The organism is Aquidulcibacter sp. (assembly GCF_049239865.1).
GTDB lineage: Bacteria > Pseudomonadota > Alphaproteobacteria > Caulobacterales > Aquidulcibacteraceae > Aquidulcibacter.
On record NZ_JBMLTR010000133.1, the window covers coordinates 57,360 to 115,030 of the forward strand.

At 54.4% G+C, this 57,671-nt stretch carries 50 protein-coding genes (2 of these 50 cut by a window edge); 22 read left to right on the plus strand and 28 right to left on the minus strand.

The window, feature by feature from the left end; genetic code table 11:
- Window positions 1-345, minus strand: the 5' end (the start) of a protein-coding gene (gene wecB / locus ACOVRA_RS09405; protein ID WP_421720065.1) for a non-hydrolyzing UDP-N-acetylglucosamine 2-epimerase. It extends 720 nt beyond the left edge of the window; the window shows 345 of its 1,065 coding nt (coding positions 1-345); the start codon lies at window positions 343-345; its stop codon lies beyond the left edge, outside the window.
- Between the two features lie 252 nt (window positions 346-597).
- On the opposite strand from wecB, the gene ACOVRA_RS09410 reads away from it, so the two are divergent.
- Window positions 598-2,028 (plus strand): hypothetical protein, encoded by a 1,431-nt coding sequence (locus tag ACOVRA_RS09410; RefSeq protein WP_421720066.1) that lies wholly within the window; start codon window positions 598-600, stop codon window positions 2,026-2,028.
- A 92-nt stretch (window positions 2,029-2,120) separates the two neighbouring features.
- Here the strand turns inward: ACOVRA_RS09410 and ACOVRA_RS09415 are convergent, their stop codons facing one another.
- The 6 genes from ACOVRA_RS09415 to ACOVRA_RS09440 all read right to left on the minus strand — a co-directional run bounded on the left by ACOVRA_RS09415 (window position 2,121) and on the right by ACOVRA_RS09440 (window position 9,860).
- Entirely contained in the window at window positions 2,121-3,686 is a 1,566-nt protein-coding gene (locus tag ACOVRA_RS09415) for a glycosyltransferase (protein ID WP_421720067.1), read from the minus strand.
- Window positions 3,687-3,783: 97 nt separating this feature from the next.
- Window positions 3,784-4,884 carry a glycosyltransferase gene (locus ACOVRA_RS09420; protein WP_421720068.1) on the minus strand — a complete coding sequence of 367 codons (1,101 nt, stop codon included), beginning with the start codon at window positions 4,882-4,884 and terminating at the stop codon, window positions 3,784-3,786.
- A 66-nt stretch (window positions 4,885-4,950) separates the two neighbouring features.
- On the minus strand, window positions 4,951-6,831 hold the full coding sequence (asnB, locus tag ACOVRA_RS09425) for an asparagine synthase (glutamine-hydrolyzing) (RefSeq protein ID WP_421720069.1): 1,881 nt from the start codon (window positions 6,829-6,831) through the stop codon (window positions 4,951-4,953).
- Between the two features lie 61 nt (window positions 6,832-6,892).
- Window positions 6,893-7,765 (minus strand): ABC transporter ATP-binding protein, encoded by an 873-nt coding sequence (locus ACOVRA_RS09430; protein WP_421720070.1) that lies wholly within the window; start codon window positions 7,763-7,765, stop codon window positions 6,893-6,895.
- A 3-nt stretch (window positions 7,766-7,768) separates the two neighbouring features.
- On the minus strand, window positions 7,769-8,629 hold the full coding sequence (locus ACOVRA_RS09435; protein ID WP_421720071.1) for an ABC transporter permease: 861 nt from the start codon (window positions 8,627-8,629) through the stop codon (window positions 7,769-7,771).
- A 214-nt stretch (window positions 8,630-8,843) separates the two neighbouring features.
- Entirely contained in the window at window positions 8,844-9,860 is a 1,017-nt protein-coding gene (locus tag ACOVRA_RS09440; protein WP_421720072.1) for a Gfo/Idh/MocA family oxidoreductase, read from the minus strand.
- 424 nt (window positions 9,861-10,284) lie between these two features.
- Here ACOVRA_RS09440 and rfbC point away from each other — a divergent pair, with 424 nt between their 5' ends.
- From rfbC to rfbA, 4 genes are read left to right on the plus strand one after another with little or no spacing between them, the layout of a single operon-like run.
- A complete protein-coding gene (rfbC, locus tag ACOVRA_RS09445) occupies window positions 10,285-10,842 on the plus strand; it encodes a dTDP-4-dehydrorhamnose 3,5-epimerase (RefSeq protein ID WP_421720073.1) in 558 nt (185 codons plus the stop codon).
- A 2-nt stretch (window positions 10,843-10,844) separates the two neighbouring features.
- Window positions 10,845-11,900 carry a dTDP-glucose 4,6-dehydratase gene (gene rfbB / locus ACOVRA_RS09450; protein ID WP_421720129.1) on the plus strand — a complete coding sequence of 352 codons (1,056 nt, stop codon included), beginning with the start codon at window positions 10,845-10,847 and terminating at the stop codon, window positions 11,898-11,900.
- Complete coding sequence (rfbD, locus tag ACOVRA_RS09455; RefSeq protein ID WP_421720074.1) at window positions 11,897-12,805, plus strand: dTDP-4-dehydrorhamnose reductase; 909 nt, start codon at window positions 11,897-11,899, stop codon at window positions 12,803-12,805. The genes rfbB and rfbD overlap by 4 nt, the downstream gene beginning before the upstream one ends.
- Window position 12,806: 1 nt before the next feature.
- Entirely contained in the window at window positions 12,807-13,703 is an 897-nt protein-coding gene (rfbA, locus tag ACOVRA_RS09460) for a glucose-1-phosphate thymidylyltransferase RfbA (RefSeq protein WP_421720075.1), read from the plus strand.
- Between the two features lie 72 nt (window positions 13,704-13,775).
- Here the strand turns inward: rfbA and ACOVRA_RS09465 are convergent, their stop codons facing one another.
- From ACOVRA_RS09465 to fsa, 6 genes are all read right to left on the minus strand, one after another.
- Window positions 13,776-14,696, minus strand: a complete 921-nt coding sequence (locus ACOVRA_RS09465; protein WP_421720076.1) for a Gfo/Idh/MocA family protein — start codon at window positions 14,694-14,696, stop codon at window positions 13,776-13,778.
- Window positions 14,697-14,757: 61 nt separating this feature from the next.
- Entirely contained in the window at window positions 14,758-15,897 is a 1,140-nt protein-coding gene (locus ACOVRA_RS09470; protein ID WP_421720077.1) for an AGE family epimerase/isomerase, read from the minus strand.
- A gap of 21 nt (window positions 15,898-15,918) precedes the next feature.
- Window positions 15,919-17,436, minus strand: a complete 1,518-nt coding sequence (locus ACOVRA_RS09475; RefSeq protein ID WP_421720130.1) for a phosphomannomutase/phosphoglucomutase — start codon at window positions 17,434-17,436, stop codon at window positions 15,919-15,921.
- Window positions 17,437-17,552: 116 nt separating this feature from the next.
- Window positions 17,553-18,419, minus strand: coding sequence for a formyltetrahydrofolate deformylase (gene purU / locus ACOVRA_RS09480; RefSeq protein ID WP_421720078.1), 867 nt, complete (start codon window positions 18,417-18,419; stop codon window positions 17,553-17,555).
- A gap of 1 nt (window position 18,420) precedes the next feature.
- On the minus strand, window positions 18,421-19,491 hold the full coding sequence (locus ACOVRA_RS09485; RefSeq protein ID WP_421720079.1) for a mannose-1-phosphate guanylyltransferase/mannose-6-phosphate isomerase: 1,071 nt from the start codon (window positions 19,489-19,491) through the stop codon (window positions 18,421-18,423).
- An 87-nt stretch (window positions 19,492-19,578) separates the two neighbouring features.
- The gene (gene fsa, locus ACOVRA_RS09490) at window positions 19,579-20,232 is read right to left on the minus strand and encodes a fructose-6-phosphate aldolase (protein WP_421720080.1); all 654 of its coding nucleotides are present in this window, start codon (window positions 20,230-20,232) and stop codon (window positions 19,579-19,581) included.
- Between the two features lie 275 nt (window positions 20,233-20,507).
- On the opposite strand from fsa, the gene galU reads away from it, so the two are divergent.
- The gene (gene galU, locus ACOVRA_RS09495; protein ID WP_421720081.1) at window positions 20,508-21,383 is read left to right on the plus strand and encodes a UTP--glucose-1-phosphate uridylyltransferase GalU; all 876 of its coding nucleotides are present in this window, start codon (window positions 20,508-20,510) and stop codon (window positions 21,381-21,383) included.
- Between the two features lie 158 nt (window positions 21,384-21,541).
- Complete coding sequence (locus tag ACOVRA_RS09500; RefSeq protein WP_421720082.1) at window positions 21,542-22,846, plus strand: UDP-glucose dehydrogenase family protein; 1,305 nt, start codon at window positions 21,542-21,544, stop codon at window positions 22,844-22,846.
- Window positions 22,847-23,027: 181 nt separating this feature from the next.
- Here the strand turns inward: ACOVRA_RS09500 and ACOVRA_RS09505 are convergent, their stop codons facing one another.
- The 5 genes from ACOVRA_RS09505 to htpX form a co-directional block, all read right to left on the minus strand.
- A complete protein-coding gene (locus ACOVRA_RS09505; protein ID WP_421720083.1) occupies window positions 23,028-24,923 on the minus strand; it encodes an SDR family NAD(P)-dependent oxidoreductase in 1,896 nt (631 codons plus the stop codon).
- Window positions 24,920-26,503: a heparinase II/III domain-containing protein gene (locus ACOVRA_RS09510; protein WP_421720084.1), complete on the minus strand. Its 1,584-nt coding sequence runs from the start codon at window positions 26,501-26,503 to the stop codon at window positions 24,920-24,922. Before ACOVRA_RS09510 ends, ACOVRA_RS09505 begins: the two co-directional genes overlap by 4 nt.
- A 9-nt stretch (window positions 26,504-26,512) precedes the next feature.
- The gene (gene rpe / locus ACOVRA_RS09515; RefSeq protein WP_421720085.1) at window positions 26,513-27,178 is read right to left on the minus strand and encodes a ribulose-phosphate 3-epimerase; all 666 of its coding nucleotides are present in this window, start codon (window positions 27,176-27,178) and stop codon (window positions 26,513-26,515) included.
- A gap of 65 nt (window positions 27,179-27,243) precedes the next feature.
- A complete protein-coding gene (locus ACOVRA_RS09520) occupies window positions 27,244-28,638 on the minus strand; it encodes an RsmB/NOP family class I SAM-dependent RNA methyltransferase (protein WP_421720086.1) in 1,395 nt (464 codons plus the stop codon).
- 68 nt (window positions 28,639-28,706) lie between these two features.
- Window positions 28,707-29,636 carry a zinc metalloprotease HtpX gene (gene htpX / locus ACOVRA_RS09525; RefSeq protein WP_421720087.1) on the minus strand — a complete coding sequence of 310 codons (930 nt, stop codon included), beginning with the start codon at window positions 29,634-29,636 and terminating at the stop codon, window positions 28,707-28,709.
- Between the two features lie 46 nt (window positions 29,637-29,682).
- Between htpX and ACOVRA_RS09530 the strand changes: the two genes are divergently transcribed.
- Both ACOVRA_RS09530 and ACOVRA_RS09535 read left to right on the plus strand, forming a co-directional pair.
- On the plus strand, window positions 29,683-29,907 hold the full coding sequence (locus tag ACOVRA_RS09530; protein ID WP_421720088.1) for a DUF1674 domain-containing protein: 225 nt from the start codon (window positions 29,683-29,685) through the stop codon (window positions 29,905-29,907).
- A 188-nt stretch (window positions 29,908-30,095) separates the two neighbouring features.
- Window positions 30,096-31,010, plus strand: coding sequence for a hypothetical protein (locus ACOVRA_RS09535; RefSeq protein WP_421720089.1), 915 nt, complete (start codon window positions 30,096-30,098; stop codon window positions 31,008-31,010).
- 10 nt (window positions 31,011-31,020) lie between these two features.
- Here the strand turns inward: ACOVRA_RS09535 and ACOVRA_RS09540 are convergent, their stop codons facing one another.
- A complete protein-coding gene (locus ACOVRA_RS09540) occupies window positions 31,021-31,821 on the minus strand; it encodes an SDR family NAD(P)-dependent oxidoreductase (RefSeq protein WP_421720090.1) in 801 nt (266 codons plus the stop codon).
- 271 nt (window positions 31,822-32,092) lie between these two features.
- On the opposite strand from ACOVRA_RS09540, the gene ACOVRA_RS09545 reads away from it, so the two are divergent.
- The 3 genes from ACOVRA_RS09545 to ACOVRA_RS09555 all read left to right on the plus strand — a co-directional run bounded on the left by ACOVRA_RS09545 (window position 32,093) and on the right by ACOVRA_RS09555 (window position 35,837).
- The gene (locus tag ACOVRA_RS09545) at window positions 32,093-34,057 is read left to right on the plus strand and encodes a potassium transporter Kup (RefSeq protein ID WP_421720091.1); all 1,965 of its coding nucleotides are present in this window, start codon (window positions 32,093-32,095) and stop codon (window positions 34,055-34,057) included.
- A 131-nt stretch (window positions 34,058-34,188) separates the two neighbouring features.
- Window positions 34,189-34,500 carry a hypothetical protein gene (locus tag ACOVRA_RS09550; RefSeq protein WP_290802839.1) on the plus strand — a complete coding sequence of 104 codons (312 nt, stop codon included), beginning with the start codon at window positions 34,189-34,191 and terminating at the stop codon, window positions 34,498-34,500.
- An 86-nt stretch (window positions 34,501-34,586) separates the two neighbouring features.
- A complete protein-coding gene (locus ACOVRA_RS09555; RefSeq protein WP_290802836.1) occupies window positions 34,587-35,837 on the plus strand; it encodes an argininosuccinate synthase in 1,251 nt (416 codons plus the stop codon).
- Window positions 35,838-35,839: 2 nt separating this feature from the next.
- Here the strand turns inward: ACOVRA_RS09555 and holA are convergent, their stop codons facing one another.
- The 4 genes from holA to ACOVRA_RS09575 form a co-directional block, all read right to left on the minus strand.
- Complete coding sequence (gene holA / locus ACOVRA_RS09560; RefSeq protein WP_421720092.1) at window positions 35,840-36,880, minus strand: DNA polymerase III subunit delta; 1,041 nt, start codon at window positions 36,878-36,880, stop codon at window positions 35,840-35,842.
- Window positions 36,877-37,359, minus strand: a complete 483-nt coding sequence (locus ACOVRA_RS09565; protein WP_290802829.1) for a hypothetical protein — start codon at window positions 37,357-37,359, stop codon at window positions 36,877-36,879. Before ACOVRA_RS09565 ends, holA begins: the two co-directional genes overlap by 4 nt.
- 13 nt (window positions 37,360-37,372) lie before the next feature.
- Window positions 37,373-39,964, minus strand: a complete 2,592-nt coding sequence (leuS, locus tag ACOVRA_RS09570) for a leucine--tRNA ligase (protein WP_421720093.1) — start codon at window positions 39,962-39,964, stop codon at window positions 37,373-37,375.
- Window positions 39,965-40,146: 182 nt separating this feature from the next.
- The gene (locus tag ACOVRA_RS09575; RefSeq protein ID WP_290802825.1) at window positions 40,147-40,659 is read right to left on the minus strand and encodes a DUF3576 domain-containing protein; all 513 of its coding nucleotides are present in this window, start codon (window positions 40,657-40,659) and stop codon (window positions 40,147-40,149) included.
- Window positions 40,660-40,955: 296 nt separating this feature from the next.
- Here ACOVRA_RS09575 and ACOVRA_RS09580 point away from each other — a divergent pair, with 296 nt between their 5' ends.
- Window positions 40,956-41,420 carry an NtrZ family periplasmic regulatory protein gene (locus tag ACOVRA_RS09580; protein WP_421720094.1) on the plus strand — a complete coding sequence of 155 codons (465 nt, stop codon included), beginning with the start codon at window positions 40,956-40,958 and terminating at the stop codon, window positions 41,418-41,420.
- Window positions 41,421-41,460: 40 nt separating this feature from the next.
- Here the strand turns inward: ACOVRA_RS09580 and ACOVRA_RS09585 are convergent, their stop codons facing one another.
- Complete coding sequence (locus tag ACOVRA_RS09585) at window positions 41,461-42,051, minus strand: thiamine phosphate synthase (protein WP_421720095.1); 591 nt, start codon at window positions 42,049-42,051, stop codon at window positions 41,461-41,463.
- Between the two features lie 4 nt (window positions 42,052-42,055).
- Between ACOVRA_RS09585 and ACOVRA_RS09590 the strand changes: the two genes are divergently transcribed.
- The 3 genes from ACOVRA_RS09590 (at window position 42,056) to ACOVRA_RS09600 (ending at window position 45,346) form a co-directional block, all read left to right on the plus strand.
- Window positions 42,056-42,718: a YggS family pyridoxal phosphate-dependent enzyme gene (locus ACOVRA_RS09590; RefSeq protein ID WP_421720131.1), complete on the plus strand. Its 663-nt coding sequence runs from the start codon at window positions 42,056-42,058 to the stop codon at window positions 42,716-42,718.
- A gap of 70 nt (window positions 42,719-42,788) precedes the next feature.
- Window positions 42,789-44,192 (plus strand): DUF1800 domain-containing protein, encoded by a 1,404-nt coding sequence (locus ACOVRA_RS09595; protein WP_421720096.1) that lies wholly within the window; start codon window positions 42,789-42,791, stop codon window positions 44,190-44,192.
- A complete protein-coding gene (locus tag ACOVRA_RS09600) occupies window positions 44,189-45,346 on the plus strand; it encodes a DUF1501 domain-containing protein (protein ID WP_421720097.1) in 1,158 nt (385 codons plus the stop codon). Before ACOVRA_RS09595 ends, ACOVRA_RS09600 begins: the two co-directional genes overlap by 4 nt.
- A gap of 19 nt (window positions 45,347-45,365) precedes the next feature.
- On the opposite strand, the gene ACOVRA_RS09605 is transcribed toward ACOVRA_RS09600, so the two are convergent.
- Window positions 45,366-47,354: a S9 family peptidase gene (locus ACOVRA_RS09605; RefSeq protein ID WP_421720098.1), complete on the minus strand. Its 1,989-nt coding sequence runs from the start codon at window positions 47,352-47,354 to the stop codon at window positions 45,366-45,368.
- 125 nt (window positions 47,355-47,479) lie between these two features.
- Between ACOVRA_RS09605 and rdgB the strand changes: the two genes are divergently transcribed.
- Window positions 47,480-48,085 (plus strand): RdgB/HAM1 family non-canonical purine NTP pyrophosphatase, encoded by a 606-nt coding sequence (rdgB, locus tag ACOVRA_RS09610; RefSeq protein WP_421720099.1) that lies wholly within the window; start codon window positions 47,480-47,482, stop codon window positions 48,083-48,085.
- Window positions 48,082-49,227 (plus strand): radical SAM family heme chaperone HemW, encoded by a 1,146-nt coding sequence (gene hemW, locus ACOVRA_RS09615; protein ID WP_421720100.1) that lies wholly within the window; start codon window positions 48,082-48,084, stop codon window positions 49,225-49,227. Before rdgB ends, hemW begins: the two co-directional genes overlap by 4 nt.
- Here hemW and ACOVRA_RS09620 read toward each other — a convergent pair.
- Together ACOVRA_RS09620 and mdh are read right to left on the minus strand one after the other, a co-directional pair.
- Window positions 49,224-49,769, minus strand: a complete 546-nt coding sequence (locus ACOVRA_RS09620) for a GNAT family N-acetyltransferase (protein WP_421720132.1) — start codon at window positions 49,767-49,769, stop codon at window positions 49,224-49,226. The genes hemW and ACOVRA_RS09620 overlap by 4 nt on opposite strands.
- Complete coding sequence (gene mdh / locus ACOVRA_RS09625; RefSeq protein ID WP_290802804.1) at window positions 49,769-50,731, minus strand: malate dehydrogenase; 963 nt, start codon at window positions 50,729-50,731, stop codon at window positions 49,769-49,771. The genes ACOVRA_RS09620 and mdh overlap by 1 nt, the downstream gene beginning before the upstream one ends.
- 322 nt (window positions 50,732-51,053) lie before the next feature.
- Here mdh and ACOVRA_RS09630 point away from each other — a divergent pair, with 322 nt between their 5' ends.
- Together ACOVRA_RS09630 and ACOVRA_RS09635 are read left to right on the plus strand one after the other, a co-directional pair.
- Window positions 51,054-51,911 carry a flagellin gene (locus ACOVRA_RS09630; protein WP_290802802.1) on the plus strand — a complete coding sequence of 286 codons (858 nt, stop codon included), beginning with the start codon at window positions 51,054-51,056 and terminating at the stop codon, window positions 51,909-51,911.
- Between the two features lie 168 nt (window positions 51,912-52,079).
- A complete protein-coding gene (locus ACOVRA_RS09635) occupies window positions 52,080-52,940 on the plus strand; it encodes a flagellin (RefSeq protein ID WP_290802799.1) in 861 nt (286 codons plus the stop codon).
- 69 nt (window positions 52,941-53,009) lie between these two features.
- Here the strand turns inward: ACOVRA_RS09635 and ACOVRA_RS09640 are convergent, their stop codons facing one another.
- Window positions 53,010-55,400 carry an ATP-dependent helicase gene (locus ACOVRA_RS09640; protein WP_421720101.1) on the minus strand — a complete coding sequence of 797 codons (2,391 nt, stop codon included), beginning with the start codon at window positions 55,398-55,400 and terminating at the stop codon, window positions 53,010-53,012.
- Window positions 55,401-55,532: 132 nt separating this feature from the next.
- On the opposite strand from ACOVRA_RS09640, the gene ACOVRA_RS09645 reads away from it, so the two are divergent.
- Both ACOVRA_RS09645 and ACOVRA_RS09650 read left to right on the plus strand, forming a co-directional pair.
- On the plus strand, window positions 55,533-57,425 hold the full coding sequence (locus ACOVRA_RS09645) for a hypothetical protein (protein ID WP_421720102.1): 1,893 nt from the start codon (window positions 55,533-55,535) through the stop codon (window positions 57,423-57,425).
- A protein-coding gene (locus tag ACOVRA_RS09650; protein ID WP_421720103.1) for a tyrosine recombinase crosses the window boundary here: on the plus strand, window positions 57,422-57,671 show its 5' portion. It continues 680 nt past the right edge of the window; the window shows 250 of its 930 coding nt (coding positions 1-250); the start codon lies at window positions 57,422-57,424; its stop codon lies off the right edge, out of view. The genes ACOVRA_RS09645 and ACOVRA_RS09650 overlap by 4 nt, the downstream gene beginning before the upstream one ends.

Below are 57,671 nucleotides of genomic sequence, written 5' to 3' on the forward strand. Positions count from 1 at the left end.
TATCTGCATTTTGGCAGCAGTAATTGCGCCGGCAAGCGTTGAGTTCGTGTCGCCGTAGACCAAAATTGCATCAGGGCGGTCTGATTTGACAAGCTCTTCTAAGCCAATCAGCATTCGCCCCGTCATTGCCCCGTGGCCACCACCGCCTATACCTAGATGTCTCCAAGGGACCGGTATGGAAAGCTCTCGGAAGAAAATTTCGGACATATTGTCATCAAAGTGCTGACCTGTATGGACTATGTATTCTCTTAGTTGGCCAGTGCTTTGAATGACGCGACTCAGCGCGGCAGCTTTGATGAACTGTGGGCGCGCGCCAACGATCGTCATAATACTCGGTGCACTCACAATAACGTCCCCCAAAGCCAGAGTTAGGCCAAACCACCGACGATTTTCTCGCGACTTTGGCTCGAGTTTCGTGTCTAGCTTTGGTGATCTTCAACGGCAACAGGAAAGACTTTGCATCGATATCTTGACCCTAGTGCTGCGTTGTCGCAAGTGACTATCGAGCCGGTGCAACGAGCTTATTCGGATCGATTCCGTGAGTCTGTTTTAACCGCGTTTGGGATGGCAAATGCCAAATTGGGATAAAGCAAGAAAATGGCTGGCAAGAAATTGATTATCTCTCAAGAAGCAGGCCCAAAGAATGAAGACGGCATGGTCTCGCTGTCCAGTGTTTCCTCGATTTCGCTGCAAGATCTCAGTGCACCCGAAAAGCTGCAAGATTTAGCAGACTATGTTTCTGCACTCAGCGTTGAAAACGCAGTCCTTAAGGGGGAACGGGCCGGGGCCTTGTCTGCTTTAAGTGAAGCCAATCAGCAAGCTATGCTCTTAGAGATGCGGCTTGATCGCCTTCAGTCTGCATCGGATCGAGTAAGCCGAAATTTTGCGCAAGCTCGTGCAGAGCTAAAGGCTGCATGGGCTGAAGTGGACGCCAAGTCAGCATCTGCCATACAAGAGGCCGCTGCCTATGAAGAGAAAATCGCGGAGTTATCAAGAAATGTGGACGTAAGGCTTCAGGAACTCGAGCAAGAAAAAACTTCTTTGCTAGAAAGCGTCCAAAATCACGCCAGCAGCATAGAGGTAACTTTTAATGCTAATGCAGAGCAAATTAGCGAGCTGACCGCATCCAACGAGCAACTAACATCGCAGAGAGATGCTGCCTTCTCGAAGATTGAAGAATTCCGACAAGAAATAGATGCCATCACTGCCGCCCTCAATGCCAAAGCAGCAGAATTGAATGCACTGCAGGCTTTCAATGAGCAACTTCAGGCCGAGAAGAGTGCGGCCTTAGCAAATTCAGAAGCACTCACGCAATCAGTTGCCGGCCTCAGTGCTGATCTCAATGCCAAAGCAGAGGAATTGAATGCACTGCAGGCTTTCAATGAGCAACTTCAGGCCGAGAAGAGTGCGGCCTTAGCAAATGCAGAAGCACTCACGCAATCAGTTGCCGGCCTCAGTGCTGATCTCAATTTAAAGAACGAGGAGACTGAGGCCCTTACCGAAAGAGTTCAGCAATTAGAACACTCTGGAAATTTGGAATTAGCACGCGAAAGTGCGCGGGTTCAACAACTAGAAGGCGAATTGGTAATCGCGTCGAGGCGCTTAGAAACCTTAGAGGGTAACGCAGAATCCAAAGAGGGTGAGCTAAACGCTTTGGCCGTTACAACTGCTAAGCAGAGCAAAGCACTCTCTTTAAGCGAAGCAAAGGCTAAGCAGCTACTTCAGAAAGTCCGCAGTTTAGAGACGGAACTAGCGGCTAAATCCAAAGAAGGCGAAAAATTGCTTTTGTCGGTCCAGGAGTTGAAGGACAAGAATGCAGCGGCAGCAAAGAAAGCGGCACAATGGCAAAATCTTGAAACGTTAAACACGGCGTTGAAGGCAGATCTAGAAAAAGAGATTAGCCGCGCAAAACTTATTAGTGAAAGCAATGCAGTTCTGGAAGATACTGTTCAAGCGCTTGAAATGGCACTTACCGAAGAGGCTACGCGAACTAACGAACTAGCTGCTGCGATTGCTGCACTGTCGTAGACTTCATCAATTTCAGACCCAAAATTAGATGCGAGCTTAGCGGAAGGAAAACCTGTCTATTGCCCATGGAACTTGCCGCCATCCAATCTGCCCTAATTTGGCGCGAGGATTTTCTCAGAGCCCCGATCTGAGAGCCCCGAGTAGGTTACAAGCCTCTTAGTCTCGTTCCTAAAGTGTCTGTCAGGAACTTGGGGCTTCAAACTCTGTATGGCTTCCATAAATAGCTTTGATTCCGCCGACCATTCCCACCGCTCGCCCTTTTCCATCATGTTTGATTTCGCCTTTTGCAAATGGTCTGCGGTCGGATCGAAAATCTCATCAATGGCTTTCGCTATGGACTCTGGAGTCCCGAGATCGCGCGTAAGACCAAAGCCCTCGCCGTGAACTACTTGTCGCAGGAAGGGTAAATCGTTTGCAAGGATCGGAAGACGCGCCGCGATAAATTCGTAAAGCTTGTTGGGGGAACACAATTCGTGAAGTTTATCGATCGCCTTGTACGGTATTACACCGACATCAGCAGAAGCGGACCACCAAATTAGATCATCTTGAGCGACTGCTTTGACAAAATGTACCCGGTCACTGGCACCTGCCGCTCGAGCAACCTCCCCAAACGCATCAAAATCTCCGTATCCCATCATAACTAATTGAACGTCGGTTTTCACGAAAGCGAACGCTTCAATCAGCTCTTCTAACCCACGTACATGCCGCGGCATCCAACCCTGGTATAGGAGAATTTTCGTCTTCTTTGGAAGTTTTAGGTGCTCATGAAATAGAGTACCTTTGACACCAGGCTTGAAACCCTTGGGCGTGGTTGTGGCATTTTGAATTGTTACAAACGTCTTACCGTAAACCGCCTTGAAGAGATCCGCTATCAAGGGATTGACAGTTATCGCTACGTCAACCTTTGGCAATAATTTTCGTTCTCGGGTTCGAAGAAACCTTCGTTCCTCGGGCGAGAGTGAGGAGATATCGCTATAAAATTCGTGAGAATCATATGCCAGCGCAGCTCCGGTGGCACGCTTCGCCATAACCGCACCCATAAGCTGAGGGAGGTCGGTAGCAACAATCACATCCGGGTCATAATACGCCCCATAGTGCGCCATTGTTTTGTCCCAAGGCGTAGCCGCCATGATACCTTTGCCAGTACCAGCCGGGTTGTAGGACATCGCCTGCAGCGTTGACTTGGCCAAAGCGAGCAACCCCGCAAAAAGAGACACAAGCGCGACAGGGATGCTTAAAACCAAGACAAGTAGCCAAATACGCAGCCTGCGCAGAAGTGGCATCCATTTATCGCCAGAGCGACGAATAAGTCGTGGCCATTCTGTATCTCTGCGCAATAAGAACAGCGCCAAGGTTCGCAAAGGGCCGGTAAGCTTTATCTTTTTTAACCAACTTTGCCTTCCCGAATCCGCCACCTTCTGCCTTGAGCCGCGAATAAATCCGATCACAATTCCTAAAAATGTTGGCCCAACAAATCTTGGATAGTCATTTGTAACCCAATGTATTTTTGCCCCGCCTACGCGGGCTGAAGTTGGGGCAGTTCCGTCCTGCCGGGCAACTATGATGACTTCGTGGCCGTTCTCGGCCAATGTGTCGGCTTGATGAAGCGTGCGTCTATCAATAGATTTTGCGTCATCGGTTAGATAGACAAATCGCATTCTTCTTCCTTAGTGCAGCTGAGCAAGGTCATAGCCGAAGTGGGCTGTGGTGCCAAGCAGGCCAATCCGCCACGAAAAAAGCCCACTTCGTCCGCGATCAAGAAATGGCGGCCAATAATGTTTCAACTTCCACTTCCCACGAGACTGAACGTGCAAAATGGGAACATTGGGAACGCGCAGTGGTCAAATCTGTATTGGTTAGCCTGCATACCAGGGAAGCAATTTCAGTCGACTCAATCTCAGTTATCCAGCCCATTCCCCAAAGCTGCACTTCTTGGCTCAAATAGGGTAAATGGCTCGCAAGAATTGGAACATTTGCGGCTGGAAATTCCCATAATTTGTTAGGCGAGCAGTTAATTTGATTGGCACCTAATGGCTCATAGAGAATAGCGCCAATAGTCGCGCCAGCAGTCCAAAGCGGCAATTGTTCCCAGGGTTGAGGTGCGATCACCGAACAACGTTGTCCCCCTGCCAGAGCAATATCTTCTTGAAGCGGCCCAGCCCCCATAAAAACGACATGCCAGTTGGGTGGCAGCTTGCCGGCCGACAGCGCCAATGGAATTAGACCTCTCATCGACGATAGTCTTCCCTGATGAAGAATGATTTTTGTTCTAGGATCAAGGTCCAAAAGCTTATGGAGCCGCCCATCATAGTCCGGTTGGTTGCCAGCCTTTGGCGCATTTCTCAGAATTTGCGCGGCCGGAAATCTTGGGTAATCGTTTGCGTACAGCTGCGCAATCAGGGGATTAACCGTAATGAAGGTATCAATTCGATCTGCTGCACGCCTATGAATTCTGTGAACTGCTATTGCGCGAGCGGTATCATCCAAAACTTCCTCTGGATAATATTCATGAGCGTCATATATCAGCTTGAAATCAAGACGGGGCTTAATCCAAGCAGCAACCTCGAGGGTCTCTGGGTCACTAGCGACGACCGCACTAGGCTGGAGGCGCACTAAGTCGATCGCTAAGCTAATGCGACGCGCGTAAGCATTGGCTATGCCCATGGCAGATGTACTAGGCCGCTGCGTCAAGAATGCTGCACTCTGCGCCAGCGGTTGCAATACTTTGCTGAGAGCGGAAGTGTCTAGGACCCGAGCTCCCGCCATATCCCGGGTATTTAAATCTGAAGTGTTTCGCCAACCAACCATTTCCACGCGATATCCTCGCGCAATCAAGGACTCGCGTTGCTTTTCCAAGCGACTATCGTTTTGAACCAAGCTTGATCCAAGAATGCACACTAGCGGACGCGTCGTTGTTGCCATCTATAGCTCAATTTTATTTATGAGCATCCAATTTCCAAGTGATGCAAGCCGAAACACTGATGTCGCGTTGTTGGTGATGTCGCGTGCGAGAGCCTGAGCCTTCTGTGTATTCACATGATTTGGCAGGGACTTGCAGGCGTGCTCAACGCCTTGTTGCATCCATTGGCGCAGTGGCCCTGTCATCCAGCGCTGACTGGGAGTTTGAAAGCCCATCTTGTCACGCCGATCTATAATAACATCGGGGACGATGCCCCGCATAGCTTCCCGCAATGGCGCCTTTGATCGCCCATTGGCGTACATCGTGCTTGATGGGATTGCAGAGATAACGCGTGTCACCTCCAGTCCAAGGAAGGGCAGTCGGCTTTCAACGCCAAACGACATTGAGTTTCGATCTTCATAACGTAACAGGCTCGGTAACGAAAGATCAGAGAGCAAGTGCGCTATCTGCGAATCAAGCCTTGATAGACTTGGAACGGCTTTTGGCGAAGACGGCATAGCGCCATAGGTCAGCTGTTCTTTTGGCGGCCAATTTCCGCGCATTCGAGCTATACCTCGCCGAAGCGGCTCTGGAAGTAGCGCGCCAATTGCAGAGCGCTTGAGGAGATGCACATCAAGGCCTTCGTTAGAGATCTCCAACGCTTCACTTTCCTCCTGAAGCGCCTTGAAGCCTCGACTTGCGAGGGTGTCAGCAAGCCCGAATGTGACCATGCCACCATATCCAACTAGCAATTCATCGGCACCCTGTCCGTCTAGCATTACCTTTAAGCCGAGCGACCTTGCGTGGGCAAAAACCAATCGTTGAGCAATTACGGAGGTTGAAGCAAATGGCTCACCTTGATGGAGGCAGAGATCGTCAATGCACGAGGCGATTTCAGTATCGCTGGGTCTGACATGGTGCAAATTCATGTTGGGAAGACTTGCAGCGGCTTCCGCGAACATTTGCTCGCCTACCTGTCGACCGTTCCAGTCTTTTTCGTCGAAGCTAGCAAATACGCATTCGAAGCTCTGCTCCATTGGCAGAATTTGTGCCGCCAGACGAGCTATTGAGCTCGAGTCTAGTCCGCCAGACAAGCAGCTCCCTACGGGGACATCTGCAACTAAGCGGAGCGAAACAGATGATCGCAGCGCATCCCTGAGCGCCTCCGCTGCAACCGCAGGATCTTTGAAGGCGGCTTCCTTATCGGGGCTGTATCTGTCGCAAACACGCCGGCTCGACCATTCTGGTCTGCTACCCGTTAGGTCAATGGTTATGCAAGTTCCAGGAAGAACTCGATCAATTCCTTTGATGAAAGTATGAGGGCCCCTTTCAGCGATTCCAAGATCTAAAAAGACTTTTGCAACGTCCCAGTTCAAACATTTTTCTATGATACCTGCATGAGCAAATTGTTGTAACTCCGAAGAAAATGCAAAGCCTGAGCCACTTGCACTTCGCCAGAGGTGGAGCGGCTTCTCACCGAAACGATCTCGTGCTGCGATAAGCTGCTGCCTCGCTGCATCGAAGATAATCAATGCGAACATGCCGTCTAGGCGGCGAAAGAGATCGTATCCCCAGTGAGTCCATGCCGCCAAGAGAACTTCAGTGTCACTGGTTGTCGTGAAAGAAACTCCAAATGTCTGGAGTTCAGTTCGAAGGTCCTTAAAATTGTAGATTGAGCCGTTGAACACAACAGAAAGATCACCGCGTTGCATCGGCTGGGCAGCTTCTTGCGTAATGTCATAGATTGATAGGCGGCGATGGCCCAGATTTAGTTCACCACACGAAGTCTGCACCGATAAAAGTCTTTTGCCATCGGGGCCGCGGTGCGCCACCGCGTCCATTGCGCTTAAGCTGCGGCCGGCTTCTGACGAGTCGATGTTAAGGCTGACCCACAATCCACACATGATGCAAAATTACCCCGGCTCGTCCTAAGCGACTAGGTGGCGACCTACAACCTGTATGAACTCATGGTTCAAGCAATATCTTGTTTTTAAGCGCGATACCTTCTTCAACATCGCACCATGCAACTTGGCCGCCACGTTCAAGCACCAATACACTATTGCACCACTCTCGAACCAATCCGTCACTATGCGTTCCTAAAAACACGATTGTATCGTCATGGATCCAGTTTTCCACGCGTTTTGCGGCGCGATCGAAAAAGCGCGCATCACCAGCGCCAATCCACTCGTCCATCACATAGATATCAGCGCGCACGCTTGTTGCGATTGCAAAGGCCAAACGTGCAACCATGCCACTTGAATAAGTCCTAACTGGGCGCAGGATATCATCGCCAAGTTCACAGAACTCGACAATGTCGTTAACCCTTGATTCCATGTCAACTTTGCTCAGACCTATATAGCGGCCGCGCGCATAAATGTTCTCAAGGCCGGACAAAAAGCCGTCCATGCCCAACATAATGTTGAGCAAAGGGACAATGGACCCGTTGCGCTGGAATCGCCCAACTTCGGGTTCATAAATGCCCGCTATCATACGCAAAAGAGTAGTTTTACCGGCACCGTTGCGGCCAAGAATACCAATACGGTCACCGGGGCGGGCGTGAAAATTGATTCCACGCAAAACTACCTTCGGGCGCTTGTTTCTGTGCTTGGACGTCAGGCCAGCGGCGCGCAGCATTGCAACTTTTATGGAATGGGTATCATCTAGATGGGTTGGAAATGTAAGCCCAACTTTACTCATCCACACGTGAGCTTCATCAATCTCCGGCGATCCGATGTTTCGCAATAGCGCGCGTCTCGGCTGTCCGCTTTCGGAGCCCTCTACATTCGGCGCGGACGGGGCAGCCTCGGCACTAGCCTGAAGGGAGTCGATCTCTGACATTGCTTATACCCAAATTGCTATCATGCGACGGAAACGCACAAACACCACTGCCAACAGGCCCCACAAAACAGCCGCGGTAAAGATTGCGCCAAGCCAAATTGGTAGAGGAGTCATCACACCCAAGAAAGGATCGCGCAACACCCGCAACAAATAATACACAGGATTAAGGTCCACAATAAGGCGCCCTAACCCCTTAACCTGAGAATCATCCCACCAAACTGGCGACACATAAACAACAAAGCCCAAGATAGTCGAAAGAGCGGGCACGGTATCACGGTAACGTGTCCCGAGAAAACCAAGTAACGCACCGATTGGAAACAGCAGCAATAGACCCATCAGCAAACTGAAAGGTATCATGTACCAAAGCACTGGCTGTGTCGCCGTCAATGCGGCCACGACTGCGACAATTGGTAAGCCGTGCGCAAGTACCAAGAGGTTTCGAAGCAATAGGGTAACGGGTATATAGGAAGTTGGGGTACGAGTTGAATGCAAAGCTACCTGTGAGGATGGGTACATGCTGGCCGATTCGATCAGCCAGGTCTGAATGAACTGCCAGTACACGATGCCTGCGCATAGATAATTGAGATAAGTGGTCCAAGGCATTTTAAACAGGAAAGTGCCCAAGAACGAAAAAGCACCGATAAACGTAATCGTTCCTATGACAAGCCATAAGGGCCCCAAAATAGACCGCGCATATCGCGACGCTAACTCCTGCCCTGCAATCTCAATGGCCTGGGGAATATGACGAATTGTCCACTTGATGTCCGCCAAGGCTTCGGCAACCCGTTGCCCTTTCCCTGATTGGACCCGCTCTACATAAAGGCGGTCTTCGCGGTCACGATGTTCTAATGCCTGTTTAGTCATACTGTTTCCGTATTGGGATAAAAGACTGGGCGAAACATAGCCGATTATGGCAATTGTCGTTCACTCGCATAGGGGTGTAAGCCGCACTCACATCTAAACCTGCGACTTAGCCTCGCTATGTGTTCCTATTGTGATGACAAAGACCCCAATCTTAGTCTAATTGAAGCCATAGGCCTGACAAACAGGCCCCAGACCAACAATTGCGGTTGGGCGTCTAATAACCACCATTTCTCAAACAGTCCAGTGCGGCCTGCAGGTTTCTAAGGCCATCATTACCTGAAACATGGCCTGTGCCGTTTGACAGAATTGAAGTAACTGATGCTTCATGCTGTGCCAAGAGTGGCTCTTTAGAAACGACGGCCAACTGCTTCATCGTGTATGACCCATCTGATTTATATTCAGAGTACTCACTAACCTGCCTAGTTATCAAATCAGCTACGATAAATTTGGACGACGTAGCGATCTGAAGCTGCCTTAGCTTGAATGGTGTTATCCAATTGGTGTTTATACTTGCCAGAACGCCGTTTTCTGTCTTGAATTGCAAAAGTGCGGTATCTTCGCGTGCTGCCTTCACGCTTGCGAGAGCTGCTGATATGGACGCAAGTTCAGATTGTGCGATCGTGCGAATGATATCGATATCGTGCACGGCCAAATCAATCACGACACCCACATCAGACATTCTCGGCGGAAACGGCCCAACACGAGTGATATTAATACTAATCGGCGCGCTTTCACCAAGAGCTTGTTTTGCTGCTATCACAGCAGGATTGAACCTCTCGACATGGCCGACCATTAGCAATCTGTTAACAGCCTTCGCCTTGTCAATCATCGACAACGCATCTTCAATCGTTGGCGCGATGGGTTTTTCAACCAAAACATGGCAATTTCGATCAAACATGTCGAGAGTTGCTTGTTTATGCGCGGAATTTGGAACAGCCACAACAGCATAGTCAATTGGAGTATCAGGAAGTTCGTCAATCGAACCATATCCTTTGCAACCGAAGGCCTCACTTGCTTTGCCTAATGTTGCAGCATCGCCGTCTACCAACCCAACAAGCTCAATGCTTGGCATAAGTTGAAGCACTCGCGCGTGATTTCTGCCCATGTTCCCTAGGCCGATTACAACGGTTTTAATCCGGTTCATTTCTCTGATAACCTCAATCTTGGCGAGTTCATATTCTTTGAATTGTCGAATATAACACCCAACCAGTGTTTGCAAACCAAACAACATTTGGGTTGCGCCTTACCGAATGAGGCAGAATGGAATCACCGTAACAGGCTCAAACAAAGAAATTATTTTAGTCAATTTTTTTGATGCTTAAATTGGAAGTGCGGATTAAGCCTGTTCGAGAGGAAGCGCCTGTAGATGGTATTGCCGGAGTACCAGCTTTCGCCATAGCGAGCAGAATTTTCTCTGGCGACTCTTGATGTAGTTGCACGGCAAACAAGAGACTTGCGAGATTAACAACTTGAACTAAACAATCCTCAAATTCTTTGTATTCGTTCCGCTGAAGCCACCAAGCGCTTGACATTCTTCGCTTTGCGCCGCTACCTGACCTTTATTCAATGTCGCGAAAGCAGTCAGCAGAAGCTACCTTGGAGAATGTTGTTACGTCGAGATTGGCCCGGAAAGATTTGGCGAGTTACAGAACTGCATGAAAATCACACCTTTGGCACTTGAAGGCATTGTGCTGATAGAAATCCCGGCTTTTGAAGATTCGCGCGGCATGTTTATGGAAACATGGCGGGAAGATAGATTTTCTGACGCTGGCGTTACTATGAAATGGCACCAAGATAATCTTTCGATTTCGCGGCAAAAAGGCACGATTAGGGGGATGCACTGGCAAATCCAGCCCTTTGCACAAGCCAAACTCGTCCGTGTAGTGAACGGTCGAATTTTGGATGTAGTTGTGGATATTCGTCGCGGGTCGACGACATTTGGGAAGGCAATTGGGGTCGAGTTGTTGGGCAATGCCAACCAAGCGCTTCTGGTGCCGGTGGGTTTCGCGCATGGATTCTGTACTTTGGAGAACGATACAATCGTCATATACAAAACCAGTGCTAACTATAATCCGGCCAGTGAGAGATCGCTAAATTGGGCCTGCCCTGATCTGCAAATCTCGTGGCCCATAAATGCATCTGAGGCCATCGTTTCACAAAAAGATAGCGACGCGCCAGCTTGGGCGGATCTAGCAGGTGAGGATATGTTTTGATTTTGTCAGGGCACACAGCCTTAGTCACAGGTGGCGCGGGCTTTATCGGGTCAGCTCTCGTAGAAAAGCTTATGACAGAGACAAACTGGAAGCTTATTGTCTATGATGCACTGACCTACGCGGGTAATGCTGCTAGTTTAGCGGCCCACGTCGGAAATCCGCGATTTACCTTCATCCACGCAGATATTTGCGATGCCAAAGCGGTTGCAGATGCCTTTGCCAATCACAATCCAAATCGCGTTTTTCATTTGGCAGCGGAAAGTCACGTCGACCGTTCCATTGATGCCGCAGCCAGCTTTGTAAGCACAAACGTTGCAGGCACGCAAATTATGTTAGATGCGGCTCGATTCGCATGGGCAGGGCAGAACGACGTGCGCTTCATCCATATTTCGACAGACGAGGTCTTTGGCGACTTGGCACCAGATGAGGCACCATTCAGCGAAACATCGCCTTATCGGCCGAGTTCACCTTATGCGGCGTCTAAGGCAGCCTCAGATCATCTAGTCCGCGCAGCTATCCGCACGCATAGCTTCCCTGCAATGATCTCCAATTGCTCGAATAACTACGGTCCTAGGCAGTTTCCCGAAAAGCTCATCCCCCTTATTATCCTCAACGCAATGGCGAGGGAAAAGTTGCCTGTCTATGGAGATGGTCAGAATCGGCGTGATTGGCTTCATGTAGACGATCATGCGGAAGCGCTGCTTGCAATTTCCGAGAAAGGACAGATTGGACAGACCTATTGCGTTGGTGGTGGAGAGGAATGCTCAAATCTGGATGTTGTTTTGCGAATTTGCGAATACTTGGACGCCCTAGACGGCCCATCAAAAGCTCCTAGGAGAGACCTAATCAGTTATGTAAAAGATCGCCCCGGTCATGACCGACGCTATGCCATTGATGCGTCGAAAATTCACCGTGAGCTCGGTTGGAGTCCGCAATACCACTTCAATGATGGATTAAGAGAAACCATTGAATGGTATCACGCTAATAATGCGTGGTGGCAGTCCATTAGAGCTGGAACCTATCGTGGGGAGCGGCTTGGACTAGTTGCCCACAGATGACCAGTAAGATATTGATCTTGGGCTCCAACGGGCAGATGGGGCGCGCATCTATGAGGGCCCTAACCCGCGAGCCAGATGCGATTGACGTAGTGGCTTTGGGCCGCGAGCTCGACATTTGTGATCATGCGCTGGTGGCTTCAAAGCTCAAGGAGATTAAGCCCGATATCGTTCTCAATACTGCTGCATTTACTGCCGTAGATGTTTGCGAGATTGACCCTGTGCGGGCGTTTGCAACCAACGCAACAGCGGTAGAAAATCTGGCCAATGTCTGTAGTGAATTGGGATCAACGCTCATTCATTTATCTACGGATTATGTTTTTGGTGATGAGGCCAGTGCGCCAATTCGGGAATCCGCCATTGTCGCACCCTTAAATGTCTACGGCAGATCAAAGGCCGATGGCGAGCGAGCCATCAAAAACGCGACAAGCGAGCACCTAATTATTCGTACATCTTGGATTTATGGTCCAGACGCCGGTAACTTCTTTGCGACAATTATGCGATTGGCAGGAGGGAAGGACAAAGTCACAATTGTAGAAGACGAAGCCTCTTGTCCAACGCTCGCGAATGACCTAGCTGACTGCTTGGTTAGGGTATGCGAGCACATCATCGCAGGCACTGCAACCTTCGGAACTTTTCATGTGGCTGGGTCACAAGGCGTGTCACGCCTAGATTTCGCGCGCGCGATTATGAAGGTCAGAGCGGAACTAGGCCTAAAGACTGCCCAAGTTGAAGCCACGACACAGGCAGCTTATGGTGCCCCCGCGCGTCGCCCAATAGACTCCCGCTTGGATTGCACAGCTTTTCTAAAGGCATATGGTACGCTGCCAAGAGGCTTGGATGCCTGCTTGCCAAGTCTGATTGGGCAGAACTCGATTCAACAATCAATGAAATCTAGGACTGATTAGGATGGCGAAAATAGCAAGAAAAGGCATCGTTCTAGCTGGAGGTACGGGTTCAAGGCTTTTTCCGTTGACACTCGCGGTCTCTAAACAACTCTTACCTGTCTACGACAAGCCGATGATCTATCATCCTATCTCCGTGCTCATGTTAGCGGGCATTCGCGACATTCTAATCATCACGACACCGCGTGATCGACCAGCTTTTGAGGCCTTACTCGGAGATGGTGAACAATTCGGCATTTCTCTGAGCTATGCAACCCAAGACGCGCCGCGTGGGCTAGCCGAGGCTTTTCTGATCGGGGAAACCTTCCTTGATGGCCAACCCTGCGCCATGGTTCTAGGTGACAATATCATTTATGGCGGTGGACTAAGAATGCTTTTGCAAGAGGCGTGTTCCAGGGAAAGCGGCGCAACTGTTTTTGCTTATCGAGTTAACAACCCATCGCAATACGGGGTAGTCAACTTCAACGATCAAGAACGCCCAATCGCCTTAGAAGAAAAGCCAATGTCGCCAAAATCCAATTGGGCGGTTACAGGGCTTTATTTCTATGACAATAATGTCGTCGACATCGCAAAAACGATCAAACCGTCCGCCCGGGGAGAGTTAGAAATAACGGACATTAACATCGCTTATCTCAACCTTGGCTTGCTCGAAGTTAAGCGCTTGGGCCGTGGCGCGGCTTGGCTCGATATGGGGACTACAGACAGCCTCATGGAAGCAGCCGACTTTGTACGAACGATTGAAAAGCGGCAAGGATTAAAGATCGGGTGTATTGAAGAGATTAGCTATAGAAACGGTTGGCTGAGCCTAGAAGCACTAGAACATCGCGGCTTTGAACTTGGCAACAGCGATTATGGAGCGTATTTACGAAAGCTCGCAACGGCGGAATATCCCAATCAGTAGTGAGGTATGAGTATAGGTAAATGGCGCGTAAGAATCTGTGGGCATAATCACATTTACAACTTAAAGTTTTAATTAGGCGCGGGTTGCCGTATCAATCGCCTCTGCAATCCTTACAGCCGCAGCACCATCAGCAGCTGAAATCACCACGGCGCGCTCGCATAGAATGGCGGCGATAAAGTCAGCAGTAGCCGCACCCATAGGATCGGGAATGCGGGTTGCAAAATCAGGGTGCAGGCCGAAGTCTGGCCCATCGCTGAAGCTCTTCGCAATGAAATCGATCGCTACTTCTCCACCAGTATAGCCAATGGTCATCCGGCGCTCACGCTCTTCAGCGGCGCGACTAGCAAAAAAGCGGGCCTCACCACCACCTTCAAACGTCAATACCGCTTCGACTGCATCAGGGTTTTCTGGTTTGCCTGCTAAGCGCTTGGCCTTAATAGCGACAGGCTCTGAGCGGAAAAGGAGTCGCGCTAGATCAATATCATGGACCATCAGGTCCAAGGTAACTGACACATCAGCACCCCGAATGCTGGGCAAACCGACCCGCGTGGCCTCTAACAACAAAGGTTGTTCTTCCACCTCTAACAAACCCATTGCCTGGAAGATGTAGCGCTCTTGATGACCGGCCTGCAGCACCACGCCGCGTTCAGCCGCGTGCTGGCACAGGATGTCGGCGTCTGCCGCTGTTGCGGCCAGGGGCTTTTCAACCAAGCAGTGCTTACCTGCGTCAATCGCCGCGCGGGCAACGCCCCCGTGCGCGATTGCTGGGGTGGCAACGACAAGCGCATCGACATCCGACAGAATTATCGACAAGTCAGAAAAGCCTTTAGTGCCCATTTCGGTGGCCAAAGCTTCTGCTCGGTCTGCATTCAAGTCAAAAATTCCGACCAAAGTGGCACGCGGATTGGCCTTAATCTTGTTGGCATGATTGCGGCCAAACACGCCGGCCCCTGCGACACCAATCCGGACCTGCTTTTCTAAAACGTCTGACACGTGGTGAGCCTTCTTATGGGTCCGACGCGCAGCCGTTCCTGTGCTGGACTTCCGCGCTTCGCTACTGTGCTTTTAGGCGGTCTGCAACCCGCAACACTTCGGCGAAAGCCAAAAACAAATGGTAAAAGGTCGATGTTGGCATAGCTTTGGCGGTGGGTTGTCCAGCCTGATCAAACGCATCGAGCCACCCCCCCAAGGGCTCAACCGCAAGATATCGATTGAGCAAAAGCTCCAATGTAGGCTTTAAAACGGGCAACGGATCAGCACCTGTCAGTTCATAGAGCGCAACAGCCGCCTTGAGGCGTTCGGTATTCGGCCAAGTGCGGGAACCAGCATCGATAAACCTGCCATCGTCCAGAATAACATTATATGTGGCTGCACTCGTGTGATCGACGCCCTTTTCTTCGCCAAAGGCAATCAGCCCTTTGACTAGATCTGTTACCTCGACACCCAATAATTTATGGGCGGAGGCCAAAATCCAAGCCCATTCAAATTGATGGCCGGGTTCTACCCAATGACCCTTTTCCTCGGTCAGGCGATCGAGATTGTCGTCGAAATACTCGCACAAGGTCCGACGTGAGGGGTCATAGAAGTGAGACTGAAACAAGCCGATAATCTCGCGCGCCAATCTGGCAAAGATCGGGTCTTGCGTGCTTTCAAAGCAGGCGAGGCAGGCTTCAAGCGAATGCATATGCGGGTTTTGCAGTCGCGGCCCTTTTACTGGAACTTGGTGCCAGAACCCAAGCTTGGGGTGGCGCATCTTGGTATCGATCAAAGTCACCGTCTGCTGCATCATATCCAAAACGTCAGGAGTCGGGCAAACGCGGTAGAACCAACCTAAAGAGAATAAGGCAAAGGCATTGTCATAAAGGTCCGTCGTCGGATCAACGACCTGATTGTCTGATGTGACCAGCTTGGCCCAGCCTAAATCTGGCCCCTGCCAACAATGAGCCACCATGGCCTCACACATTTTTTTGGCATGGGTAATGCCTGGCTGCCAGCCGAGAAGATAAGCATGCGAGAAGACATAGACCTGACGGCAGAATACCCGAACCCGCTTAAAGCCGGGGTCGGACAGTCCGCCGTCGAGAGCCAACTCTTCAACCGGGCCACCGTTAACATGGTCCCAGCCGCGCTCCGCCCAGAGGGGCAATGCATGATCAAACATCCAAGTGCGAAGGCGCTTGATCTCTATGTCCATAAATTAGTGCCCTTCTAAGGCTTAAACGGTTTGATTGTAATGTCCGACTTCAGAGAATGCTGACAGGCGAGGCTTGGCTTCTTCATGGAATAAGGCACGCATGTCTGCATCAGATACGGTGCTTTCAACGACGACCACCAGTTCCGGCTTGTTGGAGGAGGCGCGGACGAGCACAAATGAGCCGTCTTCCAGCGTGACACGCGCGCCATTAACCGTATTCACATCGCGGATCGAGCGACCAAGGATTTTTCCGCCAGATGCAGCCAAGGCGACATAGTCCGCCACGACGCGATCAATCACGCCATATTTGACTTCATCCCCGCAATGGGCGGACATGGTGAGTGAAGTCCACGTCAACGGCAGCTTTTGCTTCATTTCTGACAACTTGGCCCCGCCAGCACGATCCAACATCGCTAGGATCACGCGGGCGGCAACCAGAGCGTCGTCATAGCCCCGCCCGTAGGGCGCGCGTAGGAAAAAATGCCCGGACTTCTCAAAGCCCGCCAGAGCGTTTAGCTCATTGGTACGGCGCTTGATATAAGAGTGGCCAGTCTTCCAGTAGTCAACCTTTGCGCCATTCGCTTTCAAGACCGGATCGATCTCATAAGCTCCGGTGGACTTCACATCGACAACAAAGGTCGCATTTGGATGCAGGGCGCTCATGTCGCGGGCAAGGAGCAGGCCGATCTTGTCGGCAAAAATCTCTTCCCCGGAATCATCCACCACGCCGCAACGGTCGCCATCCCCATCAAAGCCTAGGGCGAGTTCTGCTCCAGTCGCACGCACGGTTTCAGCCATAGCGTGCAGCATTTCTTCGTCTTCCGGATTGGGGTTGTATTTTGGGAAGGTCCAGTCGAGGTCGCAGTCCATCTCAACCACATCCGCGCCCATGCGGCGCAACGCGTCCGGCGCATAGGCACCAGCTGCGCCATTACCGCACGCGACAACAACTTTTATCTGACGGCTCAGCTTAAAGTCGCCGACCGCATCAGCAATGTAGCGCTCTCGCATACCCTCAATTCGAGTAAGGCTGCCGCCCGGCCGCTCAACAAAAGAGCCAGACAGGACGATGTCGCGTAGCTTGCCCATTTCATCCGGCCCAAAAGTCAACGGCTTTTGGGCACCCATTTTCACCCCAGTCCAACCGTTTTCGTTGTGGCTCGCGGTCACCATGGCAACTGCCGGCGCGTCCAAAGCGAACTGGGCGTAATAGGCAACTGGAGACAAAGCCAAGCCAATATCTAGGACTTCGCAGCCGGCCTGCATCAAGCCGATCGTCAGAGCCTGCTTGATTGACAGGGAATAGAAGCGGAAATCGTGACCAACGACGACACGGCTCGCGCCATATTCGTGTAACAATGTACCAAGTCCAAGGCCTAGTGCCTGCACCCCGAGGAAGTTCAGCTCTGGCGCTTTAGCGTTGCCTTGAATGCCGAACCACCAGCGGGCATCGTACTCACGGAAACCGGTGGCCTTCACCAAAGGATTCATTTCGAAATCCAAAGTATTGGTGGCCAAGTCAGTTCGTGGCTTTGGCATGGTGGTATGCGTCATTTTGTAAGCTCCAATTGAAGTGGCAGTGCACTAGCGCGGATTGGGTTTAGAATAAAGAGAATGCGTTTAAAGGCTGCGCCATTGTGCCTACCCATGTTTGTTTATCGAAAGACAACTGTCCGATGACCGGCCAGCAGAATACGGTGTTCGCAATGCCATCTGACAGCACGAGCCAGCACGGTGCATTCTAAATCGCGGCCAATTTCGATCAAATCATCTGGCGTATCAGAGTGGGTGACGCGTTCCACCCCTTGTTCGATGATCGGGCCCTCATCCAAATCCGCGGTCACATAATGAGCACTAGCCCCAATCATCTTCACACCACGGGCATGGGCTTGGTGATAGGGCTTAGCCCCTTTGAAGCCCGGCAAAAACGAGTGGTGAATGTTTATGCAACGGCCGTGCAGGGCCGCGACAGTCTCTGGCGTCAAGACCTGCATATATCGCGCAAGCACCAGAAGATGTGCCTGATGCTCGTGCATAAAGGCCAAGAAGTCAGCTTCCGCATTTACCTTTGTTTCGGCCTTTATTGGACGATAGAGATACGGCAATCCATGCCATTGAACCTCTTCCCGCAAGTCCTCGTGATTTGAGACAACGCCAACAATATCTGCCCGCAACCAACCAGACCGCCAGCGATGCAAAAGATCATTTAGGCAGTGGCCAGACTTCGAAACTGCCAGAACAATGCGCGGCTTTTCTCCGGTAGGATGGAAAGCCCAGTCCATGCTGTAGCGTTGTGCAATAGGCGCAAAGCCAGCCTCCAACTCGATCAAAGGCAAAGGTGCAGCCTCCGAACTTGATTTAAAGGCCGTCCGCATAAAGAAATGGCCTTCAAGCTGATCGTGGAAATGGTCCGCTTCTTCGATGGTCAGGCCGCGGTCTGCAAGAAAGCGTGAGACCGCAGCAACAATCCCTGTTTGGTCTGGGCATCTGACAGTCAGAATGTAGTTGAAATCTCGCGGCATTCTAAATCTTCGTTCGGAAGGCATCCGCTGCAAGACGAACATCTTGCGCGCGATCCTTGTGCATAACTAAAATGCCCTGAGCCGTGGCAATCACAACCAGATCCTTCACCCCGATCAAGGCGACGGGGACATCTTCTGAACGTGCGAGGCAACCTTGCGCATCAAACATCGCTATTGGCCCTTGAGAGACATTGTCATCAGCGTCCTTTTCGGCCAGATCCCAGAGCGTCAGGAACGAACCAACATCGTTCCAACCCATATCCACTGGGACAACGGCCGCGCAGTCTGTTGGCTCCATCACGGCATAGTCAACCGAGATAGAAGGGGCTTGGATGAAGGCGGTTTCCTCAAGAAAAATGCGGCCTTCCTCGCGGCGGCTGTGGACCAAGGCCTCGCGCGCTGCGATCAACACTTCTGGTGCATGCGCCTTAAGTTCCGCCAAAAAAGTGCTGGCCTTGAAGAAGAATATGCCGGCATTCCATGCGTAGTGACCATCAGCCAAATAGGTCGCTGCGGTTGCTAAATCAGGCTTTTCTCGGAATGCCTCAACCGCAAAAACTCCCGGCCCCAAAGAATGGCCGCTCTTGATGTATCCATAGCCCGTTTCGGGCCCAGTGGGGGTTACGGCAAAGGTTACGATTCGACCGTCAATTGCGGCGGCACAGGCATCCAGGCAGGCTTTATGCAGGTTTTCCGGGCGGGCAATGACGTGGTCTGCCGGCAAAACCAGCATCAGCGCTTCTGGATCACGTTCGGCTTGAATCAGAGCGGCAACCGCGAGTGCCGGTGCCGTATTTCGCGGCTTAGGTTCGAGAACGATCGTCGCGTCGGCTATTTCCTCGCGTGCGAGCTCTTCTGTGACTTGCACGAGATGACTAAGGCCACAGATGACAAGCGGCGCACCGAATTGTGCGGCTTGATCAACCGCCACACGCCGTAATGTTTGCCCAAACATTGTTACAGTACCAACCAAGGCATGGAATTGCTTCGGCTTGGACTGAGTCGACAAGGGCCAGAGACGCGAACCCGCGCCACCCGACAAGATAACAGGTGTAATTACTGGGGATAGCATGTGTGTCGCCAAAAGCTTGCCCTTATGCGCTGGGGTTTTCCCATCGGATGATGGGTGTCCCATTCTGGCTCGATCCCCCCCGCCGATCTAAAGGATCGACTGACCGGTCTTTGCCCAATCTTTCATGAACGCTTCTAGCCCGAGATCGGTTAAAACGTGCTTATAAAGCGCGTGGAAAACCGCGGGTGGTAGGGTCGAGCAATCCGCGCCAGCAAGGGCCGCATCGCGAACGTGCATTGCAGTGCGGGCGGACGCAGCCAAAATTTGGGTCTCAAAGCCATAGTTGTCATAAATAACTCGAATATCGCGGATCAGTTCCATACCGTCTTGGCCATTGTCGTCGAGGCGACCGATGAAGGGTGAGATATAACTGGCTCCAGCCTTAGCGGCCAAAAGAGCTTGGACGGCCGAAAAACACAATGTGACATTTACAGGTGTCCCTTCGTCGCTCAAGGTCTTGCAGACTCGAAGCCCGACAGGCGTCAATGGTAATTTCACAACCACATTCGGCGCAATCTTCGCCAAATACCGACCTTCTGCCAGCAAAGTGTCGTAGTCACTAGCCACAGCTTCTGCACTAATCGGCCCCGGAATCAAGGCGCAAATCTCTTCAATGGCCTCAGCAATTTTGCGCCCGGATTTAGCGATAAGGGATGGATTAGTGGTCACGCCGTCGACAAGCCCCGTGGCGGCCAGAGCCTTTAAATCTGCGACTTCGGCGGTATCAATGAAAATCTTCATAATGGTTCCAGTCCTTTGTTGCGACGGGCGCGTGCTCAAGATGCCCGCATAAAGCACCGAGGACGTACCCTCAAGGCCAGCGTCCAGTATGTCCTCGCCATGTTAGTTCCATCGCTGCAAAAAACACCGCCCTGCGGCCGCCTGTGGCATGATTTCTGCTCTTTCTCGACACAATACATTCGCGACGGTTTTTGTCTTCTGCAACAGCGGGTGGGCACTGCAAAGCGGACGGACTATAGAGCGCTGATATTTGCGCCGGCTCGTGGAGAATAGTTATGCAAAAAATTCGTAAGGCCGTTTTGCCAGTGGCAGGGTTTGGAACGCGCGTTCTGCCAGCCACCAAGTCATTGCCCAAAGAAATGTTGCCAGTATTTGATCGGCCTGCTGTCCATTGGGTTGTTGAGGAGGCACTAGAAGCCGGCATTGAACACTTTGTATTTGTGACCGGCCGAAACAAGAATGCCATCGAAGACTATTTTGATCGGGCCTATGAGCTTGAAGATTCGCTGCGTCGGGCGGGCAAGACCGTCCAGTTGAAAATGCTGGAAGATATGTTGCCGGAGGCAGGCTCCAAAAGCTTTGTGCGCCAGCAATCGCCACTGGGCCTTGGTCACGCAGTTTGGTGCGCCCGAGATATCATTGGGAATGAGCCTTTTGCCGTTTTGCTGCCAGATGTATTGGTCCAAGCCAGCCCTTCCTGCTTGGCACAAATGATTGCTGGCTATGAGGAAGTTGGTGGCAATGTCATTGCCGTTGATCCTGTGCCAATCGATCAGGTTTCGAGCTATGGCGTCATCGCGCACGGCCCAAAAGTTGGCAAATCCATGCCGGTTACGGGCATGGTCGAAAAGCCAGCCAAAGAAGTCGCACCTTCAAATCTGCGCATAACAGGGCGCTATATTCTCCAACCTGAAATTTTCCACTATCTTGAAACTCAGGAACGGGGGGCAGGCGGCGAGATTCAACTAACCGACGCCATGTTGCGTCTCATGGAAGTTCAAGCCTTTCATGCGGTAGAGTTTGCGGGACGCGACTTTGATTGTGGCTCACGCATTGGCTATGCAGAAGCCTTTGTCGGCTACGCTTTGAAGGACCCAGAGCTTGGGGCAGATGTGCGCGCGATGATCGAAAAACTTCTCGCCCGAGACTAAACAATAGAGAATTCCGCGTTGCGTGCTGCGCTGTTGCGGAATTAGACTTATTTTCTTCAAACCCATCGCTTAAAGAGACAGGCAGAGGTTTGAAGCATACGAGCCGCACCAATTGGCTCGGCTTCACAAAACATCCTCATTAGACAAGGGTTTTTAAAATGCGCGTTACAATGGTCGGCACAGGATACGTTGGGTTGGTTTCAGGTGCATGCTTTGCAGATTTCGGCCATCAAGTGACCTGCGTCGATAAGGATGTTGGGAAGATTGAACGCCTACATCAAGGGATCATGCCGATCTTTGAACCGGGGCTTGAAGATCTGGTTGCCTCGAATGTTAACGCAGGCCGCTTGTCATTTACCACAGACTTGAGCGATGCGGTAAAAGATGCAGATACGGTTTTCATCGCCGTGGGAACGCCCTCACGCCGCGGTGATGGACATGCCGATCTGTCCTATGTTGAGCAAGCAGCACGCGAAATTGCGGAGCACATGAAGGGCTATACTGTGGTGGTCAATAAATCCACCGTGCCTGTCGGAACCGGTGATTTGGTGCAGGGGATCATGTCGGAAGTGAACCCTAAAGGCGACTTCTCTGTCGTTTCAAATCCCGAGTTCCTGCGCGAGGGGGCAGCGATTGGCGACTTTAAACGACCAGACCGAGTTGTTGTAGGCACCGAGGATGAACGCGCTCGGCAAGTGATGCGCGAGCTCTATCGGCCGTTATTTCTGAACGAGACGCCGATCCTGTTTACGGACCGTCGGACAAGCGAGTTGATCAAATATGCTGCCAACGCATTCTTGGCAGTCAAGATCGCCTATATCAACGAAATGGCAGACCTTTGCGAGCAAGTAGGCGCCAATGTGCAAGAAGTAGCGCGCGGCATTGGCTTGGATAATCGGATCGGCAAAAAGTTTCTGAATGCAGGGCCAGGTTATGGTGGATCCTGCTTCCCGAAGGACACGCTCGCCTTGATGCGAACTGCACAAGAGTCCCACGCACCCGTGACCATTGTCGAGGCTACTGTTGCCTCGAACACAAACCGGAAGAAGCGTATGGCTGGCAAAATTATTGAAGCTTGCGGCGGGGATGTTGCTGGCAAGACTGTTGGTATTTTGGGCCTGACGTTCAAGCCAAACACCGATGACATGCGCGATTCCCCTAGTTTGGACATTGTTCCAGCCTTGCTAGCAGCGGGTGCCAAAATCCGAGCCTATGATCCAGAAGGTATGGAAGAGGCCAAGAAAGAGCTGTCTGGCATTGAAATGGTTGGTGGGCCGTATGAAGTCGCAGATAATGCTGATGCAATTGTCATCCTGACTGAATGGGATCAGTTCCGCGCGCTCGATTTTGAGCGCATTGCCACGCAAATGAGAAAGCCAGTCATGGTGGACTTACGCAATATCTATAATCCAGATGATTTGCGCCAAGATGGCTTTACGTATGTGAGTATCGGCCGGAAATAGTCGCTAAATTCAGAAATCGTAAGTGATTTTTGAAGAGCGCAAGGTTAAATCGGAACTTTTGGATCATTCCTAATCGCCGCGAGCCCATGGCAAAGTCTTGGGAGAGTTCTATCCTCCTGTGGCCGCAAGTACGGAAAAAGTTGGCGGCATTCAAAGAGTCGCACCAGCTCTATCGCCGTACCTAACGACCAGCCAGATCAATGTTTGCCATTGAAGACTGCTGCGCCTCACCACGTCTGAAGCCCGGCAAGATACGTTGCAACCACATCAAAGCGGCGGTTTCCTTGTCTTTTCGGGCTGCATCGAGCACATGATCGATAAGGGTTCGCAGGTTTTCGGGCGGCTCCATGGGATCGCTGGCTACAAGGACACCTTCAACAGGCGTGTTCTCAACGCGCTCAAACGTATGGAACAATTCCTCGTGCAAGCGCTCGCCGGGGCGAAGGCCGGTTTCAACAATCGCAATATCGCGCCAAGGTTCCTTGCCCTTCATTCGAATCATGGCTTCAGCCAGTTCCATAATCCGCACGGGTTCGCCCATATCCAGGACGAATTGGCCGCCGGAAATAGTGCCACCCTTCTCTGCACCAATGGCAGCGGCTTGCAGCACCAGCGAACTGGCTTCCTCAACCGTCATGAACCACCGCGTCATCTCCGAATGGGTGATCGTAACAGGGCCACCTCGGGCAATTTGGCGCTCAAACACGGGCATAACCGACCCGCTCGACCCCAAGACATTGCCGAAGCGGACGGAGTGGAATGCCCCTTTCGCGCGGCGCGAACAGTCGCGCACATACAATTCCGCGACGCGCTTCGCGGCCCCCATCACATTGACGGGATTCACCGCCTTATCTGTCGAAATGAAAACAAAGGATTCCACGTCCACGGCCATAGCCGCATCGGCTACCACGCAAGTGCCGCCTAAATTGACTTCAAGGGCCTCGCAGAAATGGCCCTCCATCATGGGCACATGTTTGTTTGCGGCCGCGTGAACGACGACATGGGGCCGATACTTGTCAAAAATCGCATTGATGCGCTGGGCGTCGCGAATGTCACACAAGCGTGCCACAATATCGACATTTGGATGGGTTGCCCGGATCTCCGACGAAATCTGGAAAAGATTATTCTCAGACGAGTCAACTAAAACGATCCGACTGGGGGAGAGCTCAGCGATTTGCTTGACGATTTCGCTGCCAATAGTCCCGCCCGCACCGGTCACCAAAATCTGTTTAAACCGCACAAGACCGCGAGGTCCGCGTAGATCGAGCTCTCGGCGCGTGCGACCAAGCACATCGGCGGGGTGCACCGCCCCCAAGGTAGCCCCGGCACCTTCAGGAATGCGCATCAAGGCGACCCCTTTACGCGCCGCTACCTGTAGCGCCACTTGCGCAGCGCGCCGGGCAGGATCACGGCCAATCAAAGCAATCCGCACTTCGGAGTTACGGGAGAGCGCGTCGGTAACAAGGGCTTCGAGTGTCTCGAGGCCACCAAACACCCGTGCTCCCGCAAAAATCTTTCCGACTTGTGTACCCATGGTTGAAACAATGGCGATCGGCCGAATGGGCAATGGCCCCGTTAGACGCGCTGCGTGAATGGCTTGGGTAATTGCATCCGTGGGGCCAACCAAAATAGTCGCCGGCGCGTTCGGGGCGATCGTACGGAACAACGCACGTATGCCACCACCGGATAGCACCCGAGCAAAACCACGGGCAGCAGCCATCAGAACGAGCGAAACTAAGGCTGCCAAAGCGGGTGATATGCGCGGTACGGTCACAGAGGGGTCGACGAAAAACAAAACCGCGACCGTTCCAATGCCAGCAGCTGCGATTGCTTGTGACAACCGAACCAAGTCATCCGCTGAGGTCCAACGCCAGACCAATTGATTGAGACGAAAAGCGACCAAAGCTGCGGCTATCGCCATCCCATAACAAACAAGCGCAATGATTGTGCCTTCAATCGAGGCGGGTGCCAGCCCGATGCCGTAAGCCAAATAAAGCGCCAGCCAGAAGCTGAATACAGCTAGGGCGATATCGATCAAATAGCCTGTGGAAAAGATTTTTAGCTTATGACGGGTCAAATCAAATCCTCAAACTGAAGGTCCCAACGAATGATCAAGTCTTTGCCGGTGTCGGTCGCTTTGGGGGTAACAAGCAATTGATGGCGGCGATTTTGTGACAAACTGGTAGAAAAATGCATATTCGACTGATTTATCTGAGTATCAAAACCAAGGCAACGGAACCGCCAAGCCTGTCGCGCTGGTGTACGGATCATTACGCTCTCGCCGTCGCGGCTGAGAACAGGATCGCAGCCTTCTCCCAAATCGAAGATTAAGCCGCGCACTTGCACGCGGGACCCATTCACGCCTGAAAACAAGGCATCTTCACCGTGAATGTGCCTGCCGTCCTGTCGGACCTTCACGGTACGGACGCAAGTGTGGCGATGGCCTTCTACCTCAAAGCTGGATTTGCCTTCCAACAGCGCATGGCCATCGTCATCGCGACGGCGCATTTGCGGGTCGAGCATCTCCACTTGTCGGGTGAACTCCAATGCTGAGACGCCAAGGGAGCTACAGGAAATAAGCTCAACACCTCCTGCTTCCACTTCGCAAATTGGCCCCGCTTGCGATTGCCCCATTGGTGTGCGTATCCAAAGTCGCGTGGAACCAGCTTCCACAAAGCCAATATGCCCGGTTTTAAGAATTGAGGCGCGTCGCCAACGTCCAGGTCCCAAAACCGATTCAACAAGACCGCCATAACCACGTTGCTTATTGAAAGTGACGAGCGATCCGTCAGAGCGCTGCAAAGTCGCGAGCGCGGTTCGCACGCGTTCATTGATCGGCTCAACCTCAATAACCCGAGTCATCATCGCCAAATCTGCAGCGGCCGATAACGTACCCAGGGGCGAACCGTCGGCAAACATGCCATCTGCGGCGATAAGTTCCTCTAAACGTTCCAAAGCTTCATCAAAAGTAGCTTGGCGTAACAAGCCTGGCGCGCTGCCTGTAACACTCACTAGTGCCGAGGCCCGTGTCCAAACAGCACGGCGATTCAAAGGCTCCCAGCCTTGGGTGAGACTGGCCAATAATCCGCGATCTGGCTCTACCAAGCGTCCAATGTCTGCCAAAAGGGCATGCCAGATTCTGGCCTGCAAATTGGCTGAAAAGCCTTGCGCCATCGGAAGTAGGTGGGCCAGCCAATTGATCACTCTACGACCACGCCAGACCATGATTTCACTGCGACTAGGTCCGCTCGTCGCAGCCCTCCATTTAGCCAATCCAGATTGAGGTTCCTGCGCTTGGCGCACAAACCATTGATCGAGCCAAAGTTCCAATATCGGGACTAGATCACCATAGGAAGGCGACAAATCGCGCAAGAATTCAAAAGATGCAGTCCAACTATGGTTCATCGTGGCAGGCAGCGAGAACGGTCCGAGAAAGGGATCGAATCCGCCAAGTTCCGTGCGAGCCGGAGTTCGCCCCTGCAAAAGGTCTAGCCCCTCTTCCGGCACCGAAGGACGAAAATCCGGCAATGGATGCCATTGCCGCGGCACTAAGGCACCGTCGTCCGCAAATACACCGACCTCAAACAAACCGCGCAACTCATGCCCGAAGCGCGCTTGACTGCCCGCCCCTGACTGATTCTTGGTTTGGATTGGCATCTGAGGCCCCTAGCCCGCTGCCGCTTTGAGTGCGGCGATATTGGCCTGATAACTGAGTGGTCCACCTTTAAAGACTGCTGTCCCAGCGACCAAAGTGTCGGCTCCGGCATTGAAACAGTCGCGCGCTGTTTGCGGATTAACCCCACCATCAACTTCCAGCAGGATTTCCCGCCCCGTTTGGTCAATCATTTTACGCAAGGCTTCAATCTTACCTAATTGACTAGGCAAGAAGGTCTGGCCGCCAAAACCTGGATTAATGCTCATCACCAAAACAAGGTCGACCATATCCATGACATGAGCCAAGACGGATTCATGGGTGGATGGGTTCAAAACGACACCTGCCTTCTTACCCAAGCTTCGGATTGTCTGCAGGCTGCGATGTAAATGAGGTCCAGCTTCTGGATGGATCGAGATGATGTCCGCTCCGGCTTCGGCAAAGGCCTGCAGATAAGGATCGGCTGGCGCGATCATCAAATGCACGTCAAACGGCTTGTCTGAGTGCGGCCGCAAGGCCTTCACAACTTGCGGACCAATTGTGATGTTAGGCACAAAGTGGCCGTCCATCACATCGATGTGAATGAGATCGGCTCCCGCTGCTGTAATTGCCGCAACTTCGTCGCCAAGTTTAGCAAAATCCGCAGACAGAATGGATGGGCTGATGAGAAGCTTTGACATGGTTTGATCATGCTCTGTTTCGGGAGGTCACTGCAAGATAGCAATTCGGCCCTCGAGCCGTGAGCCTATTCAGGCTTCACAAAGCGCGCGATGAAAAACCCGTCCATGCCGCCACGATCGCCCCAATAGTAAGGAAGAATGCGCAGACAGCCTTGCTCAGTCACCGCTTGGCCCAAGTCAGGAACCTCATCCGGTGCGATCGGGGACAATTTCAGCCCGGCTTCAATCGCAGCAGACACAGCAGGATCGGCCTCTTCTGGCTCTAGCGAACACACTGCGTAAACAAGCCGGCCGCCAGGCTTAAGAGCTGCCGCAGCGGCCTTAACAAGCTCAATCTGCACAGCGGCAAAACGCGCTACATCACTCGGTGTCTTGATCCAGAGCGCTTCTGGATTGCGGCGTAGTGTCCCTGTCGCACTGCACGGTGCATCCAGAAGAATAGCGTCAAAAAAAGGTTCCTCAGAAACCGTTCGTGCGTCGGCGACTTGAAGGCGGGCAGTCAAACTGGTGCGGGCAAGGTTTTCAGCCACGCGATTAATCCGCGCGGCATCGAGGTCTAGGGCCGTAACGTCGGCCCCTGTCGCAGCCAATTGCATCGTCTTGCCGCCAGGCGCGGCACACATGTCCAAGACTTTCTCGCCGACTTTGGTTGCCAATAGCCGCGCTGGCAGAGCCGCTGCGGCGTCTTGAACCCAATAATTGCCCTCGCCCCAGAGCGGCAGAGTGGTTACATCGCTGGGTGTTTCCTTCAGACGGACGCTGCCCGTCGGCAGGACAATGCCGTCAACTGCTTCGGCAATGGTTGCAGCATCACCCTTCGTGGTCAGATCAAGAGCGGGCTGGCGAGCGAGGCTTTCAGCAATCGCGTCTGCCGCCTCGGCTCCATAGGCAGTGCGCCAACGGTTCCACCACAAGGCGGGCACGCGCTCACGGTCATGGGGTCGCACCAAGGGCTCTGTCGCGATCCGGCGCAGAACCGCATTTATAAGACCGGCGAACCCGCGTCCGGTTGCCTCAAACTTTGCTAGATCGACAGACCGACCGACCGCCGCGTGGGGTGGAGCCAAACCTTCGATCAATTGAGCGGCACCAACGCGCAACAGCGCCTTTGCAAAATGCGCGCTGTCCGGCAGTGGTTTAGCCAGTTTAGTTGCCAGCACCGCGTCGACGAGGCCAAGCGCGCGCAAAGTTGCCAAAGTCAAATGGGCAGCAAAGCCACGGTCACGCCCATCGAGGCGAACAAACGCCTGCTCCTTCCGCATCGCTTCTTCTAAGGTCCAACGCTGATCGACAACATGGGAGACGAGGCAAACAGCGGCAAAACGCGCAGGGTCTGGATTAACGAGGGCGCGCGGCGCGCGGCGGTCGCCTGCCCCATTTGGGCCGGAGTCCCGACGAGGAGAACCAGAATGCGGCTTACGGGAACGCGGACGTTCAGGATGGGATGGATCAGACGGCATGGGGCAGGCTCCTGCGCGTCCAACTGCCCTGGGTCAAGTGCCAAGACAGACAGAGGCGCACGTCCCAATCATCCCCATGGGCCTTTCTTACGCCCCCAAGGCCCAGATGTTTGCTTAGAACCTTCATCCAATCCCAGATTATTGCCGGGCAAGTCATTGCCTTTCAGAGCTTGCAGCTGTGCCACGCGGTTCTCAGTAGCTGGGTGCGTGGAAAACAAATTGTCGCGCAAGCCACCTGCTAGCGGATTGATAATAAACATATGGGCCGTCGCGGGATGACGTTCAGCATCTTCATTATGGACTTGGCGCGCGCCGTGCTGAATTTTCTGGAGGGCAGAGGCCAACCATTGCGGATCGCCCGCAATCTCGGCACCCAGCCGGTCAGCTTCATACTCGCGCGAACGACTGATGGCCATTTGCACCACTGCGGCAGCCATAGGAGCGAAAATCATCATTGCGATCATCGCAATCGGATTCGGCCGTTCCCGGTCGCCACCAAAGAACATGGCAAAGTTTGCCAGCATGCCAATCGCGCCCGCCAACGTCGCAGCAATTGTCATGGTCAAGGTGTCATGGCTTTTCACGTGCGCGAGCTCATGGGCCATGACACCGGCAATCTCTTGTCGGTTAAGCATAGACAAAAGCCCAGTCGTGGCCGCAACGGCCGCGTTCTCTGGATTGCGGCCAGTCGCAAAAGCGTTGGGCTGTGGGTTCTCAATCACATAAATGCGCGGTTTTGGCATATTGGCCTTTTGCGCCATGGTCAGAACATCCTGCGCATAAGTCGCGATCAAGGGGTCGCGGTGATCCGGCCCAACCTCAATTGCCCGATAGGCGCTCAAGACCATTTTGTCAGAGTTCCAGTAAGAGAACACATTCATGCCCGAAGCCAACACAAAGGCGATGGCCATGCCACCTGCGCCACCGATCAAATAGCCAACGCCCATAAAGATAGCGGTCATGGCGGCTAGAAGCATGAAAGTCTTGGTGGTGTTCATAGAAAGCTCGACTCCGATTGGGCTGGGCCTATATGTAGGGGCTGTGATGATTGAAAAAAGCGCCCCGCCCGTCTCATTGCCTTCACCAGTGCGTGAAGGCGAGTCATTCGACCTGAGCACGCCATCAGGCCGAGCTTTGGCAGAAGCGGCTGCCCGGCGCGCGCAAGCAGAAGCAGAAATGGCCTTAGCGAGTGAAATCAATGGTCCCAAAGGGGCTGAACCAACCCGCTTCGGCGATTGGGAACGCAAAGGCATTGCTTACGATTTTTGAGCGCCGGTTGGTGTGTCAGATCAAGACATGAAGTCGCCTCATAGGGTTTTGCGAAGAGGCCGTAGCCCTGCAAATTCCCCGCACACGGGCACAGCCTTGAACTTTTTGACTTTATCAGCCTTTTAGTCGCTCTCGACGTAAATTTGAGCCGGACCACAGGATGTGGTTTGCCACTAAAGGGGGTCAGAATGACCAAAACTGCTTTCATCGTCTCTATGATGGCGCTTGCCGTTGCTGGCCAAGCCTCCGCAAATGGCATGGCTGCTTCTGGTGCACAACCAGCAGGTTCGGTTGACCCCTGCCTCCTTGGAAGCGCCGCCGACCAAGCGGCTTGCGGGGGAATGATCCGGGTCGCGCCGGGAATGACGGTGCAGAGCCAATCCAGCACCTATTCTGCCTCCAAGAGCTCAGGCCCTACGGTCCTGTTTGATCCGAACCGTGGTTATCAAGCAACCCGCGCACCAGAGGCACAGCCGGCCCATATCCACGCACTCGCTGCCCCCAGTGCGCCAAGCCAGCAAACAGTGACCGTGACTTCCACCTATAACAGTAGCGCATCCCAAGCTTCTTCGAGCGATCAGGGCATGATGTCCTCAAGCGCAAAGCCTGCAAATCAAATCATTTCCATGAACTGCATTGCCCCGCAAGCAGGTGCCAATGTAGCCTGTCGCGGCTATTGGGTCCCTGCCCCTCAAGGACAGGCAGCCCAAGCCCCTCAGCCACCCATGATGGTTCAGCCGCAGTTTCAGCCGCAGCCCCCACAAGTCGTAATTCTGCAGCCACCGACGGCACAATCTCCCATCATGCTGCCACCGCCCATGTTGCCGCCTCCTGTGACCCAAACCTTTGTGACCCAGACCATGATGCCACCGGTGCCTTGTTGCCAACAGCAAGAAGTGACCCTGATTCCGGCAAGTTTCTTTATGGGCGGCATGAGCTATGGCGTCGGCTTCCCAACGGAAACCTCCTATAGCTATGGCGGCGGCGGTTATGCCTTTGTTGGCGGCGGCACACGCTTTTCAGGTGTGCGCGACCGGGTCCATATGGATCCACCACCACGCAAGCCCCGCACCCCACCGCACAAGCCTTGCGGTTGCCATTAAGGCAGCCCAATTAGTCGGCGCGGCGGAACTTCTGCACTTGTGACTTCATCAGTCGTAACGCGAGACCGTCGGGCAAGAGCTTGCCAATCGCGGCAATCGTTTTGTTGGTGGTGCCTGTCACCACCACAGGCTGATTGGCCTCTAAGGCGTCATAACCGATCTGGGCGACAGTCTTCGCATCCTGCCACAGCCATTTAGGCATGGTGGAGACTTGATCGCGCATGCCATTGACGTCGTGAAACTCTGAATAGGTAAATCCGGGGCAGAGCGCGCTGATATGCACGCCATTGTCGGTATTCTCCAGATTGAGGGCTTGGCTGAATTTGATTAGGAAGGCCTTCGAGGCCCCATAAAGGGTGGCCCCTGCTGCCGCAGGCAAATGACCAGCCAAAGAGGCGACATTCATGATCCGACCAAAGCGTCGCTCTTGCATGCCCGGCAGCACTCGGTAAGCGAGCTCGAGAGGGGCTTCTACCAAAACTTGCATGAAGGCCGCATGATCTTCCCAGCTTGAGGCCAAGTAATTGCCCTGCAAGCCATAGCCCGCATTATTCACCAAGGCGTCCACCGGCCGACCAGCGGCCTCCAAAGCCGAAACAATCTGCTCGGGTGCCGCACGGTCGGCCAAGTCTGCGGCGATTGTGATACTTTCAGCACCCCATGTCTGCTTCAACTCTGCCGCGAAACTCTCCAACCGGTCTGCTCGGCGGGCGGTGAGAGCAAGATCATAGCCGCGCTCAGCAAAAATGCGGGCAATCGCCTGACCTATCCCCGCCGAAGCACCAGTTACCAAACAAAGTCGTCGTGCCATATCTTGCTCTCCTGCCGCCAAAGGGGATTAGCTGTTCTGAGGGTGGATAGACGGCCCCTGCCGGCCCGTCTAGCTCAGAAATCGGTGACAGCGTGACAAGTTCTGCGGCAAAGTCAGCGAGAAACGCGCAGTAACTGGCGAAATCCCGCAATCCCCACCGCCAATTGTGCTTGAGCATTGAAGCCACCCGACAAAAGGCGTATTGGCGCCGCCTACAATCGCGTACTGGCAGCGGGTCGACAGTCCGACTCACTGTGTTCGGGGAGCCAAGATGGCATCGCCTTCAAATATGTCAGCGGACCAAGAAGCCTCTAAGGGCTTTCGTGATCCAGCCAGCGGTGCCCAAGGTGGCGGCCATGGACACGGGAGTCATTCCGCCCGTGGATTTTTCATGCTCGCGCTGGGCTCAGTCGGCGTCGTTTTTGGCGACATTGGAACCAGCCCTTTCTATGCGATGCGCGAAGCACTGGCGCACGCGAAGGGCTCTGGCAATCTAGAAGTAGCCGTTCTGGGGGTAGTCTCCCTTGTGCTGTGGGCATTGTTCCTAATCGTGACCTTGAAATATGTCGTGTTCTTGATGCGGGCCGACAACAAGGGCGAAGGCGGCACCTTGGCTCTCATGGCACTTGCACAGCGTGCGATGGGCAGGAAATCACCTTGGGTATTCTTCTGCGGCGTCATGGGTGCAGCGTTCTTTTATGGCGATGGCATTATCACGCCTGCCATCTCGGTTCTGGGTGCCATCGAAGGCCTGAAAATTGCTCCTGGTGTCGGCAATCTGTTTACGCCGTACATTTTGCCGATTTCTGCCGCGATCTTGGTTGGTTTGTTTCTGGTGCAATCCAAGGGCACCCATAAAATCGCGGCATTGTTTGGCCCGATAACCGCTTTATGGTTCCTAACACTGGCCGGTCTGGGGGTTTATCATATCGCTGACGACCCGCGCGTTTGGCTGGCCTTTAACCCCATCTATGCAATCCGCTTTTTGATGGAAAACGGTCTGGTTGCTTTGGTTATTTTGGGCTCAATCTTCCTCGCTGTTACCGGTGCTGAAGCGCTCTATGCCGACATGGGTCACTTCGGGAAAAACCCGATCCGTGCAGCTTGGTTTGTCCTGGTCTTCCCATCCTTAGCGCTGAATTATCTGGGTCAAGGGGCGTTCGTGCTGGCCAATCCGGCGGCAAAGGCCGATCCTTTCTGGATGATGGTGCCGGAAGCCGCGTTTTGGCCTGTGATGATCTTGGCGACTATGGCCGCCGTAATCGCCAGCCAAGCGGTGATAACCGGTGCTTTCTCGATGACTCAGCAAGCGGTGCAATTAGGCCTTCTACCGCGTATGCAGATCCGTCGTACCAGCGAAACCCAGGCCGGCCAAATCTATGTGCCTCAGGTCAATACCTTCTTGTTGATTGGCGTCTTGGTCCTTCTGTTCTCGTTCAAATCCTCCGGCAATTTGACTTCCGCTTACGGGATAGCAATTACTGGGGCCATGTTCATGGACACGCTGCTGGCGGTGCCAGTGGTCACACGTTTGTGGAAGTGGAGTGGGTTCCAAGCTGCCCTGTTGTTGGTCCCCATTGCTGCCTTGGACATCGTGTTTTTGGGCTCGCAAGTCCTAAAAATCCCGCATGGCGCTTGGTTCCCACTGGTATTGGGGGCTGCCATCGTCGTGATAATGTGGAGTTGGCAAGAGGGCAGTCAAATCCTTTCAGAGAAGACAAGGCGCGATTCAATTCCTCTGCGCGACCTATTGAAGACCCTCATGGCCCACCCGCCACATCGCGTCGCCGGAACGGCCATTTTCTTGACAAGCGACCCTGATCTCGCTCCGGTGGCGCTGATGCATAACCTTAAGCACAACAAGGTTCTGCATGAGAAAATTGCGATCCTAAGCGTCCGTACTGCCGAAACTCCGCGTGTGGCGGATGCTGACCGGATCGAGATTGAGGAGATCATCCCCGATGTCCGCATCGTCATCGTCAATTATGGCTTCATGGAAAGCCCCAATATTCCTAAAGCACTCACCATGTGCCGGAAGCAGGGCCTAAAATTTGACATCATGTCGACGAGCTTCTTCTTAGGCCATCGCACCATCGTGGCGTCCAGCACGTCCGGCATGCCTCTGTGGCAGGATCATTTGTATATTTTCCTGTCTAAGAACGCGACCAATGCGACAGACTTCTTCCACATACCGTCTGGCCGTGTGGTAGAGTTGGGCACGCAGGTCGTGGTGTAACGCAACGCCTGCTGTTAAGGGCCTATTCAAGGCGGCGATATGGTGCTCTAGTCTGCGGCGTGAATCCGCTCGATTTTTCTCATTTTTTGCTGTGGACTGGGGATTTGTGCTTTGTTGCAGGCCTCATCCTTATGGCGTTGATTTCAGCCTCTGTTGCGACAAAAGTTGATGCAGGGGCGCGAATCCCGATGCAATTTGACCAGAATGGTCAGCCGACTTGGACTGCACCGAGAAGGTTCGCGCTATTGTTTGCTCCAGCCCTTGCCGCAGGTTTTGGACTACTCTTAACCTTCTTGGCCCATCGCGTTCCCACCGGACAATTGACCAAAGAGGCCGTTTCGTTGGGCACCGCCAGAGTCTTTATGGCCTTTACCTTTGTACTGGCGCATTTAGTCCACCTCGCCTTTGCGATCAAATGGCTCAACAAAAACAAGCAGCGCTGAGAAATAAAGAGTGGCGACCGCTTGATCTACAGGCTTGGATTGCCTAGCACGACACCCACGCTCTTCAGCCTTGGAACCCAAGCCCCATGACCACCCAACGCAAAGTCAACAAAGTCGTTCTCGCATACTCTGGTGGCCTCGACACCTCGATCATTCTGAAATGGTTGCAAGAGACCTATGGCTGCGAAGTGGTGACCTTTACGGCCGATCTAGGTCAGGGTGAGGAATTGGGCCCAGCCCGCGCTAAAGCTCTGGCCGCCGGGGTGAAACCTGAGAATATTTTCATCGACGACCTGCGTGACGAATTCGTCCGCGATTATGTGTTCCCGATGTTCCGCGCCAATGCGCTGTATGAGGGGGTCTATCTGTTAGGCACCTCAATTGCCCGTCCTTTGATCGCGAAGCGTCAGATCGAAATCGCCAACCTTGTGGGGGCTGATGCCGTCTGTCATGGCGCGACCGGCAAAGGCAATGACCAAGTGCGGTTTGAAGTGTCCTACTATGCCTTGAAGCCGGACGTGACCGTGATCGCACCGTGGCGGGAGTGGAGCTTCCAAGGCCGCCCGGACCTGATCGCTTACGCTAAGAAGCACGGGATTGAGATTGCGACCGGGAAAGAGCAAGATGCGCCCTTCTCCATCGACGCGAATTTGCTGCACACGTCCTCTGAAGGCCTCGTGCTGGAAGACCCTAATGAGCCTGTGCCCGATCTAGTATCCAAACGGTCTGACCGTCGCACCATCACGCCTGAAGAAGCGCCGGACAAAGCGACCTTGATTACGATTGGCTTTGAGCGCGGCGACCCAATCTCGATCAATGGCAAAGCCTATGGTCCCGCAGCACTCTTGAGCGAACTCAACCGCATTGGCGCCGAAAATGGCGTGGGCGGCTTGGATCTGGTGGAGAACCGCTTTGTCGGCATGAAGTCGCGCGGCTATTACGAGACCCCAGGCGGCACAATTTTGTGGCAAGCCCACCGTGCAATGGAGAGCATCACGCTCGACCGTGGGGCTATGCATCTCAAAGACGAATTGATGCCGCGTTATGCCACGCTCATCTATAACGGCATGTGGTTCACGCCAGAACGCAAAATGCTGCAGGCAGCCATCGATGCCAGCCAAGAAGATGTCTCCGGCGAAGTCACTTTAAAGGTTTACAAGGGTGGCGTCTATGTCCAAGGCCGTTCCAGCCCGCTCTCGCTCTACAACAAAGAACTCATCAGCTTTGATGCGGCGGGTGGCTATAATCAGAAGGATGCGGAAGGCTTTATCAAGCTTAACGCGCTTCGCCTTCGGATTGCTGCTTGGCGCGACCAGCGCGCTGGCAAGAACGACTAAGTTTATCTCTTGGACATTCGCTCAGCACGCCGTGCGATGCGGATGAGCAGTTGTTCGACCAAAGCGGTGTCAGGGGATCCTGCCCGCTTGACTTGGCCATCAGCCTCAAGCGTTGCAGTCAAAACATCTTCCAATGCACTGCGGCTCCACAGACCGACTTGACGAGCAACTTCCGCTTGGCGTTTCCAGAATACGCCCATTTTAGGGTGCTTCAGGATGTCGGCCGCATTGCCACCACCCTCAACGCCTGCTCGGACTTGCAGCAACAAGCGGACACGCCGACCTGTTCCGTTGAGAATCGCAACCGGATTGGCGCCACCACCAAACGCTTGCTCAAGGCGCTGGACCATTAAGGTTGGGTGGCCAGAGAAGGCGGCATCAATGGCTTCATCTAAACCTGCCTCACGCCCGCCCGAGCCAACCGCCTCAACGCCAGCCAGATCGATAACGCCTTCAGGGCCTGCATATACAGCAAGCTTTTGTACTTCTGCTGCCACAGAGTCGGTATCTTGAGCGACAGCTTCTAGGATGGCTGACAAAGCGTCAGGCTCTATACTAGCCCCGGCGGCCTTGGCCTCGGCCCGAGCAACGCCCAACAATTCATCTCGCGTGGCTTCATAGAGCTGCAGCGACCAAGCGTGACCAGAGTCTTCAAAGGCTTTGCGGGTTTTTGAGCTGCGGCCAATATCGCCAACATCTAAGATCAACACGCCTTCGGGCTGAATGCCACCTTTTTCCGCCCGCTCTAACAAGCCCGCAAGCAACGAGGCGTCTTTTTCCCCGCCTACCCGCACATGGGCAATCGCCGCCCCGCCAAAGAGAGATGCACTGCTGATAGCTTCTTCGACGCCACCAGGATTGGCCTTTAAGTCATCTTCGGAAAACCGCTTAAACTCTAAATCCGGATTTTGACTTTGGTGACGGCTGGCGATTGCCTCAGCTAGCCGGCGTAATTGCCCAGAATCGGGGCCAGACAGGATCACAAAACGCGGCGAAAGGTCCTTTTGCGCAGCTTTCGTAGCCGCAAGACCCGTCAGTTTCATCGTGCTGCCCGAACTTGCCGCTGGAGGTCCAACCACAAACGCTCTGCGATTTGACCCGCGACACGCTCTTCTGCATCCGCTTGAAGCGCTACATCGCCATAGGCTTGATCGAGACTTTCATAAGCCACGTTCGTCGCGACGCTGCCACGCACCGCAGGCAATGGAGGGGCCGCGGCCAATACGTATGTCGCCGTTACGGTCAGTTCATTACGGGTAGAAATGCCATCGGTGCCCTGTGCAGCTGGCGTGAAGACACGCTCAAACTTCACAGTCAAAACACGGGGACTGCCGGTGCCTTTTTCCAAGACGGCGCGGCGATCCAATTCTTGGCGTAGGTAATAACCTGTGCGGCCATCAATGGCCGCAACCGTCACCGGCCCAATGCCAGAGCCTTGTGTGCTATAGACGGGCTGGAAGCCGCAGCCTGCCAAAGCGACAGTCAGCGCTACCATCCAAGCAGTTGTGCCAAACTTTGCCAAGGCATTGCCCATCCTATGCTTCACGGGTCACGATATTGATGATCCGGTCTGGAACCACAATCAGTTTAGCCACAGTTCGACCTGCAAGAAAATGTGCGGCTTCAGGCAACGCCAGAGCCAAGGCCTCCAGCTCTTCCTTGGAGGTGCCCTTTGCGACATTTAATTCGCCACGCTTCTTGCCGTCTACCTGTACCGGCAACATAATGGTGGCTTCCGCCAACAGGCTCTGATCAGCTTCTGGCCAGGGTGCCGTTGAGACAAAGCCATCACCCCCCATCCGCGTCCACGCTTCCTCAGCCAGATGCGGCGTGAAGGGCTGGAGCACACGGGCGAGAATGCCCAAGACTTCGACCCGCGCCGCCAACATGTCGGCACTTTCGTCGCTCTCTGCGCGACGCAGATGACCAACCAATTCATGGAATTGGGCAATCGCGCTGTTGAATCGATAGGAATCAATCGCCAAGCTAATGGCGGCAATCGCCTTGTGGCCGGCACGCCGCAGGTCAAGTGCAGCACCGCTGACGCCCGTCGCGACCTGGAGTGGGCCAGGTGCCCCTTCTGGCAAGGCGTCAAAGGCTGCCCAGATTTTCTGAACAAAGCGCCAAGAACCCTCTACACCAGACTCAGACCATTCCACGTCCCGCTCGGGCGGAGAGTCAGACAAGACAAACAGGCGCGCAACATCGGCACCATAGGTGTCGATAATGTCCTCTGGATCTACCGTGTTGCGCTTTGACTTCGACATCTTCTCAATCGGGCCGATAACCGCAGGCTTACCAGTCGCAATTTCTATCGCACTGTTGCCCGTGATTTCGACTTGGTCTGGCGTCAACCACTGACCATCTTGCGACTTATAAGTCGCGTGCGTCACCATGCCTTGGGTGAATAGGCGGCTGAAGGGTTCAGAAGTTGGCTGATGGCCAACCGCCTTCATGGCGCGGGCAAAGAAGCGCGAATAGAGCAGGTGCAAAACCGCGTGCTCCACCCCGCCAATATAATGATCGACGGGCAACCAATGGGCGACTGCGTCTAAGTCTGTTGGGCGGTCCTCTGGCTGGCCGCAGAAGCGGGCCCAATACCAGGACGAGTCAACAAAAGTGTCGAGCGTATCTGTCTCGCGCAGGGCTGGCGACCCGCACTTAGGGCAATCCACATGCTTCCAGCTTGGGTGATGGTCGAGCGGGTTACCCGGTCTGTCGAAGGTTACATCGTCGGGCAAGGTGACCGGCAATTGGTCTTCCGGCACACCGACTGGGCCGCAAGTTTTGCAATGAATGATGGGAATCGGGCAGCCCCAATAGCGCTGACGCGACACACCCCAGTCGCGCAGACGGAAGTTCACTGTGCGCTGACCTGCGCCCAAAGCTTCCATCTTGTCCATGGCGGCGGATTTAGCATCGTCGCTAGACATCCCGTTCAAGAAATCTGAGTTAAACACGCTGCCTTGGCCCAAATAGGGACCATCCACCAATGTTACCGCGCCGGGTTCCGCGCCTTCGGGCAAGATCACCGGCTTGATTGGCAAATTGTATTTTGTCGCGAATTCATAGTCGCGCTGGTCATGGGCTGGGCAGGCAAAGATCGCGCCAGTGCCATAGTCCATCAACACGAAGTTCGCGATCCAGACCGGCAAGCTCATGCTTGGATTGAAAGGGTGGACGACCCGCAGACCGGTATCGAACCCACGTTTTTCTTGGGTTTCGATCGCCTCTTCTGATGTGCCAGCGCGGCGGCAGGATTCGCAAAATTCTGCCAATTCCGGATTGGTCTTGGCCAACGCCAGTGCAATCGGATGGTCGACAGAGATTCCGGCAAAGGAAGCGCCGAACAGAGTATCTGGCCGCGTTGTATAAACTTCCAATCCCTCTCCCACAGGCGAGGGCGTGGCCGAATCAAGTTGGAAACGGAAGCGCAGACCTTCGGACCTACCAATCCAATTGTTTTGCATGATGCGCACTTTTTCCGGCCAGCCAGTCAAGCCTTCCAATGCGGTGATCAATTCCTCGCCATAACGGGTAATTTGGAACATCCATTGTTCCAGATAGCGCTGCTCAACCAGCGCGCCAGAGCGCCAACCGCGACCATCCACGACCTGCTCATTGGCCAGAACTGTATTCTCAACAGGGTCCCAATTCACCTTGCTCTTCTTCCGGTAGACAAGGCCAGCGTCGAGGAAGTCCAAGAACATTTTCTGTTGATGGCGGTAATAAGAAGGTTCGCAGGTCGCGAACTCGCGCGACCAATCAATGGCAAAGCCCAATTGCTGGAGCTGGGCGCGCATCGCGTCGATATTCTGGCGTGTCCAAGTACCTGGATGGGCTCCGCGTTCACGCGCAGCGTTCTCAGCAGGCAAACCGAACGCGTCCCAGCCCATAGGATGCAATACTTGATCGCCAGCGGCCCGCCTGCGCCGCGCAATCACGTCCCCCATGGCATAGTTACGCACATGCCCGATGTGAATGCGACCGGATGGATAAGGGAACATTTCCAAGACGTAGCATTTGGCGCGCGAGGGATCGGGCGGGCCAGCCTCGAACAATTTGGCGGCGTCCCAGCGCGCGCGTTGGCGCGGTTCGGTTTCGCGATGATTGTAGCGTGCAGCCATGAAAGACCCTTATTGCCTCTGACCAAAAAGAATAGGTGAACGGCCTCGTGCCGACCAGCCAAATTAGCCTTATGCCTTTGCCCTAAAAACAGGCGTGCTGCCAAGAAGACACAGGCAGTTATGCCCGCTCTGATGCAGGGCTAGGCCACGTTCAGTCGCTTCAGCAAATGTAATTGGCCGGCTTAACGCGTTTCGAGTTGGGCAATCCGTAGTTGGCGCGCACGAGTCAAAATTGCGTTCTCGATCTGGATCGCTGTGTCAGGGTCAACGGTGGCGTCAACCCAAGCGCCAGTTACATCTTTTGCCTGACGGAAAACCTGCACCGAAAGGCCATCTGCACGCAGACGCGTATCGAGAATATAGACTTGCACCTTAAAGCGCTCGTCCGGCTTTTCAGCGACAGAGTGCCAATCGGTCACATAAGTTCCGCCGAACGGATCGGAATCCAGCAGCGGCATGAAGTTCAGTGTATCGAGCGTTGCCCGCCACAAGAAGGCATTCACACCAATGCCTGCTTCACCTGTGCCCTTGGCGGAGCGGCCCGAAAACAGGCCCGTACGTGCCTTTTTGGCCTGTGGTGCAGCAGCGGCAGCAGCGGCTTGATCAGTCGAAGTCGTCTTGGCGCGGGTGGCGCAGCCACCCAAACCGGTTGCGACCATGAGTGCGACGATGAGTGTAGGCGCGACAACGCGCATTGGCATGCTCCAGACTAGCTCCCCCGCCCGCCCCGGACGGAAAGCCAAGGGTCTATAGCATGAAGCTGTTCTTGCGCTAGAGTCAAAGGTGCGATCCAATGTGGGCGGTACTGTTGGTTTTTCAATAAAGTCCGACCTACGCGTTGCAGATTCATCACTATAATGTTGCGATGGTCAGCAAAATCGCTTGAATGCAGAAGTTCACAACAATTTAGGATTGCTCTTAAGCACGCAAGGAAATAGTAAAGAATTGCAGCCATCTTCGTTCACTAGATGGTCTAAAAGGGAAATTAGGCGTGTTCGGAAGCCGTTTGATCATGGCAGGAAGTTTGGCAGCACTCATGGTGATGAGTGGTGGTCAAGCTGTTGCGCGTGAACAAAAGGGCGTGAATCCGCCGACCACCAGCAGCCAAACGGCACAAGCCCCTTGGTATGAGCGTTTCACCTTTGGCTCGGAAGTGCGTGACGGTGCCAATGCTTGGGTGCCTCGTGGCGAACTGAAAGCTGCTGTAAAGGTTGATCCTCGCAGCCGTTGGGGCATGACTTTTGGCGTGCAACAAGACCCGACAACCGCTTTGACGCCGCGCAATGGCCAAAATTCGGGTCGCACATTGGCAGGGGCCTTCTATCAGGTTTCCCCAAAATTCCGCGTTGGTGGCGAAGTCGTTGTGCCGAACGAGCAATTAGGTGTGTCGCAAAGCCGCGAGCGGTCGCAACGTCGTGAGCCAGGCGTTAAAGTCGAATCAGCCTTCAAGTTCTAAGCTTGTTTTTGAAGCTCGGCTTGGTCCTGAGAAACTGAAATCAGCTTTTGGTTCCACTGATCAATGCAACACCGTAAAGTCCGCTTTGCGCGAGCTGGCGAGTCGTCGTGGTTTGGATTCCGCCAAGCGCGTAGAGATTGCACGTTGGAAATGCGCGCTGCAAAAGCGCCAAGCGAATCGTGCCTTTAAAGCGGCCGGCCCCGGGCCTATTTGCGCTCGGACTCTGGCTCGGAAAGGCCACCGAAATCAGAATCGCCCGGATACCCAGCCTCTGCGCCTTCCCAATTGTGAGACCCCGATGGGCAGAGGCGGTCTCGATTAAGCCGCCAACTTTGCTCCGAAGTCGCAGCCGCAGCCGATTCTCGGGCCAATGCATGCCGTCTAAACCACCCGCTCTGGCCTGATGCGGCAGAACAGTCGCCAAACGAATCGGCCCACGGCCCTTCCCGCCTAAGCAGGGCGTCAGTTTCTCGCCAAAAGTGCGCTCAATCAGAATGGCTTTCTTGGGACAATTCACTGCCTGCCGCGCCAAATCATAGCCACGTGCGGCATCGGTCAGGACCACAAGGCGGGGATAGCCTGACTGCAATGGCTTTCGGAATGAACGCAGGGCGGCTAGAAGCCTTGGCATGGACATAAACCAACGCATCGCCGAAATCACCGACCGGATCAAGCAGGCCTCACAAGCAATAGGCAGCCCAGCCGATGACGTCACCCTTGTTGCCGTCTCAAAAGTCCAACCTGCGGACCGAATCGAAGCGGCTTTGGCAGCAGGTCTCCGCGTCTTTGGCGAGAACCGGGTACAAGAAGCTCAAAGTCGTTGGGCAGACCGCAGGAAAGCCTACCCCAACTTAACGCTCCATTTGATTGGCCCTTTGCAGAGCAATAAGGCCGAAGATGCGGTGGCTCTGTTCGATGTGATTGAAACCGTAGACCGGCCGAAGTTGGTTGAAACACTGGCAAAGCTTGCTCAAGCCGGTCACAAATTGCCAAAGCTGCTCGTCCAAGTGAATACCGGGGAAGAGGAGCAAAAGGCGGGGGTCGCACCGGCTGACCTTCCAACCCTGCTAGACCTGTGCGCCAAGCACGGACTACTGATCCAAGGCCTGATGTGTATTCCGCCAGAGGATGAAGAACCGGCGATGCACTTTGCCCTTTTGGCCAAGCTTGCCATGCGCCACGGCTTGTCAGTTCTCTCGATGGGCATGAGTGGTGATTTTGAGACGGCCATCAATTTTGGCGCGACCCATGTACGCGTCGGCTCAGCGTTATTCGGAGAGCGCGTAACGACAGCTTAGGCCTTTTGCCGCCTGATGCGACGGAACAGGCACCTTGTAGCGTTAGACCCTACAAGGAGGCGCTAGTATCATGAGCCTAAATGCTGTCATCGCTGCCAATCGATTTGGCCTTGGGGCTAGGCCCGGCGAACTCGCCCAAATTGCGCGCGACCCAAAGGCTTGGCTATTAAGCCAAGTTGGGCAAAGCCAATCCACCAACATGCGATCGGATGGCCTCCTATCGAGTGCGCAAGCTTTTGAAGCATTGCAAAGCTACCAAGAAGCTCGCGCCGCACAACGGCGCACGGAAGCGTCACCCAATCCGGCAGTGAATGCCGAAGAGCGCGTGCGTCTGGCCGATCTCGTCGGCCAAACCACCGGCCGCGAGATTGAAGCCCGCATCCAGCATGCGGTGACAACACAGGCCCCTTTTGCCGAGCGTTGGGTGCAGTTCTGGTCGAACCATTTTACCATGGCCGTGCGAAATCTTCAGACCACCCCGTTTCCAGGCTCTTTTGAGCGAGAAGCCATCCGCCCCCATGTCTGGGGTCGGTTTGAGGACTTATTGGTGAAAGCTGACACCCATGTCGGGATGCTGATTTACCTTGATCAAGCCCAATCAATAGGCCCCAATTCCCAAGCCGCACAGACCCAACAAGGCCGCAGGCGCGCTGCAGGCCTCAACGAAAATCTGGCACGTGAAATTCTGGAGCTGCACACTTTGGGCGCTGATGGCGGCTATAGCCAAACAGATGTCACAGAATTTGCCCGCGCGCTGACAGGCTGGACAGTCGCTGGGCCGCGCCTTCGTCGCTTGGCACAAGGCTCTAGGGTTGGCACCACAATCTTCGTGTCCGAATTGCATGAGCCGGGCGCGCGCTCCATCCTTGGCAAAAACTTTCCCGCGGCAGGGGAGCGGCAAGCCCTAGACATTTTGGCGCACCTGGCACGCCAGCCATCGGTGGCAAAGCGGATCGCCTTTAAAGTCGCCCAGCATTTTGTGGCCGATGATCCCCCGCCTGCACTGGTGGCGCGCTTGGAAACTTCGTTCCGGCAAAGTAGCGGCGATCTCTCCCAATTGGCCAAGACTCTGATCCAAAGCCCCGAGGCATGGGCGCCAGAGACCCGAAAGTTTAAAACACCGAATGACTTTTTGATCTCGACCATGCGCGCGAGCGGGGCAAAGACGACGTCGACCCAAGCCTTGCGGGCAACTTTTGAACAATTGGGACAAACGCCGTGGCGCGCACCCAGCCCGAAAGGTTGGCCCGATGTGGCGAGCGAATGGGCAGCTCCCGACGCCATCCTGAAGCGGATTGACTGGGCCAACCTTGCAGCGGATGTAATCGGCGAAACCTTCCAGCCTATCGCCTTTGCAGAATCAGCATTGGGCCCCGCCCTAACAGATAAAACCAGAACTGCCATTTCGCGGGCTCAGACAGCGCGCCAAGGCATAGTGCTCGCCCTTATGAGTCCGGAGTTTCAACGCAGATGACCAACCGCCGCACCCTCCTTACCGCAGGCCTCTCCGGCCTATCCCTCGCCATGCTGGGCGGAACGGCTAGCTTTGCTCAAGCCGCGACAACATCAGGCAAATTCGTTTTCATTATTCTGCGTGGCGCGATGGACGGGCTCACAGCTGTCGTCCCCTATGGCGATCCAAATTATCGAAGCTTCCGTGGTGCCATAGCCTTAGACGGGCCGGGTGGGCCCAATGGAACCTTGCCGCTCGTGGACGGTTTTGGCCTACATCCGGCTCTGAAGGAGATGCACGGCCTCTGGCAAAAAGGTCAGATGTCTTTCATGCATGCAGCAGCCAGCCCCTACCGCGAGCGCTCGCATTTTGACGCACAAGATCTGCTCGAAGCTGGGACCGCACAATTAACAAGTGCACGCTCTGGCTGGCTGAACCGTGCGTTAGCCATGCTGCCTAATGGACCAAGTCAAGAAGGCGTTGCCATTGGGAGAACAATTCCTCTGGTCTTACGCGGCCCCGCAAGGGCCACATCCTGGGCACCGCCCCTAGCCCCAGAAAGCGATGGCGACACCTTGGCGCGTCTATCTGACCTTTATGCGGGCGATGCCATGCTATCCAATGCCCTAGCGATGGCGATCGAGACCGACAAGATTGCTGACGGCGGAACCATGTTGAGCGGCAATGCAGGCCGTGGTCGCCAAGGGGTCTTTGCGCCCTTGGCAAGTGCGGCAGCACGCATTCTGGCTGCCCCCGGCGGTCCCACTGGTGCTGTCCTGTCGTTTGAAGGCTGGGACACCCATGCCAACCAAGGTGGGGCGCAAGGTCAATTGGCTAACCGTTTGGACGCATTAGACACTGCCGTCAAAGCCTTGCGGGAGGGTCTTGGCCCAGTCTGGGCGAACACGACGGTTGTGATCGCCACGGAATTTGGTCGTACTGTGCGGATCAATGGCACAGGCGGTACCGATCACGGCACAGGCGCGGTTTCCTTCTTGTTGGGCGGCGCGGTCAAAGGCGGAAAGATGCTAGGCGATTGGCCGGGATTGAGCCGCCTCTATGAAGACCGCGATTTGGTCCCAGCCAATGACGTACGCCAACTTTTTGCCCAAGGCCTCACCAATGCCTGGGGCTTAGACCGTCAGGCTGTGCTGTCACGCGTGTTTACCACCTAACAGCACAGCCTAAGCCAACTTACTTGGTGCCAAAGACCTGCTGGAAGAACAGGGTCTCAGCTTCGCGTTGGGCGTCACGATTGCCCTTTTTGGCAAAGCCATGACCTTCGTCCTTGGCGACCATATACCAGACTTGGCCACCATTATTGCGGACTTTGGCCACGATCTGATCGGCCTCTGAAATCGGCACGCGTGGATCGTTCGCGCCCTGGATCACAAACAATGGCTTGGTGATCTTGTGCGCATTGTTCAAAGGCGCGATCTGTTCGTGGAAGGCACGCATGGCTGGATCGCGCTCGTCGCCATATTCCACGCGGCGCAAATCACGACGGTAGCCATTGGTGTTTTGCAAGAAGGTCGCGAAGTGGGAAATCCCAACTATGTCGACGCCACCGGCCAAACGATCATTGAAATTGGTCATGCTGGCCAACACCATATAGCCGCCATAGGAGCCACCATAGACGACCACCTTACGCTGGTTCAGATCTGGCTGGGTCGCGATCCAATCCAGAAGGGCACCAATATCTTTGACAGAGTCTTCACGCTTAAAGCCATTGTCGAGGTCGACATAGGTTTTGCCATAGCCGGTTGAGCCACGCACGTTCGGGAAGATTACCGCAGCGCCCAATTCATTCACCCAATATTGCACGGTTGAGGAGAAGCCAGGGCGAGACTGCCCCTCAGGACCACCATGGATATTGATAATCACCGGGGCTTGGTTAGACGCGCTTGCGTTCTTGGGCTTGTAGATAAACGCAGGAATAGTGCGAGGCTTGCCGTCTACTTTATCAAAGGTTGGATAGTTGAAGAAGCTTGGCTCCACAAAATTGGCTGAGTTTAGACCGCCAATCTCACTCATGGTCCAACGGGTCAGCTTTTTGGTAGCTACGTCATAAGTATAGGCATCGCCCGGCGCTTTGGCGGTCGAGAGCGTCATGCCTAGGCGCTTGGAAGCTGGGTCCCAATCAACACCGCCGACCGTGCCAACCGGCAAAGCGACCAACTCTGCTTTTGCCCCTTTGGTCGTGCTTTGCAGATAGAGTCTCGAAAGCCCGTTCTCATTGACCGTATAGGCCAAAGTCTTGCCATCAGGGGACAGGTCAAAGCCTTCAACATCCCAACCCATTGCAGGTGACACGCGGGTCCGCGTGCCGGTCGCCAAGTCCAACTGAACGAGATAGGAGAATTCAGAGCCTTCGTCGGTCAGGATGTAAATCGACTTGCCATCTGCCGCGAACGTCCCGCCATCATAGGCAACTTTCAAATCCGGGGTGATGGGTGTCAAGGTCCCAGTCGCAACATCCAAGGTCCAGCGCTTCGAATAATTGACCGAGATGCCCTGCCCCAACAGGATGGTTTTGCCATCATCAGACAGGTCAGCAATCCCAAACCCGCCTTCGGCCCGATAGACCAAACGGCGGCTGTCAGGTTGTTCTGGATTGGCGATGACAATGTCGCGTACCGCTGTGCCATTGCGGGTAACGGTCCAAGCCGCCAGCTTGCCATCCTTGGTAAAGCGAACGCCAGCATTTTGCGTGCCTGCTTCGGTGAAAGCTTTTGCAAGGCCGGTGGCACGATCAAACAAATAGGCTTGGGTGAATTCATCCCCACCCTTGTCTTTACCAAAGACGAAGCTGCCACCAGAGTTTGGGCGCACCGCCGCGCCGCCAACAGGCTCCGCATAATAGGTCAATTGACTGCGGGCACCCATGGGCATTTTGACTTCATGGATTTGCGGCACATCGCCAAAGCGGGTGGAAATCAGAATCCCGCCATCGGGCAAGAAGTCCTGGAAAGAGGCAGCGCGCGTATTCGTGTATTGGATCAAACGCTCTCGAATGGCTTCCGGTGTGACCGGCACATTCTGCATGACCAGTTGCCCAACGGTCCGGGTCTCCACCGCAGCAGTTGCAGGCGTAGTTGCGGCAGTTTGGGCCGTTGCAATCGCCATCGCCATAGGCGAGACAGAAAGCGTTAGGGCAAGGACGATGGCACGGGTCGAAATCATTCTGAGCTCCTTCAGGGGCGAGGGTCGCCTTGGTCAAACGTAGGTAGTCGCGCTTTTCAGCACAGCTTTAGTCAGGCTTTGTCGGAGAGGTCTAACAAAGCCTCACGATATGCGAAAGATAAACCATGTTAAAAACCAGTAAGCCTTTTGAAAAACTCGTGATCGCTAGCCACAACAAGGGCAAACTAAAAGAAATCGCTGCCCTCGTTACCCCCTTTGACATTGAAGTCGTTAGTGCAGGTGATCTTGGTGTACCTGAACCAGAGGAGACCGAGGTTACCTTTATCGGCAATGCACTGTTGAAAGCTCGCGCCTCGTGCCTCGCGACCGGCCTGCCAGCCTTGGCAGACGATTCGGGGTTGGAGGTGATGGCACTTGATCGCGCACCAGGTATCTATTCAGCGCGCTGGGCCGGACCCGACCGCGACTTCTATGCCGCCATGGCCGAGATTGAGCACCAGTTGCAAGCCAAGGGGGCAACAGATCGCTCGGCCCGCTTTGTCTGTGCTTTAGCGCTGGTCTATCCAGATGGCCGCGAACAAGCTTTTGAGGGTGAAGTCGTCGGTGAAGTGGTTGCCACGCCGCGCGGCAACAATGGGTTTGGTTATGATCCGATTTTTGTCGCCACCGGCCATTCAGAGACCTTTGGCGAATTAGATCCCGCCGTGAAGCATGCGATGAGCCATCGGGCCGATGCCTTCGCGAAATTTGTCGCCGCAGTCCTATCATGATCGAGCGGCAATTAGGGCTCTATGTCCATTGGCCCTATTGCGCGGCAATCTGCCCCTATTGCGACTTCAACGTCTATAAAGCGCGCGGGCAGGACACCGAGCCCTTGGTCAGCGCCATTCTGGCAGACATGACTTATTGGCGCGACCAGACGGGTAAGCGCCCGCTGGCCAGTCTGTTCTTCGGAGGTGGCACCCCCAGCCTGATGGCACCGAACCAAGTCAGGCGCATCATTGAACATGCGGACAACCTCTGGGGCTTTGCGGATGACTTTGAAGTCAGCCTTGAGGCTAACCCCACCGACGCGGAAGCTGCCCAGTTCCAAGACCTTCGTCACGCCGGGGTAGAACGGCTATCGCTCGGCCTGCAGGCCCTAGATGATAAGAGCCTAAAAGCCCTCGGTCGGTTTCACAGTGCCCAAGAAGGCTTGACTGCCGCACGTCTGGCCCGGACGGTCTTTCCACGCCTCTCAATCGATCTGATCCACACCCGCCAGGATCAAACTATCGAAGCATGGCAGCGGGAATTAGACCTCGCCCTGACGCTGTCGCCAGATCATGTGTCGCCCTATCAATTGACGATTGAGGATGGGACAGCCTTCGCGCGCGCCGCAGCACGCGGTGCTCTGCGTCTACCCGATAATGATCAAGCCGCTGACTTCTATACTTTAACCCAAACCATCCTCGAGCAAGCAGGCTTTGATGCTTATGAGGTCTCTAACCACGCGAAAGGTGCGGCTAGTCGGTCGCGGCACAATGTGCTTTATTGGACGTCGCAGGATTGGATCGGCCTCGGCCCTGGGGCTCATGGCCGATTGGGTTGGGGCACCGACCGACGTGCGACTAAAGCCCACATCCGCCCTCAAGCCTATTGTGAAGGTGTTTCAAAAAACGGCCATGGCATTATGGAAGATGAAGTTCTGGCACCCGACGCCGTACGCGACGAATTCTGGCTGATGGGGTTGCGCCTGCAAGACGGCGTGGTCGTCCATAATGCGCCCGGTAAACCGCTACCCGAGGATCAAATTCAAGCGCGCGTGCGCCAAGGCCTGATGTGGCAAAGCTTAACCCATCTGGGATTGACGGCCCAAGGTCGCCTCGTCGCAGATACAATTATCGGAAAGTTGTTGGCAGGCGAGCGCTAAACAGCCCGTCGCGCGCGCCATTGTTGCGCGCTCTGGCCCCAAGCATTGACCTGTAATTCATGCATAGGCTCTGGCATTCGGGTTGGGCCCAAATTGGTAGAGCCCAAACGCGCAGCCAATTGCTCGGATGGCGTATTGGCTGGATCGATGATGTGGATGATGTCGGTCCAGCCTAAATGATCGACAACCCAATCCATGCAGGCGGTGGCAGCCTCAACCCCATAGCCTTTGCCCATGGCTGCAGGCGCTAAACCCCAACCCACTTCCGTGCCGGGCCAGCCTTGCGGCATCCATGGACCGATGCGTCCAACCCAGCGACCCGTCTCCCTCTCGATCACAGAAAACATCGAAAAGCCACGCAACGACCAAGCACCCGTGATGGCTGCCAATTGTCGCCACGCCATGGCTTCGGGCAAAGCGCCGCCGATGAATTTCACATGATCGGCGTTCGCCATCATGGCTGCGAAGGCTGGGAAATCGTCCTGCGTCGGTGGACGCAGGACCAATCTCGCCGTGGTAAGGGTAGGACCGATCGCCACGATTAAGCCAGCGAGGGCTCGATCTCTTTACACGCCGCCAAGAGGCCGTTCACGGCCGCAACAGACTTCGCCCACATATCTTTTTCAGCCGCATCCATCGGGAACTCAATGATGTTCTCGATGCCGCCAGCACCAATCACAGCAGGTACACCGACATACATGTCGCTGATGCCATATTGGCCAGTCAAATGGCAGGCGCAAGCCAAAACGCGCTTCTTGTCTTTGAGGTAGGAAGCCGCCATCGCGATGGCACTTTCGGCTGGCGCATAATAAGCAGAGCCGGTTTTCAAGAGGGCCACGATTTCGCCGCCACCACCACGGGTACGTTTTACGATGGCGTCGAGTTGCTCTTGGCTAATCTTACCTTGCTCTACCAAGACAGGCAGCGGCAGCCCGCCCACGGTGGAGTAGCGCACCATTGGCACCATGTCGTCGCCATGACCGCCCAAGGTCCAAGCGTGGATGTCTTCGACGGCGACTTTGAAGTGTTCGGCCAAGAACCAGCGGAAACGGGCGCTATCGAGTACGCCTGCCATCCCGCAGACCATATGATGCGGCAGGCCAGAGAATTCGCGTAGAGCCCATACCATAGCGTCCAGTGGGTTGGTGATGCAGATGACGAAAGCGTTTGGTGCGTAGGTCTTAATCCCTTCGCCGACAGCCTTCATCACTTTGAGGTTGATGCCGATCAAATCATCGCGGCTCATGCCTGGCTTACGGGGCACGCCAGCGGTGACGATGCACACATCTGCGCCCGCAATCGCAGCATAATCATTGGCACCTTTGATATCGATGTCAGAACCAAACACGGGGCTTGCTTCATCAATATCCAACGCCTTGCCTTGTGGCACACCTTCCGCGATATCGAACAAAATAATGTCGCCCAACTCTTCGCGCGCCGCGATATGGGCCAATGTGCCACCAATCATGCCTGCACCGATGAGCGCAATCTTCTTACGAGCCATATCTGTTTCCCCTCGGACTAGATCCTTGCTTGTCATAGGCGCTCTAGCGCGCGTTTCATGGCACTGCAACGAAAGACAGCGGGCAATTGTGCGATTGATCCGCCAGAGCGGCAAATTTTGCCTGTTAACCGTAATGACCCGGCAGTGTTTACCATGTTTCCTATCAATCGCCTTTTCCGCCCTCTTAAAAATATAGTTAAAATACAATTGATTATATGATTAACGCCGCTGGCATGTCATTTGCGGAGCCCCTGCCAGAGTTTGCGGACTGACCCTCAAAGTATCGAGGGTTCCGCCTGAATGGCTGGAAGGACTTTAGAAGATGGCAAATAGCGTCCACACAAATATGGGAGCGATGGTCGCGCTTCAAAATTTGAATGCGACCTCACGTGAACTGAGTGTTACCCAAAGCCGGATCAATACCGGTTTGAAAGTTGCTAAAGCGCAAGACAACGGCGCGATCTACAACATCGCCCAGCAACAGCGCTCTGAAAATTCTGCCTATAATGCTGTCGCGGACGGTTTGAACCGAGCAAAATCAATTGCTGACGTAGCGCTTGCAGCTGGTGAGGCACTCTCAGACATCTTTACTCAGATGCGCGAAAAAGCTGTTGCGGCATCCGATACCTCGATCTCAGCAACCAGCCGCGCGGCTTATGACTCCGAATTCAAGGCCCTGCGCGACCAAGTTCCGTCCGTTATTGCCAACGCCGTCTTCGATGGCGCGAACATCTTGGGCGGTGGCGCAACCCTAACCTTTCTCGCCAACACAACGGGCACCCAGACCATTACTTTGCCAACGCTGGATTTGGCCTTAGGCACGGGTGCAGGGACAACGCCAGCATCGCCTGCTGCAGACGTTTACTTAGGCGCAACTTCGGATCTCAGCACAGCGGCACTGGCCGTCACCTCACGCGACCAAGTTGTCGCTTCGCTGAACTTCATCAACTCGGAATTAGCCCGCCTCGGCGCGTCGGCGAAGCGGGTCGATAATCATGCGGTCTTTGTCTCTAAATTGCAGGACGCCATCACCGGCGGCATCGGCAATCTGGTTGACGCAGACCTCGCCAGCGAAAGCGCGCGCTTGCAGTCGCTGCAAGTCAAACAACAATTGGGCACACAGGCTCTCTCGATCGCCAACCAGGCACCGCAGAGCATCCTGTCGCTGTTCCGTAACTAAGGGATCAAGTTTAGGCGGAAACAATTTGGACCAAAAACTTCTTGGACCAGTGGGTAATTTACGAAATATTCACCATGTTTTCGCCACAACTTCTGCAAGTTAAATTGGGTCGTCTCACTGCAAAGTTTGTCGAGACTGGCCGGGTGATTAAAAAAGAAAGAGCGAACCATGTCAGGTAGTGTGCATACAAATATGGGAGCCATGACGGCTCTCCAGAACCTGAACAAGACCAATCGCGAAATGGACGGCATCCAAAGCCGGATCAACACCGGCTTGAAAGTCGCCGTCGCGAAGGACAATGGTGCGATCTACAACATCGCCCAGCAGCAGCGGTCTGAACTTTCTGCCTATGACGCGGTTCGCAACAGCTTGAACCGGGCCAAGTCAATCGCCGACGTGGCATTGGCAGCTGGCGAGCAGATTTCCGACATTTTCTCGCAAATGCGCGAGAAGGCGGTTGCAGCTTCCGATGCCTCGGCGAGCACCACATCTCGAGCAGCCTATAATGCCGAATTCATCGCGCTTCGCGACCAAGTCGCCTCGGTCATCGCCAACGCAGTATTTGACGGGGGCAATGCGATTGATGGTGCAGCCACGAACTTCACCTTCTTGGCAAATTCTACCGGCAGCTTGACGGTGACCTTGCCGATCATCGACTTGCGATTGGCCGCTGGTGCGGGCACCGCAGTGGCTTCACCTGCTGCGGATGTCTATTTGGGTACAACCGACGTTCTCGATACGGCAGCCAATGCCGCAACCGTTCGTGACAGAATCGCGGCTTCACTGGAATATGTGAACTCGGAGTTGGCGCGTCTTGGGGCTTCTGCCAAGCGGATTGAAAATCATGAGATTTTCGTCGGCAAGCTGCAAGATAGCATCAAGGGCGGGATTGGTAATCTGGTTGACGCTGACCTCGCGGTGGAATCGGCACGCTTGCAAGCGGCTCAGGTAAAGCAACAATTGGGCACACAAGCTCTATCGATTGCAAACCAAGCCCCACAAAGCATCCTGAGCTTGTTCCGCCAGTAAGCGGTTGATTTAGAGCGTACTTTACCGATCAATCGATTCCAATTGATCGGAACACGCCCTAAGCTCGGTTCAAGCAGGGCGTACAAAACTGTCGAGCACTTTCTTTTCGCCAGATTTTTCAAACTGAATGGTCAATTTAGACCCTTCAACATGGCGTACTGCGCCATAGCCAAATTTATCGTGGAAAATGCGTTGGCCGACGGCATAGGTGGCATCCTTGGCCCCGGTGCGCGCCAGAAGCTTAGCTTCGCCATCAATGATGGGCCCACCAAACCCTTTTGCCATGCTAGGCGTCAGCTTGCTTAATGCCGCTGCAGCCTGTGCGCGCTTCCAGCCCGGGCTTTCATAGCCTGTGCCAAAGCCATCGCCAGGTTGCGTTGATAGTGGGCCATAGGCGGCGAACCGCTCTGCTGCACCACCAGTACCTTGATTGAAATAGCCCGTGTCTGATACTGCATCGACATGGCCATCAGGGAGCTCATCGACAAATCGGCTGGGCAGGACGCTGTTCCATCTGCCATAAATCTGGCGATTAGCGGCAAAGCTGATGCGCGCACTTTCGCGTGCACGCGTGATGCCGACATAAGCAAGGCGACGCTCTTCCTCTAAGGCTTTGTCACCTTTTTCATCCAAAGCACGTCTCGACGGAAACACTTCTTCCTCCCATCCGGGCAGGAAAACCAAAGGCCATTCAAGGCCTTTTGCTGCATGTAGCGTCAAAATTTGTACCGCATCACCCTCTTCAGTGCGGTCGAGGTCCATCACCAATTCGATGTGTTCCAGATAGGCCGCCAGCGTATCGAACTGGCCCATTGAGCGGACCAATTCCTTCAAATTGTCGAGCTTGGAAACCGACTGAGGGCTTTTGTCGGCCTTCAGCATGTCAGTATAGCCGCTTTCATCCAGAATAAGCTCTGCCAATTCCGTGTGCGGCAGTTCCAGTGCCTTTTTGCGCCAATGCTCTAGCTGATGGATGAAGCGCGTCAGACCCGTGCGTGCCGGACCCTTCAACTCATCGCTGCCCAATAATTGGCTCGCCATCGTGAACAACGGAACGCCAGCCAGACGGGCAGCAGTGCCCAAGCGCTGCACACTCGTATCGCCAATCCCACGCTTGGGGACATTGACGATCCGCTCAAACGCTAAATCATCATCCAGAGACCGGATCAGGCGCAAATAAGCATGTGCATCGCGAATTTCTGCCCGTTCAAAAAAGCGCGGCCCGCCAATGACTTTATAGGGGATCTGCAACATCAAGAAGCGCTCTTCAAAGGCGCGCATCTGCCAAGACGCACGCACCAAAACAGCGCCTTCATCATAACGGCGGCCCGTGCGGCGCCACTGCTCAATATCGTCAGCGATCAAGCGCGCTTCTGCCTCGCCATCCCAAATACCACGCACAAGCACGCGGTCACCCTCTGGAATATCCGTCCATAGGGTTTTGCCGAGGCGATTTTTGTTGCTGGCAATCAGATGGCTGGCCGCGGCCAAAATATGAGGCGTTGAGCGATAATTGCGTTCCAACCGAACAATCTTTGCGCCCGGAAAGTCCTGCTCAAATCGCAAAATATTGTCGACTTCCGCTCCACGCCAGCCGTAAATCGACTGATCATCGTCCCCGACAACGCAGATATTCTTGCGCTTGCGTGCCAAGAGGCGCAACCACAAATATTGAGCGACATTGGTATCCTGATACTCGTCGACAAGAATATATTTGAAACGGTCGTGATATTCCGCCAGCAGGTCGGGCTCTTTCAAGAAAAGACTGATCGTCTCTAGCAAGAGATCACCGAAATCGACGCAATTGAGCACTTTGAGGCGGGATTGGTACAGCGCATAGAGCTTCGCCCCCTTACCATTGGCAAACAGGAACGACTCGTCGGCTGGCACTTTTTCGGGTGTCAACGCACGGTTCTTCCAGCCATCAATTAAGCTTGCGAGGAAGCGCGGCGTCCAGCGCTTTTGGTCGATGTTTTCTGCCTCAATCACCTGCTTCATCAAGCGGATTTGATCATCGGTATCGAGAACCGTGAAGCTGGGCTTGAGGCCGACTAATTCAGCATGACGGCGCAAGATCATCGCACTCGTCGAATGGAAGGTGCCGAGCCAACGTAAGCCCTCAGCCGCCGGCCCAATGAGAAGCTGGGTCCGATCGCGCATTTCGCGCGCCGCTTTATTGGTGAAGGTCACCGACAAGATTTCCCAAGGCTTCGCTCGACCCGTCACCAACAATTGTGCCAAGCGTGACGTTAACACCTTAGTTTTTCCGGTCCCGGCACCAGATAACACCAAAACAGGGCCATCCAGCGCCTCGACGGCTTCGCGTTGTTGCTCGTTGAGGCCCACCATCCACGGGTGATCAAGCCCGCCTGCAGGCCCAACCGCAGTGCCTGGCGCACGCGCCATCGCACGTTGAGAAATCGTCAAGGCTGGCTGGGGAGAATTGGGCTCACTGGACATGGCGTTGATTCGCTAAGATAAGAACGATAAGCGAACATAGGGATTAATTGTGCGCTTGTCGCGTAGTTGACGCAATCGCGCCTGCGTGAAGCGCAAGGCCACTGTTTTGCCGCAAAATGGATTATGACAGGCATGATGATACGCAACCTTCTCCTGACCAGCGCCTTATTCTGCTCGATGGCCGCCCCGCCTGCTCTGGCACAATCTATTCGTACCATTGAATCAACACCCCTTCAGGAAGTTGGCCCGTGGGGCGCTGCAGCCTTGCCACTCGGTCTTGAGCGGCTAGATAGTGACCTCTGGCAAGGTGCTGACCCGGGTACTTTAGCACTAGCCTTTGATCGGATCGGCCCTGACCTAAGGTTTCCGAGCCTGCAGCGTTTGGTCCGCCAGGCTGTGTTTTCAGGCGGCTCAGCCCCTGTAGGCGACATTGAGTTAGCGCGAGCACGGTTTCTGGCTGCCAATCGCTTAGGCCCATCAGAAGCGGCAACGCGCCTGTTTCTGACCGTTCCGCGATTGACCGCCGACCCAGCCTTAGTGAATCTCGCGATCGATGCCGCTTTTCGTGCTGGCCGAACCGATGAGGCTTGCGGGTGGGTCGCGTCACCCGGCTTAGACGAAGCCAATAGTACCAGTGCCAGCCCGAGTTGGCTGGAGACGCGGGCCACCTGTTATGCGCTGAATGGCGAAGCCGGCGCTGCAAATCTTTCGGTCGACCTAGCCAGAAGCAAAGGCCAGACTGATACGTGGCTTGGCCGCGCGGTTGCCGCTGTCTCTGGCCCCGTTACTAACCCGCCGCCGTTTCGGGCGGACAGCGGGCGCGCGCTGGCACTGAGCATGAAGGCGCAATTGCGATTCCCCAAAGGGCTGGCGAACAACGGTGATCCAGCAGCACTTTCCTCGATTCTGATTTGGCCTGATTTCGCGACGCGCGTGCCGACAGAAGAGGCCACCTTATTGCTTCGGCGCGCAGCTCAGACAGGGGTAGCGTCGCCGGCACAGGAAGCGCTGTTGCGGATGCCGATCCCAGCAGCAGTAGAGCCCGCGTCGCCAGCCGCAGATGCAACCATAGTTCCACAGGGCGCAACATTAGCCCCTCCCTTGCCCCAACCACCGCCTCCTCCACCGATTGCCGAAACCTGGGCCAAGACATTTAGCCAAGCGGCAAATGCGCAAAGCCGAGCCCTAGAAGCCCGCTTGCTGGTGCATGACCTAAGGGAACTTTTTCAAACCGCGCCTGACCAAATACCGCCACTAGCGATGCAAACCCTCGCCGAGGCCGCCCTTTGGACCGGAGATGTGCGCCTTGCACAGGCTCTCGAAATCCGCAGTCCTACCCCACTTTCGCCTCGGCAAAGGCTGGTCTTGGCTTTGCTGGACCCTGTGGCGGGTGATCGGCCCATTCAGCGCCATATTGAGGCCGCCACCAACCCCAATGCCCAACGCCAAGCCATTCGCGATGCTTTGATCACGTGGTCTGCTGGCATGCCAACACTTGGTGGGCTTGCCGCTTTAGTTCAGCCCGGCCTACCAGATATGAAGGGCGGGCAAGCGGGCGTGCGGACGGCCCTAGTTTTAGCAGCAGAACGGGGATCTAAGGGCGAAGTAGCCCTGCTCGTGGGTCTTGCTTTACAAGGCCAAGAACCCGCAAGCGCCGATGCAGAGACTGTCGCCATCGCGGTTCGTGCTTTGCGTCGTGTAGGCTTAACAGCACAGGCTGTCGATCTGGCACGCGATTATTTGTTGGCTTTGGATATGGTCATCCCAACACGTGCTGCAGCCGCCGCAACCCCTGCTACCCAACCTGCGACTGCCAAGCCAAGTCCTGCACCAGCCTCCGCTTCAACAGGCTTGCGGACAAACACGTCAGCACCAACTCAAGCCAGAGCGGCGGCACCTGCTGCCACCACGCAACCCAATCAAGCAAAGCCGGCACCAACACTTCTCCCAACTAAACCGACGCCACCTTCACCGAAGGCCAAAACCAAAGCCCCATCCAAGCCCAGTTGGACACCACCCAAGTGATCGCGCTGATTGAAGCTTTCCTAGAGATGATTGGGGTAGAGCGCGGTGCAGCTCGCAATACATTGGACGCCTATCGGCGCGACTTAACTGACTTTGACGAATTTCTGGTCACCCGAGGGGTGGAAGCCCTTGTGGCCGACCATGTCGATGTCGAGGCCTTTGCCCAGGATTTGAGTGTTCGGGGCCTCAGCAGCACCACGATCGCCAGACGCCGAGCCGCGTTGCGCCAATTCTATCAATTCGCGG

Bases quoted from the DNA above. Each gene is read 5' to 3' on its own strand.
- ACOVRA_RS09410 (WP_421720066.1), top strand. From the start codon at position 598: ATGGCTGGCAAGAAATTGATTATCTCTCAAGAAGCAGGCCCAAAGAAT.
- ACOVRA_RS09415 (WP_421720067.1), bottom strand. From the start codon at position 3,686: ATGCGATTTGTCTATCTAACCGATGACGCAAAATCTATTGATAGACGC.
- asnB (WP_421720069.1), bottom strand. From the start codon at position 6,831: ATGTGTGGATTGTGGGTCAGCCTTAACATCGACTCGTCAGAAGCCGGC.
- ACOVRA_RS09430 (WP_421720070.1), bottom strand. From the start codon at position 7,765: ATGTCAGAGATCGACTCCCTTCAGGCTAGTGCCGAGGCTGCCCCGTCC.
- ACOVRA_RS09435 (WP_421720071.1), bottom strand. From the start codon at position 8,629: ATGACTAAACAGGCATTAGAACATCGTGACCGCGAAGACCGCCTTTAT.
- ACOVRA_RS09440 (WP_421720072.1), bottom strand. From the start codon at position 9,860: ATGTTGTTTGGTTTGCAAACACTGGTTGGGTGTTATATTCGACAATTC.
- rfbC (WP_421720073.1), top strand. From the start codon at position 10,285: ATGAAAATCACACCTTTGGCACTTGAAGGCATTGTGCTGATAGAAATC.
- rfbD (WP_421720074.1), top strand. From the start codon at position 11,897: ATGACCAGTAAGATATTGATCTTGGGCTCCAACGGGCAGATGGGGCGC.
- rfbA (WP_421720075.1), top strand. From the start codon at position 12,807: ATGGCGAAAATAGCAAGAAAAGGCATCGTTCTAGCTGGAGGTACGGGT.
- ACOVRA_RS09470 (WP_421720077.1), bottom strand. From the start codon at position 15,897: ATGGACATAGAGATCAAGCGCCTTCGCACTTGGATGTTTGATCATGCA.
- ACOVRA_RS09475 (WP_421720130.1), bottom strand. From the start codon at position 17,436: ATGCCAAAGCCACGAACTGACTTGGCCACCAATACTTTGGATTTCGAA.
- purU (WP_421720078.1), bottom strand. From the start codon at position 18,419: ATGCCGCGAGATTTCAACTACATTCTGACTGTCAGATGCCCAGACCAA.
- ACOVRA_RS09485 (WP_421720079.1), bottom strand. From the start codon at position 19,491: ATGCTATCCCCAGTAATTACACCTGTTATCTTGTCGGGTGGCGCGGGT.
- fsa (WP_421720080.1), bottom strand. From the start codon at position 20,232: ATGAAGATTTTCATTGATACCGCCGAAGTCGCAGATTTAAAGGCTCTG.
- galU (WP_421720081.1), top strand. From the start codon at position 20,508: ATGCAAAAAATTCGTAAGGCCGTTTTGCCAGTGGCAGGGTTTGGAACG.
- ACOVRA_RS09500 (WP_421720082.1), top strand. From the start codon at position 21,542: ATGCGCGTTACAATGGTCGGCACAGGATACGTTGGGTTGGTTTCAGGT.
- ACOVRA_RS09510 (WP_421720084.1), bottom strand. From the start codon at position 26,503: ATGCCAATCCAAACCAAGAATCAGTCAGGGGCGGGCAGTCAAGCGCGC.
- rpe (WP_421720085.1), bottom strand. From the start codon at position 27,178: ATGTCAAAGCTTCTCATCAGCCCATCCATTCTGTCTGCGGATTTTGCT.
- ACOVRA_RS09520 (WP_421720086.1), bottom strand. From the start codon at position 28,638: ATGCCGTCTGATCCATCCCATCCTGAACGTCCGCGTTCCCGTAAGCCG.
- htpX (WP_421720087.1), bottom strand. From the start codon at position 29,636: ATGAACACCACCAAGACTTTCATGCTTCTAGCCGCCATGACCGCTATC.
- ACOVRA_RS09530 (WP_421720088.1), top strand. From the start codon at position 29,683: ATGATTGAAAAAAGCGCCCCGCCCGTCTCATTGCCTTCACCAGTGCGT.
- ACOVRA_RS09535 (WP_421720089.1), top strand. From the start codon at position 30,096: ATGACCAAAACTGCTTTCATCGTCTCTATGATGGCGCTTGCCGTTGCT.
- ACOVRA_RS09540 (WP_421720090.1), bottom strand. From the start codon at position 31,821: ATGGCACGACGACTTTGTTTGGTAACTGGTGCTTCGGCGGGGATAGGT.
- ACOVRA_RS09545 (WP_421720091.1), top strand. From the start codon at position 32,093: ATGGCATCGCCTTCAAATATGTCAGCGGACCAAGAAGCCTCTAAGGGC.
- ACOVRA_RS09550 (WP_290802839.1), top strand. From the start codon at position 34,189: ATGGCGTTGATTTCAGCCTCTGTTGCGACAAAAGTTGATGCAGGGGCG.
- ACOVRA_RS09555 (WP_290802836.1), top strand. From the start codon at position 34,587: ATGACCACCCAACGCAAAGTCAACAAAGTCGTTCTCGCATACTCTGGT.
- holA (WP_421720092.1), bottom strand. From the start codon at position 36,880: ATGAAACTGACGGGTCTTGCGGCTACGAAAGCTGCGCAAAAGGACCTT.
- leuS (WP_421720093.1), bottom strand. From the start codon at position 39,964: ATGGCTGCACGCTACAATCATCGCGAAACCGAACCGCGCCAACGCGCG.
- ACOVRA_RS09575 (WP_290802825.1), bottom strand. From the start codon at position 40,659: ATGCGCGTTGTCGCGCCTACACTCATCGTCGCACTCATGGTCGCAACC.
- ACOVRA_RS09585 (WP_421720095.1), bottom strand. From the start codon at position 42,051: ATGCCAAGGCTTCTAGCCGCCCTGCGTTCATTCCGAAAGCCATTGCAG.
- ACOVRA_RS09595 (WP_421720096.1), top strand. From the start codon at position 42,789: ATGAGCCTAAATGCTGTCATCGCTGCCAATCGATTTGGCCTTGGGGCT.
- ACOVRA_RS09600 (WP_421720097.1), top strand. From the start codon at position 44,189: ATGACCAACCGCCGCACCCTCCTTACCGCAGGCCTCTCCGGCCTATCC.
- ACOVRA_RS09605 (WP_421720098.1), bottom strand. From the start codon at position 47,354: ATGATTTCGACCCGTGCCATCGTCCTTGCCCTAACGCTTTCTGTCTCG.
- rdgB (WP_421720099.1), top strand. From the start codon at position 47,480: ATGTTAAAAACCAGTAAGCCTTTTGAAAAACTCGTGATCGCTAGCCAC.
- hemW (WP_421720100.1), top strand. From the start codon at position 48,082: ATGATCGAGCGGCAATTAGGGCTCTATGTCCATTGGCCCTATTGCGCG.
- mdh (WP_290802804.1), bottom strand. From the start codon at position 50,731: ATGGCTCGTAAGAAGATTGCGCTCATCGGTGCAGGCATGATTGGTGGC.
- ACOVRA_RS09630 (WP_290802802.1), top strand. From the start codon at position 51,054: ATGGCAAATAGCGTCCACACAAATATGGGAGCGATGGTCGCGCTTCAA.
- ACOVRA_RS09635 (WP_290802799.1), top strand. From the start codon at position 52,080: ATGTCAGGTAGTGTGCATACAAATATGGGAGCCATGACGGCTCTCCAG.
- ACOVRA_RS09640 (WP_421720101.1), bottom strand. From the start codon at position 55,400: ATGTCCAGTGAGCCCAATTCTCCCCAGCCAGCCTTGACGATTTCTCAA.
- ACOVRA_RS09645 (WP_421720102.1), top strand. From the start codon at position 55,533: ATGATGATACGCAACCTTCTCCTGACCAGCGCCTTATTCTGCTCGATG.